General features: G+C 72.7%; 50 protein-coding genes, 1 tRNA gene and 1 pseudogene (2 of these 52 cut by a window edge). 23 read left to right on the top strand and 29 right to left on the bottom strand.

Going from position 1 to position 56,667, the window contains the following annotated elements:
- The 4 genes from J5X75_RS46400 to J5X75_RS45995 form a co-directional block, all read right to left on the bottom strand.
- Window positions 1-1,784: the 5' portion of an ankyrin repeat domain-containing protein gene (locus J5X75_RS46400; protein WP_372450896.1), read on the bottom strand. 31 nt of this gene lie to the left of the window's left edge; only the first 1,784 of its 1,815 coding nucleotides appear in the window; the start codon lies at window positions 1,782-1,784; its stop codon lies off the left edge, out of view.
- A gap of 424 nt (window positions 1,785-2,208) precedes the next feature.
- On the bottom strand, window positions 2,209-3,303 hold the full coding sequence (locus J5X75_RS17255) for a leucine-rich repeat domain-containing protein (protein ID WP_208468423.1): 1,095 nt from the start codon (window positions 3,301-3,303) through the stop codon (window positions 2,209-2,211).
- Window positions 3,304-3,335: 32 nt separating this feature from the next.
- Window positions 3,336-3,408: transfer RNA gene (locus J5X75_RS17250), tRNA-OTHER, on the bottom strand.
- 83 nt (window positions 3,409-3,491) lie between these two features.
- Window positions 3,492-4,007, bottom strand: coding sequence for a helix-turn-helix domain-containing protein (locus J5X75_RS45995; protein WP_208468422.1), 516 nt, complete (start codon window positions 4,005-4,007; stop codon window positions 3,492-3,494).
- Window positions 4,008-4,083: 76 nt separating this feature from the next.
- Between J5X75_RS45995 and J5X75_RS17240 the strand changes: the two genes are divergently transcribed.
- Both J5X75_RS17240 and J5X75_RS17235 read left to right on the top strand, forming a co-directional pair.
- Window positions 4,084-5,037 carry an NADH-quinone oxidoreductase subunit B family protein gene (locus J5X75_RS17240; protein WP_208468421.1) on the top strand — a complete coding sequence of 318 codons (954 nt, stop codon included), beginning with the start codon at window positions 4,084-4,086 and terminating at the stop codon, window positions 5,035-5,037.
- A gap of 242 nt (window positions 5,038-5,279) precedes the next feature.
- A complete protein-coding gene (locus J5X75_RS17235) occupies window positions 5,280-5,807 on the top strand; it encodes a hypothetical protein (protein WP_208468420.1) in 528 nt (175 codons plus the stop codon).
- A gap of 3 nt (window positions 5,808-5,810) precedes the next feature.
- On the opposite strand, the gene hypB is transcribed toward J5X75_RS17235, so the two are convergent.
- A complete protein-coding gene (gene hypB, locus J5X75_RS17230; protein WP_307798124.1) occupies window positions 5,811-6,467 on the bottom strand; it encodes a hydrogenase nickel incorporation protein HypB in 657 nt (218 codons plus the stop codon).
- A 2-nt stretch (window positions 6,468-6,469) separates the two neighbouring features.
- On the bottom strand, window positions 6,470-6,799 hold the full coding sequence (locus tag J5X75_RS17225) for a hydrogenase maturation nickel metallochaperone HypA (RefSeq protein WP_208468419.1): 330 nt from the start codon (window positions 6,797-6,799) through the stop codon (window positions 6,470-6,472).
- A gap of 122 nt (window positions 6,800-6,921) precedes the next feature.
- Here J5X75_RS17225 and J5X75_RS17220 point away from each other — a divergent pair, with 122 nt between their 5' ends.
- The 8 genes from J5X75_RS17220 to J5X75_RS17185 are packed head-to-tail and all read left to right on the top strand — an operon-like array spanning window position 6,922 to window position 15,834.
- The gene (locus J5X75_RS17220; protein ID WP_208468418.1) at window positions 6,922-8,679 is read left to right on the top strand and encodes a nickel-dependent hydrogenase large subunit; all 1,758 of its coding nucleotides are present in this window, start codon (window positions 6,922-6,924) and stop codon (window positions 8,677-8,679) included.
- On the top strand, window positions 8,676-9,875 hold the full coding sequence (locus J5X75_RS17215; protein WP_208468417.1) for a hypothetical protein: 1,200 nt from the start codon (window positions 8,676-8,678) through the stop codon (window positions 9,873-9,875). The genes J5X75_RS17220 and J5X75_RS17215 overlap by 4 nt, the downstream gene beginning before the upstream one ends.
- Window positions 9,872-10,324, top strand: coding sequence for a hydrogenase maturation protease (locus tag J5X75_RS17210; RefSeq protein WP_208468416.1), 453 nt, complete (start codon window positions 9,872-9,874; stop codon window positions 10,322-10,324). Before J5X75_RS17215 ends, J5X75_RS17210 begins: the two co-directional genes overlap by 4 nt.
- Window positions 10,325-10,329: 5 nt before the next feature.
- Window positions 10,330-12,810 (top strand): carbamoyltransferase HypF, encoded by a 2,481-nt coding sequence (gene hypF, locus J5X75_RS17205; RefSeq protein ID WP_208468415.1) that lies wholly within the window; start codon window positions 10,330-10,332, stop codon window positions 12,808-12,810.
- The gene (locus J5X75_RS17200) at window positions 12,810-13,061 is read left to right on the top strand and encodes a HypC/HybG/HupF family hydrogenase formation chaperone (protein WP_208468414.1); all 252 of its coding nucleotides are present in this window, start codon (window positions 12,810-12,812) and stop codon (window positions 13,059-13,061) included. Before hypF ends, J5X75_RS17200 begins: the two co-directional genes overlap by 1 nt.
- A complete protein-coding gene (gene hypD / locus J5X75_RS17195) occupies window positions 13,048-14,139 on the top strand; it encodes a hydrogenase formation protein HypD (protein WP_208468413.1) in 1,092 nt (363 codons plus the stop codon). Before J5X75_RS17200 ends, hypD begins: the two co-directional genes overlap by 14 nt.
- Window positions 14,136-15,185 (top strand): hydrogenase expression/formation protein HypE, encoded by a 1,050-nt coding sequence (hypE, locus tag J5X75_RS17190; protein ID WP_208468412.1) that lies wholly within the window; start codon window positions 14,136-14,138, stop codon window positions 15,183-15,185. The genes hypD and hypE overlap by 4 nt, the downstream gene beginning before the upstream one ends.
- A gap of 4 nt (window positions 15,186-15,189) precedes the next feature.
- Entirely contained in the window at window positions 15,190-15,834 is a 645-nt protein-coding gene (locus J5X75_RS17185) for a DUF6390 family protein (RefSeq protein WP_208468411.1), read from the top strand.
- Between the two features lie 5 nt (window positions 15,835-15,839).
- Here J5X75_RS17185 and J5X75_RS17180 read toward each other — a convergent pair whose 3' ends face one another.
- From J5X75_RS17180 to J5X75_RS17165, 4 genes are all read right to left on the bottom strand, one after another.
- The gene (locus J5X75_RS17180) at window positions 15,840-17,453 is read right to left on the bottom strand and encodes an acyl-CoA dehydrogenase family protein (protein ID WP_208468410.1); all 1,614 of its coding nucleotides are present in this window, start codon (window positions 17,451-17,453) and stop codon (window positions 15,840-15,842) included.
- Window positions 17,450-18,871, bottom strand: coding sequence for a patatin-like phospholipase family protein (locus tag J5X75_RS17175; protein WP_208468409.1), 1,422 nt, complete (start codon window positions 18,869-18,871; stop codon window positions 17,450-17,452). The genes J5X75_RS17180 and J5X75_RS17175 overlap by 4 nt, the downstream gene beginning before the upstream one ends.
- The gene (locus J5X75_RS17170; RefSeq protein WP_208468408.1) at window positions 18,868-19,506 is read right to left on the bottom strand and encodes a TetR family transcriptional regulator; all 639 of its coding nucleotides are present in this window, start codon (window positions 19,504-19,506) and stop codon (window positions 18,868-18,870) included. Before J5X75_RS17170 ends, J5X75_RS17175 begins: the two co-directional genes overlap by 4 nt.
- An 87-nt stretch (window positions 19,507-19,593) precedes the next feature.
- Window positions 19,594-20,742, bottom strand: coding sequence for a PucR family transcriptional regulator (locus J5X75_RS17165; RefSeq protein ID WP_208468407.1), 1,149 nt, complete (start codon window positions 20,740-20,742; stop codon window positions 19,594-19,596).
- 127 nt (window positions 20,743-20,869) lie between these two features.
- Between J5X75_RS17165 and J5X75_RS17160 the strand changes: the two genes are divergently transcribed.
- Together J5X75_RS17160 and J5X75_RS17155 are read left to right on the top strand one after the other, a co-directional pair.
- A complete protein-coding gene (locus J5X75_RS17160; protein WP_208468406.1) occupies window positions 20,870-23,089 on the top strand; it encodes an aminotransferase class III-fold pyridoxal phosphate-dependent enzyme in 2,220 nt (739 codons plus the stop codon).
- Window positions 23,090-24,682 carry a xylulokinase gene (locus J5X75_RS17155; protein WP_208468405.1) on the top strand — a complete coding sequence of 531 codons (1,593 nt, stop codon included), beginning with the start codon at window positions 23,090-23,092 and terminating at the stop codon, window positions 24,680-24,682.
- A gap of 68 nt (window positions 24,683-24,750) precedes the next feature.
- Here the strand turns inward: J5X75_RS17155 and J5X75_RS17150 are convergent, their stop codons facing one another.
- From J5X75_RS17150 to J5X75_RS17140, 3 genes are read right to left on the bottom strand one after another with little or no spacing between them, the layout of a single operon-like run.
- Complete coding sequence (locus J5X75_RS17150) at window positions 24,751-25,764, bottom strand: hypothetical protein (RefSeq protein ID WP_208468404.1); 1,014 nt, start codon at window positions 25,762-25,764, stop codon at window positions 24,751-24,753.
- Between the two features lie 25 nt (window positions 25,765-25,789).
- Entirely contained in the window at window positions 25,790-26,908 is a 1,119-nt protein-coding gene (locus J5X75_RS17145; protein ID WP_208468403.1) for an aminopeptidase P family protein, read from the bottom strand.
- Window positions 26,905-28,428, bottom strand: coding sequence for an MFS transporter (locus J5X75_RS17140; RefSeq protein ID WP_208468402.1), 1,524 nt, complete (start codon window positions 28,426-28,428; stop codon window positions 26,905-26,907). Before J5X75_RS17140 ends, J5X75_RS17145 begins: the two co-directional genes overlap by 4 nt.
- Before the next feature lie 133 nt (window positions 28,429-28,561).
- Here J5X75_RS17140 and J5X75_RS17135 point away from each other — a divergent pair, with 133 nt between their 5' ends.
- The 4 genes from J5X75_RS17135 to J5X75_RS17120 all read left to right on the top strand — a co-directional run bounded on the left by J5X75_RS17135 (window position 28,562) and on the right by J5X75_RS17120 (window position 33,226).
- Complete coding sequence (locus J5X75_RS17135; RefSeq protein WP_208468401.1) at window positions 28,562-29,824, top strand: threonine/serine exporter family protein; 1,263 nt, start codon at window positions 28,562-28,564, stop codon at window positions 29,822-29,824.
- Window positions 29,825-29,941: 117 nt separating this feature from the next.
- A complete protein-coding gene (gene gadC / locus J5X75_RS17130; protein ID WP_208468518.1) occupies window positions 29,942-31,381 on the top strand; it encodes a glutamate/gamma-aminobutyrate antiporter GadC in 1,440 nt (479 codons plus the stop codon).
- A gap of 97 nt (window positions 31,382-31,478) precedes the next feature.
- The gene (locus tag J5X75_RS17125) at window positions 31,479-31,898 is read left to right on the top strand and encodes a hypothetical protein (RefSeq protein ID WP_208468400.1); all 420 of its coding nucleotides are present in this window, start codon (window positions 31,479-31,481) and stop codon (window positions 31,896-31,898) included.
- A complete protein-coding gene (locus tag J5X75_RS17120; RefSeq protein ID WP_307798123.1) occupies window positions 31,895-33,226 on the top strand; it encodes a dipeptidase in 1,332 nt (443 codons plus the stop codon). Before J5X75_RS17125 ends, J5X75_RS17120 begins: the two co-directional genes overlap by 4 nt.
- 52 nt (window positions 33,227-33,278) lie before the next feature.
- Here the strand turns inward: J5X75_RS17120 and J5X75_RS17115 are convergent, their stop codons facing one another.
- From J5X75_RS17115 to J5X75_RS17100, 4 genes are all read right to left on the bottom strand, one after another.
- On the bottom strand, window positions 33,279-33,800 hold the full coding sequence (locus tag J5X75_RS17115; RefSeq protein ID WP_208468399.1) for an HdeD family acid-resistance protein: 522 nt from the start codon (window positions 33,798-33,800) through the stop codon (window positions 33,279-33,281).
- Window positions 33,801-33,811: 11 nt separating this feature from the next.
- Entirely contained in the window at window positions 33,812-34,486 is a 675-nt protein-coding gene (locus J5X75_RS17110) for a potassium channel family protein (RefSeq protein WP_208468398.1), read from the bottom strand.
- Entirely contained in the window at window positions 34,483-34,713 is a 231-nt protein-coding gene (locus tag J5X75_RS17105) for a DUF8691 family protein (protein ID WP_183218742.1), read from the bottom strand. The genes J5X75_RS17110 and J5X75_RS17105 overlap by 4 nt, the downstream gene beginning before the upstream one ends.
- Before the next feature lie 83 nt (window positions 34,714-34,796).
- Complete coding sequence (locus tag J5X75_RS17100) at window positions 34,797-35,660, bottom strand: M48 family metallopeptidase (RefSeq protein WP_307798122.1); 864 nt, start codon at window positions 35,658-35,660, stop codon at window positions 34,797-34,799.
- Window positions 35,661-35,816: 156 nt separating this feature from the next.
- Here J5X75_RS17100 and J5X75_RS17095 point away from each other — a divergent pair, with 156 nt between their 5' ends.
- Window positions 35,817-37,112, top strand: coding sequence for a diacylglycerol/lipid kinase family protein (locus tag J5X75_RS17095; RefSeq protein WP_208468396.1), 1,296 nt, complete (start codon window positions 35,817-35,819; stop codon window positions 37,110-37,112).
- Window positions 37,113-37,328: 216 nt separating this feature from the next.
- Here the strand turns inward: J5X75_RS17095 and J5X75_RS17090 are convergent, their stop codons facing one another.
- Complete coding sequence (locus J5X75_RS17090) at window positions 37,329-37,877, bottom strand: hypothetical protein (RefSeq protein WP_208468395.1); 549 nt, start codon at window positions 37,875-37,877, stop codon at window positions 37,329-37,331.
- Window positions 37,878-38,043: 166 nt separating this feature from the next.
- On the opposite strand from J5X75_RS17090, the gene J5X75_RS17085 reads away from it, so the two are divergent.
- From J5X75_RS17085 to J5X75_RS17075, 3 genes are read left to right on the top strand one after another with little or no spacing between them, the layout of a single operon-like run.
- Entirely contained in the window at window positions 38,044-38,541 is a 498-nt protein-coding gene (locus J5X75_RS17085) for a DUF1269 domain-containing protein (protein WP_208468394.1), read from the top strand.
- Between the two features lies 1 nt (window position 38,542).
- Complete coding sequence (locus J5X75_RS17080; protein ID WP_208468393.1) at window positions 38,543-38,968, top strand: hypothetical protein; 426 nt, start codon at window positions 38,543-38,545, stop codon at window positions 38,966-38,968.
- Between the two features lies 1 nt (window position 38,969).
- Window positions 38,970-39,878 carry a YihY/virulence factor BrkB family protein gene (locus J5X75_RS17075; protein ID WP_208468392.1) on the top strand — a complete coding sequence of 303 codons (909 nt, stop codon included), beginning with the start codon at window positions 38,970-38,972 and terminating at the stop codon, window positions 39,876-39,878.
- Here J5X75_RS17075 and J5X75_RS17070 read toward each other — a convergent pair.
- Together J5X75_RS17070 and J5X75_RS17065 are read right to left on the bottom strand one after the other, a co-directional pair.
- Entirely contained in the window at window positions 39,863-41,266 is a 1,404-nt protein-coding gene (locus J5X75_RS17070) for an MFS transporter (RefSeq protein ID WP_208468391.1), read from the bottom strand. The two genes, J5X75_RS17075 and J5X75_RS17070, sit on opposite strands and share 16 nt — an antisense overlap.
- Window positions 41,267-41,329: 63 nt before the next feature.
- Window positions 41,330-41,899: an Rv1733c family protein gene (locus tag J5X75_RS17065; RefSeq protein ID WP_443607217.1), complete on the bottom strand. Its 570-nt coding sequence runs from the start codon at window positions 41,897-41,899 to the stop codon at window positions 41,330-41,332.
- Between the two features lie 110 nt (window positions 41,900-42,009).
- On the opposite strand from J5X75_RS17065, the gene J5X75_RS17060 reads away from it, so the two are divergent.
- Window positions 42,010-42,507, top strand: a complete 498-nt coding sequence (locus tag J5X75_RS17060) for a hypothetical protein (protein WP_208468389.1) — start codon at window positions 42,010-42,012, stop codon at window positions 42,505-42,507.
- On the opposite strand, the gene J5X75_RS17055 is transcribed toward J5X75_RS17060, so the two are convergent.
- The 4 genes from J5X75_RS17055 to J5X75_RS17040 form a co-directional block, all read right to left on the bottom strand.
- Window positions 42,479-43,252 carry a metallophosphoesterase family protein gene (locus J5X75_RS17055; RefSeq protein WP_208468388.1) on the bottom strand — a complete coding sequence of 258 codons (774 nt, stop codon included), beginning with the start codon at window positions 43,250-43,252 and terminating at the stop codon, window positions 42,479-42,481. The two genes, J5X75_RS17060 and J5X75_RS17055, sit on opposite strands and share 29 nt — an antisense overlap.
- Window positions 43,253-43,267: 15 nt before the next feature.
- Window positions 43,268-44,485 (bottom strand): arginine deiminase, encoded by a 1,218-nt coding sequence (locus tag J5X75_RS17050; RefSeq protein WP_208468387.1) that lies wholly within the window; start codon window positions 44,483-44,485, stop codon window positions 43,268-43,270.
- A 111-nt stretch (window positions 44,486-44,596) separates the two neighbouring features.
- The gene (locus J5X75_RS17045) at window positions 44,597-45,433 is read right to left on the bottom strand and encodes a class II glutamine amidotransferase (protein WP_208468386.1); all 837 of its coding nucleotides are present in this window, start codon (window positions 45,431-45,433) and stop codon (window positions 44,597-44,599) included.
- Window positions 45,434-45,491: 58 nt separating this feature from the next.
- On the bottom strand, window positions 45,492-47,438 hold the full coding sequence (locus tag J5X75_RS17040) for a phage holin family protein (protein ID WP_208468385.1): 1,947 nt from the start codon (window positions 47,436-47,438) through the stop codon (window positions 45,492-45,494).
- Window positions 47,439-47,486: 48 nt separating this feature from the next.
- Here J5X75_RS17040 and J5X75_RS44380 point away from each other — a divergent pair.
- Window positions 47,487-48,320, top strand: a pseudogene (locus J5X75_RS44380) (YhjD/YihY/BrkB family envelope integrity protein); the annotation flags it as partial.
- 81 nt (window positions 48,321-48,401) lie between these two features.
- On the opposite strand, the gene J5X75_RS17030 reads toward J5X75_RS44380, so the two are convergent.
- Window positions 48,402-48,971 carry an HdeD family acid-resistance protein gene (locus J5X75_RS17030; protein WP_208468384.1) on the bottom strand — a complete coding sequence of 190 codons (570 nt, stop codon included), beginning with the start codon at window positions 48,969-48,971 and terminating at the stop codon, window positions 48,402-48,404.
- Window positions 48,972-49,025: 54 nt separating this feature from the next.
- A complete protein-coding gene (locus tag J5X75_RS17025) occupies window positions 49,026-51,572 on the bottom strand; it encodes a winged helix-turn-helix domain-containing protein (protein ID WP_307798121.1) in 2,547 nt (848 codons plus the stop codon).
- A 394-nt stretch (window positions 51,573-51,966) separates the two neighbouring features.
- On the opposite strand from J5X75_RS17025, the gene J5X75_RS17020 reads away from it, so the two are divergent.
- Window positions 51,967-52,428 (top strand): DUF7144 family membrane protein, encoded by a 462-nt coding sequence (locus J5X75_RS17020; protein ID WP_208468383.1) that lies wholly within the window; start codon window positions 51,967-51,969, stop codon window positions 52,426-52,428.
- A gap of 6 nt (window positions 52,429-52,434) precedes the next feature.
- On the opposite strand, the gene J5X75_RS17015 is transcribed toward J5X75_RS17020, so the two are convergent.
- The 3 genes from J5X75_RS17015 to J5X75_RS17005 all read right to left on the bottom strand — a co-directional run.
- Entirely contained in the window at window positions 52,435-55,083 is a 2,649-nt protein-coding gene (locus J5X75_RS17015; protein WP_307798120.1) for a winged helix-turn-helix domain-containing protein, read from the bottom strand.
- Window positions 55,084-55,193: 110 nt separating this feature from the next.
- Window positions 55,194-56,654, bottom strand: a complete 1,461-nt coding sequence (locus tag J5X75_RS17010) for an alpha-amylase family glycosyl hydrolase (RefSeq protein WP_307798130.1) — start codon at window positions 56,652-56,654, stop codon at window positions 55,194-55,196.
- A gap of 2 nt (window positions 56,655-56,656) precedes the next feature.
- Window positions 56,657-56,667, bottom strand: the 3' end of a protein-coding gene (locus tag J5X75_RS17005) for an MGH1-like glycoside hydrolase domain-containing protein (protein ID WP_208468381.1). The gene runs 2,662 nt beyond the window's last position; only the last 11 of its 2,673 coding nucleotides appear in the window; its start codon lies beyond the right edge, outside the window; the stop codon is at window positions 56,657-56,659.

The following is a 56,667-nucleotide window of genomic DNA, read 5'->3' as shown; positions in this document are numbered from 1 at the left end:
GCCAGAAAGTCGGGTGGGAGGTCCTCGAAGTAGTCCAGCACGTCGTCGACGTAGTCGATCACCGACATGTCGTCCTGGTTGGGCAGGTGCGGGTCGGCGCCGGCGTCCGCCAGAGCCCGGACCAGGTCGGCCGGCCACCGGTGCACCACCGCAAGGTAGAGCGGTGTGCTGCCCTCCAGGTCCTTGGCGTTGACGTCGAGCCCCTCGGCGACCAGCCGGGGCAGCAGGCGGGCGTGGTCGAAGGAGCGGACCCGGTGCATCAGGGTGCGGCCACGGCTGTCCCGCAGGTGCGGGTCCATCCCGGCGTCGAGCAGTTCGAGGACGACCCGAGTGCCGCCGTGGATCATGCGCAGCCACAGGTCCTTGCGGTGGGCACGGATCCGTTTCGGAAGGCGGCCGCCGGTGCCACGCCAGGCCTGCTCGGCCGCGAAGCAGCCGGTCACCGCACCACCGAAGGCCCGCATGGCGCGTTCCCGCTGCCGCTCCTCCGCACTGTGCGCCGGCAGCTCGAACCGGCCATCGCTCAGCTCGACCCGGTGCCACTCACCCCCGCAACGCACCCGAATGACATCCGCCCCAGCCGACGACCGAGACGAATCACCCACCGAAACAGCGGACGAACCGGCTCCCGAATCACCCGCCGCAGCGGCAGACGAAACGGCTTCCGAAACGCCCACCGAAACCGCGGACGAACCCGCTTCCGAAACACCCGCCGAGGCGGCAGACGAAACGGCTTCCGAATCACCCACCGAAACCGCGGACGAACCAGCTTCCGAAACACCCGCCGAGGCGGCAGACGAAACGGCTTCCGGAACACCCGCCGAGGCGACGGCCGCAACGCCCGAGGAGTAGGCCGGGAACAGCGCGGCCCGGACGAGCGGATGCAGGGCGGCGGGCGTGAGCCGGCCCGCCCGGACCAGGTCGAGGTCGGGCGAATACCGGGTCAGGTCGCGGTGCAGGCGCGGGGCGTGCCGCATCGGGTCGGACCAGCCGCGATCGGACTTCTTCCAAGCCACCCGGATCCGCTCGTCGCCGACCGTCACCCGCAGGTACCACCGATAGTCGGCCCACAGCGCCCAGGTGTTCTGCCCGTACTTGGCGGTGAGCTGCCGCGCGTCGAACGCCACCCGCAGCGAATCGACGGCCGGAAGGTCGCTCTGGCGCGCCCAGCCCTCCCCCTCGTCGTCGGTGACCAGGAGCCCGGCCGTGGTGAACGCCGCGGCCAGGGTGGGTGCCAGCCGCACCCGCTCGGCCAGCGCCGGTGCGTCGCCCCAGGTCCCGAGTTCGGCATCGGGCAGCGGGTCGCCGGCCGGCGTGAACCCGGGCATCCGCTCCGCCGAACCGCCCAGCGCGAACCGCAGCTCACCGGCGTGGCGGGCGTCCCACAGGTAGGTGGGCAGCGGAAGGTAGCTCTCCTGCCCGAGGTGGGCGCCACGCACCGCCGTCAGGGTGAGCCGCTGCGATCCGATCAGCGACACCGGCGAGTCGACCACCAGGGTGAGCGTGTCCTGATCGACCGGACCGTCCGGAACCAGTACGTACTGGCGCTGGTTGGCGAGCGTCGTATAGCCCCCGAGTGCCCGGGGCAGGTGCCAGCGCAGCAGGTCGGGCGCGAGATGGCGGGCCAGCTCGGCGCCCTCGTCGTCGAGGTCGACGTCGATCCGGGCGGCCGCACACGCGGCCCGCCAGTCGCCGCGGCCGCGAGCCTCGGTGGACTCGGCGATCATCCACTCCGGCACCGCGTAGCGACGGATCCGCGCCCACTCGGTCAGGGTCCCGCTCATCGCACCACCTCCACGCGCCCCGGCCGGCCCGGAGACGAACCGAACGAGCCCCTCATCCGGCCGCCGCCCCGGCCAGCCCCGAAAACGGACCGAACCACCCACTCATCCCGCCACCGCCCCGGCAACGTCCCGGAAGACGGGACGGTCCGGACGGCAGCCGGTCTTGTCCGGCCGGCCGGGTGCGATCGACCACAGTGCACAGTGGCCGGAGAACGGACAGGGCCGGACGACCCACTCCTCGCCCCGCCGCCCCGGCCGGCTGGGGAACAGACCGGACGAGGGGCTGTCCGGACAGCGGCTGATCTCGTCCAGCCGGCCGGCGGTGCTGTCTCAGCACCGCTGAGAGAGCGCTGGGAGCCAGCCGGGCAGCATGGTGGACGGACGGAGCGGGGGCGACGGGACCGGCTTCGGAAGGGCTGGTGCGTCAACGGTAGACGCTCACGATCGCGTTGATGTCCTCGTGCGGTGGGGTGCTGGTCTTCGGGGCCTGTCGTCGCATGCGCCTGGGCACGCCGCCGTTGAGGCCCAGGTGGTCGAGGTGGGCGCCGGCGGCGAGCAGGAGCCGGGCGCCGCGCCCGGTGACACCGGTGAACCGCACGTCGAGCCGCTTCAGGGCGCTGCCCGGCAGGGCCTCGGCGAGCAGGGCCGCGCCGGTGTCGCCGACCTCGTTGGCACGGCCGCCGAGGGCGCGCTCGGACGGCGGCCGGGCCAGGTCGAGGGCGGTCCACGTGCGCAGGGCGGCGGCGATCGGGGCGACGTCGGTGATGCCGTTGCCACCCAGTCCGAGGGTCATGTCGTACCCCGAGAGGTTTTCCGCCAAGGCGGCGGCACCCCGGTCGCCGAGGTGGTTGACGGCGAGGAACAGCTCGCGGACGCCGCCCTCACGGACGAATCGGGTGAGGACACCGACCGATTCCGGGCCGAGGCCGTTGCCGCCGAGGAAGAGGCGCTGCATGCCGGGCGGCCGGGCGGCGAGGGCGTCGGCGAGCGGTTCCAGGCCGGCGGCGGTGAGACCGGTGTTGACCAGGTCGAGCGTACGCAAGGTGGTGTTCTCGGAGAGTGCGGCGGCGAGCCGCGCCACGCCCCGGTCGCCGATCGGGTTGCGTTTGAGCCAGAGGGCGCGGACCGTGCCGTCGGCGGCGAGCTGGTCGGCGAGGGCGCCGGCGCCGTCCGCGTCGATCCGGTTGCAGCCGAGGTAGAGGGTGCTGATCCGGTGGCCGGGGGTGAGCGCTCCGGCGACCGCGCGGGCGCCGTCGGCACCGAGCCCGTTGGTGCCGAGCAGCAGGTGGGTGCGGTGTGGGGAGGCGGCCGCGACGGTGGTGACGCGGGCCGCCTGCTCCGGGCCGAGGCCCTGTTTGCACAGGTCGACGCGGCCGTCGGGGCGGAGCAGGCCGCGGGCGAACTCCTCGGGCGCGGTGATCGGCTCGGGCGCGGCGAGGCGGCCCAGGATGCCGTCGAAGTCGCCCGGGTCGGCCAGGCCGCGATCCGGATCGCTGATGGCCGGGCATCGAATGATCATGCCGACGCCTCCCCGCGGTGGTGGTCAGGCGGCGAAGCCGGCCGGATTCGAACCGGCGTCCTCCTGCTCGATGCCAAGGCGCGACGACCTCTGCGCTACGACTCCGCCGCGCCGGAGCATACGCGACCCCACCGACATTTCCGCGCGGGCCCGCTGGGCTGGGTGCTGATCGCCGGCATCAGGCCGCGTCAGAGCGGCGGCTCGCCGAAGGCGGAGCGGATCCGGTGGAAGTCGCGCAGCCGCGGCTCGGTGGCACCGGACACCCACCGGCTGACCGTCTTGGTGGACACCTCCAGGCGCCGGGCCGCCGCCTCCAGCGTCAGCCCGTCGGCCCGCAGCCGTCCCGCGAACCAGGCGGCGAACGACACCGGCGCCGGCACGGTCACCCGGGCTCCGTGGGCCGGCTGCCGCGGCGCCTTCGTCACGATGGGGGCGGCCGGCGCGGCCGACGAGCTGAGCACGTCGATCTCGGCGCCGGACGGGAAGATCCGCAGCGACACCTGGATGGAGGGACTCACCCCGGCGGCTTCGAGCAGCACGTCGGCGACCCGTTCGCAGAGGTGGCGCACGTCCTCGTCGGACACCGGCGTACCGGTGAGCTGCCGCCGCAGGAAGGCCCGGACGTCGGGCAGCGCCGACGGCCGGGCCGGGAACGCCTGCGCGACCACGGTGAGGGGAAGGATCTCGACATCCGGGGACGGCACGTACCGATGGTACGGAAACCCGCGATACCCGAACGAGTGACAACGGATCCGGTGGATCCACACCTACGCTGAACCGATGCTGCACGTCCTCTGGATGAACGGCGGGCTCAGTTGCGACGGCGAGTCGGTGGCGATCACCGCGGCCACTCAGCCGAGCATCGAGGATCTGGTGCTGGGCGCGCTGCCCGGGGTGCCGCCGATCGAGTTGCACTGGCCCTACCTGGACTTCCAGAACGGGCCGCCGTTCATGGAGTGGTTCCACCGGGCGGCCCGCGGGGAGCTGGAGCCGTTCGTCCTGGTGGTCGAGGGGTCGATCGCGGACGAGTCGAACAAGACGGCCGGCTACTGGTCCGGGTTCGGCAACGATCCGCGGACCGGGCAGCCGATCACCGCGGCCGACTGGCTGGACCGGCTGGCCCCGCGGGCGTCGGCGATCATGGCGGCGGGCACCTGCTCGGCGTACGGCGGGATCCACGGGATGGCCGGGAACCCGACCGGGGCGATGGGCGTCCCGGACCACCTGGGGTGGGACTGGCGGTCCAAGGACGGGGTGCCGGTGGTGTGCGTGCCCGGCTGCCCGACCCTGCCGGACAACCTCACCGACACGCTGATGCACCTGGTGACGCACGTGGCCGGCGACGGTCCGCCACTGGAGCTGGACGAGGAGCTGCGGCCGCGCCGGCTGTTCGAGTCGACCGTGCACTCCGGATGCGACCGGGCCTCCTTCTACGACCAGAGCGACTTCGCGGCCGGGCAGGGTTCGGCGTCGTGCCTCGTGAAGGTCGGCTGCTGGGGCCAGGTGGTGCGGTGCAACGTGGCGAAGCGGGGCTGGATCAACGGGGTGGGTGGCTGCCCCAACGTCGGCGGCATCTGCATCGGCTGCACGATGCCCGGGTTTCCGGACAAGTTCCGGCCGTTCGCCGAGGACCCGCCGGCGCCGGTGTTCGTGCCGCTGGAGCAGACGCTGCGGGGTTACACGCTGCGGGTCGCGGGCGAACAGCCGGTCACCCGAAAGACGCAAGCGCCGTGACAACCCCCGGACAGAACTGTCCGGTCGAGGCTGTGAACAGGGCGAACACGAGCCGTAGGGGCGGTCAGAGGTGGGTGGACAGCCTTGGGTCTGGCCGCGCGGCGCCGGGCTCGGGCAGCGTCAGGACCGCGCCGCAGTCCGGCGTCTCACGGATCCCTAGGAGCGACACAGTGTTCTGGCGACGAATCTCCGCGCACCGGGCTTTGGCGGCACACAATTCCGGCCGGTGGACCGGTGTCCACGTGCTCGACCGGCGTTCGGCGAAACGGCCGTCGCCGTGCGCCGTTCCGGGCCCGTACCGGGGGCCGGTCTTCCGCGAGCCGGAGAGCGCCTGGTGGGACACGCAGGAGGAGGCCGGGCCGGTCACCGTCGTGGTGCTCAACGACGGCGACGCCGCCCGGGTGCTGGACGGGATCGCCGAACTCGCGGAGGGGCGGCTGCTGCTGGTGGTCGGCTGGGCCGACGCCGACACCCTGATCACCGGCCTGTCCCGGCTGCTTCCCCGGCGCCGGATGATGGTCCTGCCGGCCCACCACGGCGCGGACTGGCTGCGCGGCAACGTCGCGATAGTGGCCGGGTCACTGTTCGACGGCGTGCTGCCGATCCTGGTCGCCCACACCGCCGCCCTGCCCGTCATCGCGGCGGATCTCAGCAGCCGGCTGCACGCCGACCGGGTCCTCCGGATCCGGCACACGCCGTTCGGCGCCGGCCTGCTGCCGGTCTGGCGCCGGGAGACGCTTCATCCGTACGCGGAAAGGTCTGTCAATTGATCGTCATCCGCCGCCGGACAGCCACGCATACCAGTCCGGTAGGCCGTCGCCCCGGGTGGCGGAGACCGTCAGGATCGTCGCGCCCGGGTTGACCGCGGTGACGTGCCGGCGGCAGGCGTCCACATCGAAGTCCACGTACGGCAGCAGGTCGGTCTTGTTGATGACGACCAGGTCGGCCACCGCGAACATGTACGGGTACTTGAGCGGTTTGTCCGCCCCCTCGGTGACCGACACGATCACCACGCGCGCGTGCTCCCCGAGGTCGAACAGCGACGGGCAGATCAGGTTGCCGACGTTCTCCACGAACAGCAGCGAGCCGGGCGGCGGGTCGAGGTCGTCCAGCGCCCGCCGGGTCATCGCGGCGTCCAGGTGACAGCCGGCCCCGGTGTTGACCTGCACCACCGGGGCGCCGGCCGCGCGGATCCGGTCGGCGTCGAGCGGGGTCCGCTGGTCTCCCTCGATCACCGCGACCGGGCGCCGCAGCTCCCGTACGGTCCGCTCCAGCAGCGTGGTCTTGCCGGAGCCCGGTGAGCTCATCAGGTTGATCGCCCGGATCCCGCGGCCGGTCAGCAGCTCTCGGTTGGCCCGCGCCAGGTCGTCGTTGCGGGCCAGCACCCGTTCCTCGAGGGTGACCGTGACGGCCGGTTCGTCGTAGCACACTCTCAGGCCACCTCCATCGACACGATGTGCAGCTCCCGGCCCGCGGTGACGGTGACGTCGGCGCTGCCGCACGGGCACAGCGGGATCATGTCGGGCAGCCGCTGATCGGTGCGGCAGGCGCGGCAGAACACCACGGCCGGGCGCAGGTCGAGGTCGAGGGCGGCGCCGTGCGCGGCGGTGCCGGTGGCGGCCAGATCCCAGCAGAGCAGCATGGCGTCCGGCAGGACCGCGGTGAGCGCTCCGATCCGGACGGTGACCCGCCGCACCGGCCGTCCGGCGGCTCGGGTGCAGACCGTGTCGACGATGTTCTCGGCGATCGCCAGCTCGTGCATGGAGCTCGTCTCCCGCGTTCGATGACGCTGTACCCCGGTCAGGTGGCGCGGATTGACAGTCTTGCACGGCCGGGAGAACGCTGTTAGCGGCGTCACACCAAAGTGAGGCCCGGAAAGGCGACATGAGCGAGCTCGTCGACATGGCCTGGGATCCGATCACCCGGATCGTCGGCAGCCTCGGCATCTACACGAAAATCGACTTCAAGCAACGAGTGGTCGCCGAGTGCCGGAGCACCAGCTCGATCTTCCGCGGCTACTCGGTCTTCATGAAGGGCAAGGACCCCCGCGACGCGCACTTCATCACCAGCCGGATCTGCGGGATCTGCGGTGACAACCACGCCACCTGCTCCTGTTACGCGCAGAACATGGCCTACGGGGTGAAGCCGCCGGCACTGGCCGAGTGGATCGTCAACCTGGGCGAGGCGGCCGAGTTCATGTTCGACCACAACATCTTCCAGGAGAACCTGGTCGGGGTGGACTACTGCGAGCGGATGGTCGCCGAGACCAACCCGGGCGTGCTGGAGCTGGCCGACCGGACCGCCGCGCCGCACGCCGGCGAGCACGGTTTCCGCACGGTCGGCGACATCATGCGCTCGCTGAACCCGTTCACCGGCGAGTTCTACCGGGAGGCACTCCAGGTCAGCCGCCTCACCCGAGAGATGTTCTGCCTCATGGAGGGCCGCCACCCGCATCCGTCCACACTGTTCCCCGGCGGGGTCGGCACGCCGGCGAGCACCCAGCTGATCACCGACTACCTGACCCGGCTGATGCGCTACGTCGAGTTCATGAAGAGGTCCGTGCCGATGCACGACGACCTGTTCGACTTCTTCTACACGGCGCTGCCCGGCTACGAGCACGTCGGCGAGCGCCGGGTGCTGCTGGCCTGCTGGGGATCCTTTCAAGATCCAGAACACTGCGATTTCCGGTACGCCGACATGGCCGCCTGGGGACGCAGGATGTTCGTCACCCCCGGGATCGTGGTCGACGGCAAACTGGTCACCACCGACCTCGTGAAGATCAACCTGGGGATCCGGATCCTGCTCGGCTCGTCCTACTACGACGACTGGGAGGACCAGGAGATGTTCGTGACGGCCGACCCGCTGGGCAACCCGGTGGACCGCCGCCACCCGTGGAACCAGCACACCAACCCGCGCCCGCAGAAACGCGACCTGGACGGCAGGTACAGCTGGGTGATGTCGCCGCGCTGGTTCAACGGCCGGGACTACCTCGCCCTGGACACCGGCGGCGGCCCGCTGGCCCGGCTCTGGAGCACCGCGCTGGCCGGGACCGTCGACTTCGGCTACGTGCGCGCCACCGGCAGCGGCGTGCGGATCAGCCTGCCCAAGACGGCGCTGAAAGGGCCGGTCGAGTTCGAGTGGCGGATCCCCCGCTGGAGCAACACCCTGGAACGCAACCGGGCCAGAACCTACTTCCAGGCGTACGCGGCCGCCTGCGCCCTGCACTTCGCGGAGCGGGCGCTCGCCGAGATCCGGGCCGGGCGGACCCGCACGTGGGAGCCCTACGAGGTGCCCGACGAGGGGATCGGCTGCGGCTTCTCGGAGGCGGTCCGCGGCGCCCTGTCGCACCACATGGTCATCCGGGACGGGCGGATCGCCAACTACCACCCGTACCCGCCCACCCCGTGGAACGGCAGCCCCCGCGACAGTTTCGGCACCCCCGGACCGTACGAGGACGCCGTCCAGGGCCAGCCGATCTTCGAGGAGAACGGCCGCGACGACTTCAAAGGCATCGACATCATGCGTACGGTGCGCAGCTTCGACCCGTGCCTGCCGTGCGGCGTGCACATGTACCTGGGCGGCGGAAAGAAGATCGAGGTGCTGCACTCCCCCACCCAGTCCGCCGGGGTCGGTGTGTCATGAGCCTGGACAGCGTGCGGGCGGTCGCCGACACCGTGCTCTACGAGGGCTACCTGCTCTACCCGTACCGGGCGGGGGCCGCCAAGAACCGGTCCCGCTGGCAGTTCGGGGTGCTCGGGCCGCCGGGGGCGGCGCCGGCCGCGTTCGCCGAGCCGCCGGAGATGTCGATGCAGTGCCTGCTCACCCCGGACGGGGCCGGCTGGGTCACGGTCCGCCTGCGGTTCCTGCAACTCCAGTCCCGCGAGGTGCAGCGGCGGCTCGCGGGCGGCGGCCACGAACCGGCCGAGCGTCTCCGGGTCGGCGACACCACCCTGCTGAGCTGGGACGAGGCCGTGGAACGGGAGATCACGCTGCCGGATCTGCCGGTGCACGGCGACGCCGAGTTCCCGGTCGAGGTGCCCGGCGGCGAGGACGTCGAACCGGTCCATGACGGCGACGGACGGCCGGTGGGGCGGGTGGTCCGCCGCCGGTGGCCACTGACCGCCCGCGTCCGCACCTCGGTACAGGCCGACGACGGGCTGCTGCGGCTCACCGTCTCCGTCACGAACGAGCACGCGGAGCCCGTACCGGAGAAGGAAAGCGCGACCCGGCACTCGCTGATCGCCGCGCACCTGATGGTGGAGGCACACGACGCGGAGTTCGTGTCGGTGCGCGAGCCGATCCCGGCGGCGCGCCGCTGCCGGCAGGACCGCTGCTGGCCGGTGCTGGCCGGACCGCCCGGGGAGACCCGGCTGCTGCTCGGCGCCCCGATCATCCTGTACGACCACCCGCGCCTGGCCGGGCACAGCCCCGGCGACCTGTTCGACGGATGCGAGATCGACGAACTGCTGACCTTGAGGGTGCGAACCATGACCGACCAGGAGAAGATCGAGGCCCGCGCCACCGACCCGCGCGCCGCCGCGATCGTCGACCGCTGCGACGCGCTCGGCGACGACGCGCTGCTCAGCCTGCACGGCACCCGCATCGACGCCGGGACGATCACGCACGGCACCCTGGTCCGGCTGCGCCCGGCCCGCCGCGCCGACGCCCAGGACCTGTTCCTGGCCGGCCGGATCGCCCTGGTCAACGAGGTGATCACGGACGTCGACGGCGGCACCCACGTGGCCGTCGTCCTGCTCGACGACCCGGCCGCCGACCTGCACGACGGCTACGGCCGCTTCCTGTACTTCGCCCCGGACGAGCTGGAGCCGGTGTCGTGATCCTGATCGCCGGCATCGGCAACGTGTTCCTGGGTGACGACGGGTTCGGGCCGGAGGTGGCGCGGCGGCTGGCCGCGGGCCCGCTGCCGGACGGGGTGCGGGTCGCCGACTACGGCATCCGTGGCCTGCACCTGGCCCACGACATCGACGGCCACGACACGCTGATCCTCGTCGACGCCCTGCCCCCGGGCACTCCGGGCGCCGTCGAGGTCCTCGAGGTGGACCCGGCCGACGTCGGCCCGGGCGGCTTCGACGGCCACGCCATGGACCCGCTCGCCGTGCTGGCCGCGGTGGCCCGGCTCGGCGGCGCCCTGCCCCGCACCTATGTGGTGGGTTGCCGGGTCGCCAACGTCGGCGAGCGCATCGGCCTCTCCGCCCCGGTGGCCGCCGCCGTCCCCGAGGCCGTCGCCACGGTCCGCGCCCTGATCAGCACAGCGACACAGGGGTGACCGGGGTGTGTCTCGGGATCCCCGGACGGGTGGTGGAGATTCTGGCGGGCGCGGCCGGGCAGCTGGCCACCGTCGACGTGGTCGGTGCGCGCCGGCCGGTCAACATCGGCATGCTGGAGACGCCGCCGGAGCCCGGTGACTGGGTGCTGATCCATCTCGGGTTCGCCGTGGAGATCATCGACGCGGAGCGGGCCGGGCAGGCGCTGCGCGGCCTGGAGCTGGTCGGGCGGGCCCGGACGGTCCGCCGCCGGTTCGCGGTGTCCGGGCTGGTGCAGGGCGTCGGGTTCCGGCCGTTCGCGTACACCACGGCGACCGGGCTGGGCCTGGCCGGATCGGTGACGAACACCGCCGACGGGGTGGCCGTCGAGGTGGAGGGCTGCCCGGACGCGGTCCACGAGTACGGGCTGCGGCTGCGCGAGGGCCCACCGCTCGCCGTGATCACCGCGGTCGAGGAACGGGAGCAGGAGGTACGCGGCACCGCCGGGTTCCGGATCGAGGCGTCCACCGGCGGCCCGGCCCGCACCCTGGCCGCGCCGGACGTGGCGATCTGCGACGACTGCCTCGGCGAGCTGCGTGATCCGGGCGGGCGGCGGCACCGGCACCCGTTCATCTCCTGCGTCAACTGCGGGCCCCGCTACACGATCGTCACCGGGCTGCCGTACGACCGGGCGGCCACCACTATGGCCCGGTTCCCGATGTGCGGGCGGTGCCGGGCCGAGTACGAGGATCCGGCCGACCGCCGGTTCCACGCCCAGCCGATCGCCTGCCACGACTGCGGCCCCCGCCTGGAGCTGATCCTCGGGCCGATGACGATGACCGGCGCCGACGCCCTGTCCGAGGCGCGGGCGCTGCTGGCCGCCGGGCGGATCGTGGCGGTCAAGGGGCTGGGCGGCTACCACCTGGCGTGCGACGCCCGCAACGCGGACGCGGTCGCCGAACTGCGCCGGCGCAAACGGCGGGGCGGGAAACCGTTCGCCGTGATGGTGGCGGGCGCGCGGACGGCGTACCGGATCGGGGTCTTCACCGACCGCGACCGTGACCTGCTCGCCGGAGCCCGCCGCCCGATCGTGCTGGTCCCGCGCCGATCCGGCGGCGGGCTCGCCGGCCAGGTGGCGCCGGACAGCCCGGACGTCGGTGTGATGCTGGCCTACACGCCGCTGCACGTGCTGCTGTTCGGGCTGCCGGGCGACCCGCCGGGCCCGGACGTGCTGGTGATGACCTCGGGGAACGTGGCCGGCGAGCCGATCGTGACGGACGACGCCGACGCGCTGCGGCGGCTGGCCGGGCTGGCCGACGCGTGGCTGCGGCACGACCGGGAGATCCGGGTGGCGTGCGACGACTCGGTGGTGCGCGGCGACGTGATCCTGCGGCGGGCCCGCGGCTACGCGCCGATGCCGGTGCCGTTGCCGTTCGCGATCGGGCCGTCGCTGGCGGCCGGCGCCGATGCGAAGAACGCGTGCGCGGTCGGCGACGGCCGTTCGGTATGGATGAGTCAGCACATCGGCGACATGGACGACCTGTCCACTGTCGAGACCCTGCACACGCTCGCGGCACATCTCGGCGACATCGCCGGGGTCGAGCCGAAGACGCTCGTCACCGATCAGCATCCGGGCTACCGGTCCGGCTGCTGGGCGCGGGCCAACGCGGGCGGCCGTCCGGTGCGGACCGTGCAGCACCATCACGCGCACATCGCCGCGGTGATGGCCGAACACGGTCTCGGCGCGGGCGAGCGGGTCATCGGGATCGCGTTCGACGGGACCGGGTACGGCACCGACGGCGCGATCTGGGGTGGCGAGATCCTCATCGCGGGCTACGCCGGGTTCGAGCGGGCCGGGCACGTCGGCTACGTCCCGCTGGCCGGTGGGGACGCGAGCGTACGCCGTACCTACCGGATGGCCCTGTCGCATCTGCGGTCGGCCGGGGTGCCGTGGGATCCGGCGCTGCCCCCGGTGGCCGCCTGCCCGGAGGCGGAACGGGACATCCTCGCCCATCAGCTGCGTACCGGGCTGGCGTGTGTGCCGACGTCCAGTGTGGGGCGGCTGTTCGACGCGGTGGCGGCGATCGCCGGGGTGCGGCAGACCGTGACGTACGAGGGCGAGGCGGCCCTGGTCCTGGAGGGGCTCAGCCGCCAGGCGGGCGGCACGGCGTACCCCTGGAAGATCGACGAATCCGGTGTCGCCGATCCCGGCCCGCTGATCCGCGCGGTCGCGTCCGACGTGCTGGCCGGTGTGCCGGCCACGCTGGTCGGCGCCCGGTTCCACGCCGCCGTGATCGACCTGATCGTCACCCAGGCGCAACGCTGCCGGGAGTCGACCGGCCTCGACGTGGCGGCGCTCGGCGGCGGCGTCTTCCAGAACGCGATCCTGCTCACCGGCGCGGTCCGTGAACTGCGCGACCGTGGCTTCGTCGTGCTGTGGCCCCGGCTGCTGCCGCCGAACGACGGTGGCATCGCCCTGGGCCAGCTGGCCGTCGCGGGCGCCGCCTGATGTGCCTCGCGGTGCCCGGGCGGGTGGTGCGCGTGACCGTGGTCGACGGCACGCCGATGGCCGAGGTCGACTTCGGCGGCGTGCGCAAGGACGTGTGCCTGCACTACGTGCCGGACGCGGCACCCGGCGAATACCTGATCGTGCACGTCGGTTTCGCCATCCAACGGCTCGACGAGGAGTCGGCGCGCCGCACCCTCGACGAGTTCACCCGGCTGGGCCTCCTGGAAGAGGAGTTCGGTGAAGTACCTTGACGAGTTCAGCGACCCGGACCTGGCGCGCAGCCTGCTGCGGCAGATCCACGCCGCCACCACCCGGCCGTGGGCGCTCATGGAGGTGTGCGGCGGGCAGACCCACTCGATCATCCGGCACGGCATCGACCAGCTGCTGCCGGACGGCGTCGAGATGATCCACGGGCCGGGCTGCCCGGTCTGCGTCACCCCGCTGTCGGTGATCGACAAGGCGCTGGCCATCGCCGCCCGGCCGGGGGTGATCTTCTGCTCGTTCGGCGACATGCTGCGGGTGCCGGGCAGCGGGCGGGACCTGTTCGAGGTGCGCAGCGCGGGCGCCGACGTCCGGGTCGTCTACTCGCCGCTGGACGCGCTCGGCATCGCCCGCGACAACCCGGACCGCCAGGTGGTGTTCTTCGGCATCGGGTTCGAGACGACCGCCCCGGCCAACGCGCTCACCGTGCACCAGGCGCGCCGGCTCGGGATCCGCAACTTCTCGCTGCTGGTGTCGCACGTGCTGGTGCCGCCGGCCATCTCGGCGATCATGGAGTCGCCGCGGTGCCGGGTGCAGGGGTTCCTGGCGGCCGGGCACGTGTGCAGTGTGATGGGCACGTCCGAGTACCCGTCGCTGTCGGAGAAGTACGGCGTGCCGATCGTGGTCACCGGATTCGAGCCGCTCGACGTGCTGGAGGGCATCCGGCAGGCGATCACGCAACTCGAACAGGGCCGCCACGAGACCCGCAACGCCTACCCGCGGGCGGTCCCCGAGACCGGGAACCCGGTGGCCCGACAGATGCTCGCCGACGTCTTCGAGGTGACCGACCGGGCGTGGCGGGGCATCGGCACGATCCCGGGCAGCGGCTGGCGGCTCACCGACCGGTACCGGGAGTTCGACGCCGAGCACCGGTTCGACGTGAGCGGGGTACGGGCCGCCGAGTCGGCGCTGTGCCGGTCCGGGGAGGTGCTCCAGGGGCTGATCAAACCGCACGAGTGCGCGGCGTTCGGCCGGGTGTGCACGCCCCGGCAGCCGCTCGGCGCGACCATGGTGTCGTCCGAGGGGGCCTGCGCGGCGTACTACGCGTACCGGCGGGTCGCCGGATGATCGACTTCGAGGGCTGGACCTGCCCGGCGCCGCTGCGCGACACCCCCCACGTGGTCGCCGGGCACGGCGGCGGGGGCGCGATGTCCGCGGACCTCGTCCGGCATCTGATCGTTCCCGGGTACGGGGACGCCGGCGGCACCGCCGAGCGGGACTGCGCGGTGGTCGAGGCGGGCGGGGCGCGGCTGGCGTTCACCACCGACGCGTACGTGGTCCAGCCGATGTTCTTCCCCGGCGGCTCGATCGGCGACCTGGCCGTCAACGGGACCGTCAACGACCTGGCGATGGCCGGCGCCACCCCGCTCTTCCTGTCGGCCGCGTTCATCCTCGAGGAGGGCACGCCGCTCGCCGACCTCGGCCGGATCACGGCGGCCATGGGCGCGGCGGCCACCGCGGCCGGGGTGCGGCTGGTCACCGGCGACACCAAGGTGGTCGGCCACGGCAGCGGCGACGGCGTGTACCTGACCACCAGCGGTGTGGGTGTGGTGGCGGACGGGGTGGAGATCGAGCCGCGCCGGGCCGCCGCCGGCGACGCCGTGCTGATCAGCGGGGACCTCGGGCGGCACGGGGTGGCGGTGCTCAGCCGGCGGGAGGGCCTGGAGTTCGCGACGACGGTGGCCAGCGACACCGCGCCGCTGCACGGGCTGGTCGCCGCCATGCTGGCCACCGGCGCCGACCTGCACGTGCTGCGCGATCCGACCCGGGGCGGGCTGGCCGCGGCGCTCAACGAGATCGCGGCGACCGCGCGGGTCGGGGTGGAACTGACCGAACGGGACCTGCCGGTGCCGGACGGCGTGGCCGACGCCTGCCACCTGCTCGGGCTCGACCCGTTGCAGGTCGCCAACGAGGGGCGGCTGGTGGCGTTCGTCCGCCCCGACCAGGCGGACGACGTGCTGGCGGCGATGCGGGCCCACCCGTACGGGACGGGCGCGCGCCGGATCGGGACGTGCGTGGCCGGGCATCCCGGGATGGTGGTGGCCCGGACCGCGCTGGGCGGCACCCGGGTGATCTCGATGCCGATCGGCGAGCAGCTCCCCCGGATCTGCTGACCCGATGAGCGACGCCGGGGCCACGCTGTTCGCGCGCTACGCGTTCCCACCGAACGAGCGGGGCTACTGCGGGCCGGACGGGGTGGCGCCCGCCGAGCTGGGACGGCGGGCCCGTGACTTCGAGGGCGCGTGGGCGTACCTCCGCTTCATCGCCGGGTCGGCGGGCATCGCCGATCCGCTCGACGAACGGGTGGTGCGCGCCTACTGGCTGGGCGGCCGGCTGCTGGACCTCGTGGACGGCGACCGGCTGGCCTGCGACCTGCGTGCCCGGTTCGCCGGACAGTACCGCGGCCCGTCGGCGGCGGCCCACCACACGTTCCACGTCTTCGAGGTCTATCCGTGGCTGTCGCTGCTTCGCCGTACCGGCAGCTCACACGCCGTGTCGGTGCTGGACCGCTGCCGGATCCGCACCGGAACCGTCCTCTCCGTGCGCGGCTCCCGCGCGGTCGTCCGCTCGCCCGCCCTGACGTGGCGGGACGGGACGCTGGCCGTCGGGGACGTCCGCAGCGAGCAGGTGCGCTGGGAGCGGTCGCTGCTGCCGGAACTGGCCGTCGGCGACCGGGTCGCCCTGCACTGGGACTGGGTCTGCGACGTGGTCACGCCGGCGGACGACGCCCGCCTGCGTGACCAGCTCCGCGGCTGGCTCTGAACCGGTCAGGCGCGGGCGGCGATCTTCGCGATCGGCAGGCCGGGGGCGAGGGCGCCGTACTCCAGGGACCGGTCCTCGCCGAGGCGGGCGGCCACGAAGGCGTCCGCGATCTCGGCCGGGGCCTCCCGGATCAGCACCGCGCCCTGCAACCCCAGCGCGAGCGCCTCCACCACCCGCCGCGCCGACGCGGCCGCCGCCGACGGATCCGCCGCGACCTGCGCGACCAGCTTCCGCGTCGCCGCCACATGCGCGTCATAAGCCGGGTGTACGCCCAGAGCGCCCGCCAGCTCACGATCCACCGCACCGACCGACTCCGGCTCCCGGGCCATCGCGCGCAGCACGTCCAGGGCGATCACGTTGCCGGAGCCCTCCCACACCGCCATGACCGGCTGCTCCCGGTAGCGCCGGGCCAGCGGGAACGCCTCGGTGTAGCCGTTGCCGCCGAGACATTCGAGCGCCTCGTAGGCGTGGTTCGGCCCGCGCTTGCACACCCAGTACTTGCCGACCGCGGTGGCCAGCCGCCGGAACGCCACCGACTCGTCGTCGTCGCTGTCGTAGGCGGACGCCAGCCGCATCGCCGTCCAGGTGGCCGCCTCCGCCTCCAGCTGGAGGTCGGCGATCACCGCCGTCATCGCCGGCTGGTCGATGAGCACGGCCCCGAACGCACCGCGGTGGCGGACGTGCCAGGCCGCCTCGGCGACCGACTGCCGCATGCCGGCCGCGCTGCCCAGCACACAGTCCAGCCTGGTCTGCGCGACCATCTCGATGATGGTGCGGACCCCGCGGCCCTCCTCGCCGAGCAGCCACCCGACGGTGCCGTCCAGCTCGATCTCCGACGACGCGTTCGACCGGTTGCCGAGCTTGTCCTTGAGCCGCTGGATCCGGAAGACGTTGCGGTCGCCGCCGGGCAGCACCCGCGGCACCAGGAAACAGGACAGGCCGCCGGGCGCCTGGGCGAGCACCAGGAAGGCGTCCGACTGCGGGGCCGAGCAGAACCACTTGTGCCCGGTCAGCCGCCACGTCCCGTCGCCGGCGTCCAGCGCCCGGGTGCTGTTCGCCCGTACGTCCGAGCCGCCCTGTTTCTCGGTCATCGCCATGCCGAAGATCGCCGACGTCTTGCCGGCGCGCAGCTCCGGGTCGTAGTCCCGGGAGAAGACCCGGGGCAGCCACTCGTCGGCCAGCGCGGGCGTGAACCGCAGCGACGGCACCACCGCGTGGGTCATGCTCACCGGGCAGGCGTGTCCCGGCTCGATCTGCGCGAACAGCGTGAACGCGGCGGCCCGGGCGACGTGTGCGCCGGGGCGCGGCTCGGCCCAGCAGCTGGTGTGCGCGCCGTGCTCGATCGCGGCGCCGATGATCCGGTGGTAGCCCGGGTGGAAGTCGACCGCGTCCACCCGGTGACCCCACCGGTCGTGGCTCGCGAAGACCGGCGGATGCGTGTTCGCCAGCTCCGCGTCCCGCTGGAAGTCACCCCGGCCGACCAGCGCGCCGACCTCGGTCAGGTGGCCGGTGGCCCAGCCGGCGCCGTAGCGGCCGACCGCCTCGGTGAGCGCCGGATGGGTCAGGTACTCGTTCACGTCCACCCGCGGCGGGGCCTGGTTCACGACGTCGTGGGTCACGGCTTCTCCTCCAGCAGGAAGGCGAGGTGTTCCCGGGCGGCGCCGGCGGCCGCGGCCCGGGCCGCGCGCAGCGCCACCTGGTCGCGTTCCAGCCGGCCGGGCAGCGGGTCGCCCAGCCGCGGGGTCAGCGCGAGCGTGCTGAGCCCGTGCGACCACCCGTCCCGGACCTGCTGCAACGTCTCCCGGTAGCGGTGCGGGCGGCCCCGGTAGGCGGCGGCCAGCTCCGGGTTGAGCCGCCGCAGGTAGCGCTCGACCACCACGTCGGCGGCGCCGTAGCCGGGCTGGGTGCCGGGCGGCCGGGTGGCCAGGACGATCGCGTGGGTGGCGCCCCGGGCGGCGGCGCTGACCACCGGCACCGCCTCGACGATGCCGCCGTCCAGCCAGCGCCGGCCCCGCCACTGGACCGGGTCGCCGGCGAGCAGCGGCAGCAGACCGGACGCGTGCAGGCTGTTGACCAGGTCGTCCCGGTCGGCGAAGTCGGACAGCGCCTCGGCGCGGCCGGTGTCCACATCGGTGGCGACCATGGCGAGGCGGCCCGCCCAGTCGGTGCCCGACGCCGAGCCGATGTCCAGCAGGTCGTCGACGTGGGAGACGATGCGCAGGCCGTCGATCACCGGGCGGCCGCGGGCGATCCGGCGGACGTCGATGAACTCGGGGGACGCGAAGACCTCGGCGTACGACTCGGCCATCGCGTTGGCGGCGCCGACGGCCAGGGCGGCGGCGTTCACCGCGCCGGCCGAGGTGCCGACGATCATGTCGATGTGCTCGAGGACGCCCTCCTGCTCGATGACGGCGGCCATCGCGGCGGAGACGATGCCGCGCATGCCACCACCCTCGATGACCAGGGCCACGGTGGCGCCGTCGTCGGTGTTCCCGGTGCGGCGGCGCTCCTTGAGCACCTCCTGGATCGTGGGGGTGCCGATGCGGCCCAGCCGGACGCTCGCCCGGTCGGTGGCCGTGGCCGCCCGCTCGGCCTGCGCCGCCGTCCCCTCGGTCTGCTCCGGCTTGCGCTCGGGGGCCACGATCGTCCCCTGCGCGACCGCGACCAGGGTCTCCGTGCCGTCGTCGGCGACCGCGACCAGCTCGCAGCGGCAGGCGGCGCGGCGGCCCTCGGCGCGCATCACCATGCCGTTGGCGCGCAGCGTGCGACCACGCGCCGGGGCGATGTAGTCGACCGTCAGGCCGGAGGTGACGACGTCCGGGCCGAGCGCCGCGCCGCCGGCGAAGGCCAGCGCGCAGTCCGCGGCGTACGCCACGATCCCGCCGTGCACGGCGCCGTGGTGGTTGGTGATCTCCGGGCGGATGTCGAGTTCGACGACGGCGCCCGCCGAGCTGAACGAGATCAGCCGGGTGCCGAGCGTCCGGGTCACGGACTGGCCGGCCAGCACCCGCTGGGCGGTGGCGAGGGTCGCGGTCATCGGATTCCTCCAGACATCATCGGTACGCCGAGCGCGCGGAAGCAGAACGAGCGGATCCCGTCGACCACCGCGGTCTGGGTCTCGTCGGACGGTTCCGGGCTGTCCGGGCGGATCCAGCCGACCAGGGCCTCGGAGATCGCGCCCATCACCGCCGACGAGGCGAGCCGCGGGTCCTGCGGGACGAACTCGCCACCGGCCAGCCCGTCGGCGATGATCTGCTCGCCGATGTCGGTGTAGGACCGCCGGTAGACCAGCCGCTCCGCCTCGACCACCGGGCTGACCGGCTCGAACAGCAGGGCCCACGCCATCCGCCGGCCGTGCAGCGCCCGGGTCGAGAAGATCCGGACCAGCTCGTCGATCCGCTCCGAGGCCCGCTGCCCGGCGTCCGAGACGGCGAGCCGGACCAGGTCGATCTCGTGCGTGGCGGCGCTGCGGAACACCTCGGCGAGCAGCCGGTCGCGGCCGTCGAAGTACGAGTACACCGACCCGACGCTGGCCTGGCAGCGGGCGGCGATCGCGGCGACGGTGGCCGCCTTGAAGCCGTCCGCCGCGACGAGCGCCCGCGCGGCACGCAGGAACCCGTCCCGCTTGTCCTCGGCGTTCTTCCTGGTCAGTGCGGTTTGCCGGTATGGCATCCGGAGGCCCCCAAGCTATGAATCCGGATTCAATGCAAGGCAAGAAGTGAACCACGGTTCAGAAGAAGGCCGCAACCGGGCCCCTGGTCAGGGCGTACCGGAGCGGTAGGTCAGCACCAGCAGCAGCTCGAAACGGGCGCGCGGATCGTCCAGGTCGTCGCCGAGCAGTTCACGGAGGCGGTTGAGGCGGTAGCTGACCGTCTGCGGGTGCACGAACAGCTCGGCCGCGACCGCCGAACGCGAACCCCAGTGACGCAGCCAGCTCTCCAGGGTGACCAGGAACGCCTCCCGCTGGCCGGAACGCAGCCCGGCCAGCGGGGCGAGCCGCCGGGCGGTCAGCACCGGCAGCGCGGCCGGCTCGCCGCGCAGCGCCAGGACCGCGAAATGGTCGTCGGCGAAGATTGGCTCGGCGCCGGGCATGACCAGTTCGGCGGTCCGCTCGGCGAGCCGCACCGCCTGCGGCGCCTCGGTCCAGTGCAGGGCCGGGCCGACCACCGCCTCCCGGCCGTGCAGCGCCTCGGTGAGCGCCGCCCGCTCGGACCGGGCCCCGGCGCGCAGCAGCAGCACGGCGTCCCGGCCGCGCTCGGCGACCACCCCGTCGGCGCCGAACCGGAATCGGGCGTCGCGGGCCTGGTCCGGCGGCAGCAGCACCGGCACGACGGTGTCCACCCCGGGCCAGCCGATCCCGGCGGCGGCCTCCCGGACCACCTCGGGCGAACTGCCGCCGGCCAGCAACAGGTCGGCCACCTGGCGGCGGCGCCGGTCCCCCTCGCCGGCCTGCTCACGCAGCTGGCGGGCCAGACCGTCGGTGCAGGCGGTGGCCAGCTCGTCGATGAACGCGCTGGCGGCGTCGGACAGGTCGATCACCTCGGCGACGCTGACCGGCCGCAACTCGCCGAGCGCCTCGGTGGCGGTCCGCAGCAGCAGGCGGGCGGCGATCCGCAGCGAGGCGAGCAGGGTCTCCGGGCCGCGGTTCTCCCGGGCCTCGGCCGCGCCCAGGGCCACGAAGACCTCGCGGATCCGTGGCGGCAGCGCCGGCTCCCGGGTGCCGGCCAGGTCGAGGAACCGGTCCAGGGCCACCGTCACGGCGGTACGCACGTCGCGTTCGAACTTCTCGCCGGCCCCCGCGCCGGGGCTCTCCCGGACCGCGGTGGCGATCTCGCGGACGGCGGCGGGCAGGCGCGGGCGCATCGCGACGGCCAGATCGGTGGGCAGGTTCTGCCAGGGGGTGTTCATCGCCCCCGATTTTGTCACCCGGTGATAAAGCGACGAGGAATTCTTGCTGGTTCGCCGACGATGCTTCGTCCGGGACTCGGGACGACGATGGTCCGGTAAGTCCCCCGCACGGATCGGAACCCCGCCTGTGAAACACCGTCTGTCCCGCCAGCACGTGGTCGACATGTGCCGGACGATGCTCGACCGCGGCTATCTCAAGGCGACCGAGGGCAACGTCTCGGTCCGGATCCCGGGTCACCAGCTCTACGCCGTGACGCCGAGCAACTACGACTACGACCGGATGCGGGTGGAGGACATCTGCATCGTCGACTTCGACGGCAAGCACGTGCCCGACCCCGGTGGCGCCGGCGGCCTGGTCCCGTCGATCGAGTGCGGCATGCACGCCAACGTCTACCGCGAGCGGCCGGACGTCAATGCGATCGTCCACACCCACCAGCCGTACGCGTCGGCCCTCGCCTTCCTGCGCAAGCCGATCCCGGCGCTCACCGACGAGCAGGTCCGCTTCCTCGGCAAGGAGGTGGCGATCATCGACTACGCGCCGTCGGGCACCGGCTTCCTCGCGAAGAACGTGCAGAAGAAGGTGGCGAGCGGCGACAACGCGTTCATCATCGCCAACCACGGCGTGGTGGCGCTGGGCACCGACCCGGATCGCGCGGTGTTCAACATGGCGCTGCTGGAGAAGGTGTCGATCGCCTACCTGATGGCGCTCACCTCGGAGGCTGGCAAGGTCTACACGATCCCGGACACGATCCGGGAGATCGCGTTCAGCAAGCTGAAGAAGGACGAGAAGCGGATCGCGGCGCAGATCACCGAGGCGGTCGAGCCGGTCCGGGTGCCCGACGACGAGGAGCTGCCGTCCGCCGCGACCGAGGCCCCGAAGACGTACGAGACGTCCGCTGACCTCGGCTACTCGATCAGTGAGTATCTCGACGTCGACGACACCCTGCGCCGGCTGAAGGCCCTCGTGGCCCAGCCGATGCGCGGGCTGCGCCACGACGCCCTGCTCGACACGCTGAACTACTTCGAGACCAAGTGCACCGCCAGCAAGGAGATCACCGAGCGGGCCAAGAAGCGGATCCCCGGCGGCGTCCAGCACAACCTGGCGTTCAACTACCCGTTCCCGCTGGCGATCGACAAGGCCGAGGGCGCCTACCTGACCGACCGCGACGGCAACGTCTACATCGACTTCCTCCAGGCCGGCGGCCCCACCATCCTGGGCAGCAACTACGCCCCGGTCAACGAGCGGGTGGCCGAGGTGATCCGCGAATCCGGGCCGGTCACCGGCCTCTTCCACGAGTACGAGCTGAAGCTCGCCGACATCATCCACCAGTACATGCCGCACATCGAGATGTACCGGTCGCTGGGCTCCGGCACCGAGGCGGTCATGGCGGCGGTGCGCGCGGCCCGGGCGTACACCGGGAAGAAGATGGTGATCAAGGTCGGCGGCGCCTACCACGGCTGGTCCGACACGATGGTCTACGGCCTGCGCGTCCCCGGCTCGTTCCGGATGAACGCCAAGGGCATCCCGTGGGGCGCCACCGGCCGCACCCGGGAGGCGTTCCCGCACGACCTCGGCCTGCTCAAGCGCAAGCTGATCGAGAACAGGCTGCGCGGCGGCACCGCCGCGGTCGTGGTGGAGCCGCTCGGCCCGGAGTCCGGCACCCGCCCGGTCCCGAAGGGCTACAACGCCGCCGTCCGCAAGCTGTGCGACGAGTTCGGCGCGCTGCTGATCTTCGACGAGGTGGTGACCGGCTTCCGGACCGGCCTGGGCGGCGCCGCCGGCTACTTCGGCGTGACGCCCGACCTGACCGTGCTGGGCAAGGCCGTCTCCGGTGGCTACCCGATGGCCGGCGGGGTCGGCGGCCGGGCCGACGTCATGGCGGTCTTCGGCTCCGGGCTGGACGGCAAGCACGGCGCCCACATCCAGGTCGGCGGCACCCTGTCGGCGAACCCGCTGTCCTGCGCGGCCGGCTACTTCGCCATTCAGGAGATGGCCCGCACCAACGCTCCGGTGATCGCCGGTAAGGCCGGTGACCGGCTGACCCGTGGCCTCCAGCGCCTGATCGACAAGTACGGTCTGCCGTACGTGGCCTACAACCAGGGTTCCATCGTGCACCTGCAGTCCAGCGGCGTGCTGATGCTGGACATGCGCAACCCGGTCAAGCTGTTCAAGGAGAACAAGGGCCGCAAGCAGGTGATGGAGCAGATGGGCGCGGCCTACGCCGCCCACGGCATCATCACGCTGGCCGGCTCGCGGATGTACACGTCGATGGCCGACACCGACGAGGTCATCGACGACGCCCTCGCCCGGTTCGACCAGGTCTTCGCGCTGGTCGAGGGAGTGTAAGTGGCCATTCCGCCGCAGATCCTGGCGATCGACCTCGGGACCTCGGGGATGAAGGCCGCGCTCGTCGCGGCCGACGGGACGGTGACCGGCTGGGCCGAGCGGCCGGTCCCGCTGGTCGTCCTGCCCGGCGGCGGCGCCGAGCAGGACCCGGTCGCCTGGTGGGACGCCCTCGCCGAGGTGGTCGCCGACCTGGGCCGGGCCTTCCCGGATCATCTGCGCGCGGTGACCACCGTCTGCTCGTCGACGCAGGGCGAGGGCACCATCGCGGTGGACGCGGCCGGGGAGCCGCTCACCCGGTGCATCAGCTGGCTCGACATGCGCGGGGCCACCCACCTGCGGCGGCAGTTCGGCGGTTTCCCGGCGGTCGACGGCATCTCGGTGCGCCGGATCGCCCGCTGGCTGCGGCTCACCGGCGGCATGCCGTCGGTGACCGGCAAGGACCCGGCCGCGCACATGCTGCTGATCCGCGACGACATGCCGGACGTCTACGCGCGGACCAAGACGTTCCTCAACGTCCTCGACTGGATCAACCTGAAACTCACCGGCCGCACGGTGGCGACCGTCGACTCGATCCTCACCTCGTGGGTCACCGACAACCGGAGGGCTCCCGCCATCCGGTACGCTCCCGCGCTGGTCGCCGCCAGCGGGATCGACGCGGACAAGTTCCCGCCGATCGTGGCATGCACCGAGGTGATCGGCACGCTTTCCCCCCAAGCTGCCGATCACCTCGGCCTCCCCCGATCGGTGCGGGTCGTGGCGGGCGCCATCGACAACACCGCCGCCGCCATCGGGGCGGGCACCATCCGGGACAACGAGCCCCATCTGTATCTGGGCACGTCGTCCTGGATCGCCGCGCACGTCCCGCGAAAGAAGACCGACATCCGGACCGGCATCGCGTCGATCCCGTGCGCCATCCCGGACCGCTACCTGATGACCGCGCTCCAGGCGACCGCCGGCGCCAACCTCACCTGGCTGCGCGACAAGATCGTGGAGTACGACGACCCGATCGTCAGCGCCGGCCACGTGAGCCGTGACGAGGGCACCATCTTCGACGCCTTCGACAAGATCATCCCGATGGTCCCGCCCGGCGCGAACGGCGTCCTCTACACCCCCTGGCTGTACGGCGAACGCGCGCCGGTCGACGATCCGAACCTGCGCGCCGCGTTCCTCAACATCTCCCTCGACACCACCCGGTCCGACCTGCTGCGGGCCGTCTTCGAGGGCGTCGCGCTGAACACCCGGTGGCTGGCCGGGGCCGTCGACCGGTTCCTCGGCGCGCCGGTGGAGTCGATGGTCATCACCGGTGGCGCGGCCCGCTCCGACTCGTGGTGCCAGATCTTCGCCGACGTGCTCGGCCACGAGATCCGCCGGGACGCCAACCCGGTGACCGTGAACGCCCGGGGCGCCGGCTGGATCGGCGCGGTCGGCGCCGGGATGATCGCGTTCGACGACATCCCCGCGCTGAGCCGCAACGATCACGTCTTCACCCCCGGCCCGGATCACGCCCGCTACGGCGAGATCTACGACATCTACCAGGAGCTGCACCACCGCCTCGCGCCGGTGTACCGGCGACTCAACCGCCCGGCCGGCTGACCTCCGGAGTGACGGCCCGCCGCCACGGGCCGTCACTCCGGTCGACAACGCCCCGGATCAGCGACAGGTCACGGGTAGGAGGTGGGCGGCGGGCCGCTGGGCGGCGGGCCACCGTAGGGCGGACCACCGGGCGGCGGACCACTGGGCGACGGGCCACCGGGCTGCGGGCCACCGTAGGGCGGACCACCGGGCGGCGGACCACCGGCCGACGGGGCCTGCGGGCCGGGTGGGGTGATCGCCGCGTCCAGGCCGTCCAGGATCTCCTCGACCTGGGGCCGGAGCACACGCCAGTCGCGTCCCGAGGCGAGCGCCTCGTTCTCCGCGTCGACGGCCGCCGTGAGATCGCGCAGCAGCACCGCGATCCCGGTGGCCCGGGCCTGCCGGGCGGCGTCCGAGGGCTGGGTGGACAGCCGGCCCCAGCCGGCGATCAGCGCGGCCAGGTCGGCGCGGACCCGCGGCCAGGTGTTCGCCCGCTGGACCGGATCGGCGGTGGCCAGCACCGGCGTCAGCCGCGCCTCGGTGACCATGCGGGTCTCGGCCGACAGGGTGCCCGCCTCGGCGTCCCAGGTCGCCGTCCGCCGGGAGCGGCTGATCAGCAGCGCGGCGGCCAGCCCGGCGAACAGCAGGAACAGCAGGATCCAGCCCCAGACGCCACCGGAGTCGTCCTCGGCGGCGATCGGCACCACCGCGGCCGACGACGAGGTGGCCGCCGGCGTCGGCGTGGTGGCCTCCGTGGTCGGTGTGGTGGTCTTGGGCGGCACCACGGTCACCGTCACCTCCACCTTGGTGGTGGACGGCTTCTCCGGGGTCTCCTCAGGCTCCTGCGGTTGCTGGCCGGTCCGGGTCGGTTCCGGTTCGCCGGTCGGTTCCGGTTTCTCGGTGGTCCGGGTCGGTTCCGGCTTCTCGGTACGGGTCCGGGTCGGTTCCGCCGTATCAGCGGGCTCCTCGCCGGCGGTGCGCTCGATCGACGGCCGGGTCGACGGCAACGTCTGGTTCTCCCCCTCACCGCCGCAGGCCGCCGTCGCCAGCAGGCAGAGGAATACGGCCGCCGCGGCGGCCGGCCGGTGTGCCCGTTGCATCATGTCCACTCCCAGTTCGGACTTCCGGTCAGGCGACGATCCGCATCTCACGGCTGGTGTTGTTGAAGCGGCGGCCACCGTTGCCGGTGACCGTGACGATGTCCTCGATCCGCACGCCGAACCGGCCGGGCAGGTAGATCCCCGGTTCGATGGAGAAGCACATTCCGGGGACCAGCGGGCGCGTCTCCCCCTCGACCAGGTACGGCGGCTCGTGGGTGGTCAGGCCGATGCCGTGGCCGGTGCGGTGGATGAAGTGCGGCCCGTACCCGGCGTCCTCGATCACCGTGCGGGCCACCCGGTCGATGTCCGCACAGGTCACGCCGGGACGGACGGCTTCGAAGGCGGCCTGCTGGGCGTGCCGCACCACGTCGTGGATCTCCCGTTCCGGGCCGGTCGGCTCGCCGACGTGCACGGTCCGGGTGGTGTCCGAGCCGTACCCGTCCTTGAGCCCGCCGAAGTCGAGGACCACCATGTCGCCCTCGACGATCACCCGGTCGCCCATCTCGTGGTGCGGGTCGGCGCCGTTCGGCCCGGACCCGACGACGGTGAAGTCGACCTGGCTGTGGCCGTGTTCGCGGAGCAGCCCGGCCAGCTCGGTGCCGACCGCGTGCTCGGTCCGGCCGGCGAACCGGGTCCGGACGATCTCCTCGTACGCGGCGTCGGCGGCCGCCCCGGCGCCGGCCAGCCGTTCGATCTCGTCGGCGTCCTTGACGGCCCGCAGCATCGGCAGGGTTCCGGTCATCGACGTGAACCAGGACGCCGGCACCTCCCGTTGCAGGGCCAGCAGGTGCAGGGCCCAGGCCGAGTCGGAGATGGCGTAGCGGCCGTCGGCGGCGAGCAGCCGGGCGGTGGCCGCGTACGGGTCGGCGCCGTCCCGCCAGTCACTGATCGTCACCGCGCTCGCGCCCGGGGCCGCCTCGGCGTCCGCGCGTTCCAGGGTGGGGACGATCAGGCGCGGCTCGTGGTCGCGGTCCAGCACCAGCATGGTGATCCGCTCGGTGATGGCGGTGGGCCGGTAGCCGGTGAAGTACACGAGATCCGGGCCCGGCGTGACCAGCAGGCCGGTGAGCCCGGCGTCGGCGGCCTGGGTGACCGCCCGTTCCATCCGGGCGGTGAAGTCCTTCGTGGTGAACGGTCGTGGCGTCATGCCGGGGCACCTCCGGGGGTCGCGACCGGGCGGGTCGGGATGGTGTGGCTGGTCGCGGCCGCCGCGGCGGCCAGGTGCACGGCGCCCGCCGGGTCACCGCGGTGCCGGCCCATCAGGACGGCCAGCGCGACACCGGCCGCCGCCAGCACGGTCAGCAGCAGCGCCGCACCGGCGAGGCCGGCGGCCAGGGCGTCACCGGCGGGTTCCCCGGCGGTGGCGTGCGTGTCGTTCACCGCGCTGAAGACCGTGGAGGCGGCCGCCACCGCGAGCGAGCCACCGACGTACCGGGCCATGTTGGAGATGCCGGACGCCTGGCCGACCTGGTCGGCCGAGACCGCCGAGGTGGAGGCCGACGAGGCCGGCCCGTTGGCGAAGCCGAGGCCGACCGACAGGACCATCAGCGGGATCACGAACGTGGCGTAGCTCCAGCCGGCGGTCACCAGGATCAGGACGCCGGCGCCGGCCACCGCCAGGGCGAAGCCGAGGGCGACCGCCTGCCGCGAGCCGATCCGCACCGCCAGCGGGGTGATCAACGGCGTCACCGCGATCATGGCGGCTGCCGCCGGCAGGGTGGCCAGACCCGCCTCCAGGGCCGTCATCCCGAATCCGGCCGGGTTCTGGAAGTAGAGGCTGAGCAGGTACATCAGCGCGTTGATGATCCCGGCCACGAGCAGGATGGCGATGGTCGACCCGACCAGCACCCGGTTGCGGAACAGCCGCAGGTCGACGAGCGGGGCGGTGGCCCGGCGCTCGGCGGCGACGAATCCCGCCCCGCCGAGGACCGACAGCACCAGGCAGCCGATCGTGGGAGCCGACGCCCAGCCCCATTCGCCGCCCTCGCTGAGCGCCAGCACCAGCGGCACCAGCGCGACCGCGACCAGCACGGTGCCGAGCACGTCGATCGAGCGGGACCGGTCCGGGTCGCGTGATTCGGCGATGCCGGCCAGGGTGACCGGGATGCAGGCGGCGGCGATCGCCGCGTCGATCCAGAACAGTCCCTGCCAGCCGGTCGTACCGACCAGGACCCCGCCGACGAGGGGGCCGACGGCCGCGCCGATGGCCGATGCCGCGCCCCACAGGGTGATGGCCCGCATCTGCCCGGCGCCGGACGATCCGACCGACAGCAGGCTCATCCCGCAGGCCAGGATGGTGGAGCCGGCGGCGCCCTGGATCATCCGGCCGCCGATCACCCCGGCCGCGTCGCCGGCCAGGGCGATCAGGGCGCAGGACGCCACAAACAGGACCAGGCCGCCGAGGAAGATCCGGCGGCGGCCGAAGACGTCGCCGAGCGCGCCGGAGGTGACGATGACGGCGGCGCCGACCAGCATGTAGCCGGTGACCGCCCACTGGAGCACGTCGATCGGGGCGCCGACGTCCTCGCTGATCGCCGGCAGCAGGATCGTGACGGCCGAGGTGTTCGCGTTCACCACCAGCGCCGACACGCAGGCGGCGAACAGCACGCCGCGCCCCGCGGCCCGGCCGGCATCGGTTCTCGGGGCTTCGTGACCTGTGGGGGGCATCAGCGTCCCTTCGCATCGGCGCCGCGCATGGCGCCAATCTGCCGTCCCGGCGGGCCGCCGGGCATCGCTCGTGCCGGATGAATCTCATCCCGTAGCGCTACGACCGGTGCGCCTCCACGTCTACCTTCTGCGCATGAGCGACTCGACGATCTTCGACCGCGAGTTGCAGCAGTTCCTGCTGTTGCTGGGCAGCGCGCTCACCGCGGCCGGCGAGGCGGTCAACGAGATCGAGGAGCGTCTGCTGCGGGTGGCGGTGGCCTACGACGCGGTCCACGCCCGGTTCGTCGTGCTTCCCACGTATGTCGTCATGTCGCTGGCGCCGGGCTACCCGGCGACGCTGGAGCCGACCCGGGCGCTGAGCCGCGGGCTGCGCCTGGACCAGACCGCGGCTGTCTACGAGATGCTGCGCGAGGCCGAACGGGGCCTGATCTCACCGGCCGACGGCATTCGCCGGATCCGGGAGATCGTGCGGACGCCGCCGCGGTTCGGCCCGGCCGTGCAGATTCTCGGGTACGCCGTGCTGACCGCCGGGATCTGCCTGATCCTCCAGCCCACCTGGATCGACCTGGTGTTGTCCGCGGCCTTCGGCGTGCTGGTGAGTGGTTTCAAGCAGATCGCTGCCCGCTGGACCAGCCTGCGCATGATCATGCCGGTGACGGCCGCGTTCGTGGTGGCGGCGCTGACCTTCCTGATCGCCGGAGGCGGCTGGGCGGACGCCGATCTGCGGTCCATGGTGGCGCCACTGGCCACCTACCTGCCCGGCGCCGTCCTGACCATGGCGGTCGTCGAGGTGTCGGCGGGCGAGATGGTGACCGGCGCCAGCCGCCTGGTGACCGGCATCCTGCAACTGCTGCTGCTCGCCTTCGGGATCATCGGCGCCGCCCAAGCGGTCGGCGTGCCCCGCGCCGAGGAGCTGGTGAGCGCGCCGCAGAACTCGATCGGCGCGTGGGCGCCCTGGCTCGGCGCGCTGGTCGTCGCCGTCGGCAACTACCTGGTGCACTCCGGCCCACCCGGTTCGCTGGGCTGGCTCTGCCTGGTGCTCTACTCCGGGTGGATCGCCCAGTACTTCGGCGGCCTGGTGTTCGGCGGCTACCTGAGCGGCTTCCTCGGCGCGCTGCTGCTGACGGTCGTGGCGTACCTGGTGGAACGGGCCCCGTCCGGGCCCCCGGCGCTGGTCTCGTTCCTGCCCGGCTTCTGGCTGCTGGTGCCGGGCGCGCTGAGCCTGATCGGCCTCACCGAGTACCTGAGCCAGGACTCGGTACACGGCGTCTCGGACCTGATCCGCGCGCTCGGCTCGATGCTGGCCATCGCCCTCGGGGTGCTCTGTGGTCATCCGATCTATCGCGGGCTCGCCCGGGCGCTGGCCATCCGGAATCTGAGGCAGGAGCTCGCGTGACGGCACCGGTTCACTCGTACGGGTGGCCGCGAACCGTTCCCCAGGGGTGAGGCGACGACCAGCCCTCTCGGTCGATGATCCGCGGAAAATCCCCGATCGGAGGCCGCGTTGAGTGCGATGGATGTGCCCGCCAGAGAGCCGGTGGGCGACAAGGCTGCGAGGCCGAGGACGGCCCGCACCGTTCAATACATCTCCTGGGTCGCTCTGGCGCTGATGACCACGAGTTCCGTGGCCAGCCTGCGTCCGTCGCCCACGATGGCCGTCTACGGGCTGGCCAGCATCTTCCTCTACCTCGTCCCGGCGATCGTCTTCCTGCTGCCGACCGCGCTGGTCTCGGCGGAGCTGGCCTCCGGCTGGGAGGGCGGCGTCTACAAGTGGGTCAGCGAGGGCATCAACAAGCCGGCCGGGTTCCTGGCGGTGTGGTGCCAGTTCGCCATGACGATCTTCTACTACCCGAGCCTGCTCGGGTTCGTGGCGAGCACGCTGGCGTACGTCATCAATCCGGACCTCGCCTCCAGCGGCGTCTGGACCGCGATCGTCATCATGGTCTGCTACTGGACCGGCGTGTGGGTGTCGTCCCGCGGCACCGGCGGGGTGGCCGGCCTGGCCAGCGGCGGCCTGATCATCGGCACCCTGATCCCCGGGGCGCTGCTGGTGATCCTCGGCATCGCGTTCCTCGGCCAGGGCAACGAGTCGGCCGCGCCGATGACCGCCGACAACCTGATCCCGGCCTGGGCCGGTCTGTCCAGCCTGGTGCTGATCGTGAACAACTTCCTGTCGTACTCCGGCATGGAGATGAACGCGGTGCACGTCGGGTCGCTGAAGCAGCCGGGCCGGGAGTTCCCGAAGGCGATGTTCCTGGCCATGGGCCTGGTCCTGCTGATCTTCATCCTGCCCGCGCTGGCGATCAGCTGGGTGGTGCCGGCCGAGCAGCTGTCGCTGACCGCCGGCGTGATGCAGGCGTTCGACGCGGTGTTCGCCGCCTTCGACTCGCAGTGGCTCACCCCGATCCTGGGCGTCATGCTGGTCGCCGCGTCGCTCGGCGGCATGCTCACCTGGCTGGCCGGCCCCTCCAAGGGCCTGCTGCTGATCTCCCGCCAGGAGGGCTACCTGCCGCCGTTCCTGCAGCGGCTCAACAAGCACGGCGTGCAGCAGAACATCCTGGTCACCCAGGGCCTGGTCACCACGGTCATCGCGCTGGCCTACGCGTTCATCCCGGACGTCTCCAGCGCGTACTGGATCTTCTCGGTGATCACCACGCAGGTCTACCTGATCATGTACCTGCTGATGTTCGTGGCCGCCGTCCGGCTGCGCCGCAGCCACCCGGACCACCCGCGCGGCTACCGCGCCCCGATGCTCACCGGTCTCTGCGGCGTCGGCTTCGCCGCCTCGCTGGCCGCCCTGCTCATCGGCTTCGTCCCGCCGTCGCAGTTCGGCTCCGGCAGCGTCGGCGCCTACCTGGCCGTCGTCGCCGGCGGCGCGCTCGGCCTCGGCCTGCTCGTCCCGTTCGTCTTCTACAAGCTGCGCAAACCCTCCTGGAAGGAAGTCCCCGCATGATCAAGGAACACAAGGCGCTGACCGTCTCCGTCGTGGTGCTCGTCGCCCTGGCCGGGCTCGGGCTGATCAGCCGCTACCGGCGTAAGGGGTTCCTCGGATGATGCAGGACAGCAAGGTGCTCGCCTGGATCTCCGGCGGGGTGCTCGTGCTGATGGCCGGCATCGGCCTGCTCAACTACCGCGGCGTCAAGCAGAGCGTGGAGGCCCAGAAGAAGGCGGACCAGCTGGTCACCGAACTCACCGCGGCCGGGCTGCGGGTGCCGGCCACCGACCAGATCGTCCAGGTGCTCGGCGACGACGGCGGCGCGGTCTGCCTCGACCCGGGCGACGCGCTGCGCCGGGGGATCCTCTACGGCCAGCTCACCAACGGCGCGGCCGGCCCGGGACAGCGGCCGGTGATCGCCGGCGAGAACGTCGTCCAGGGCCAGCTGATCATCATGAAGGTCTACTGCCCCGACCACCTGGAGGAGTTCCAGGAGATCGTCGACGACCTCGAGCTCGCGGAGGTCCCCACGTGAGGGAGAGGATCGACTCCTTGATGGGGCGGGCCCGCATCGACCTCGGGGAACTGGTCGCCATCCCGTCGGTGGCCGACCCACGCCAGTACCCACCCCAGGAGTGCCTGCGGGCGGCGAACTGGGTGGTCGACCGCTTCGCCGAGGCCGGCTTCACCGGCCTCGGCCTGCACGAGACCAGCGACGGCAGCAGAGCGGTCTTCGGGGTACGCCCGGCCGCCGACCCGACCGCGCCGACGGTCCTGCTGTACGCCCACTACGACGTGCAGCCACCGCTGGACGAGGCGGCCTGGCACACCCCGCCGTTCGAGCTGACCGAGTCCGGCGGCCGCTGGTACGGCCGGGGCGCCGCCGACTGCAAGGGCAACATCGTCATGCACCTGACCGCGCTGCGGGCGCTCGGCGACGACATCGGGGTCAACCTGAAACTGATCGTCGAGGGTTCCGAGGAGCAGGGCACCGGCGGCCTGGAGGACTTCGTGGTCGGTAATCCGGAGCTGCTGCGCGCCGACGCCATCCTGGTCTGCGACACCGGCAACGCGGCGGTCGGGGTGCCGGCCGCCACGGTGACGCTGCGCGGCCTGGCGAACGTGGTGGTGAGGGTGGAGGCGCTGGCCGGGGAGGTGCACTCGGGCATGTTCGGCGGTCCCGCCCCGGACGCGCTGGCGGCGCTCATCCACATTCTGGCCACGCTGCGCGACGCCGACGGCAACACCACGGTCACCGGGCTGGAGAACGGCCAGACGTGGAGCGGGGCGCCGTACCCGGCGGAGCGGTTCCGCGTCGACGCGGGGCTGGTCGCGGGCGCGTCGCTGCTCGGTGACGGCACGGTCTCGGACATGGTCTGGGCCCGGCCGGCGGTCACCGTGCTCGGGATCGACTGCCCGCCCGTGGTGGGCTCGGCGGCGGCCATCCAGCCGCACGCCCGGGCCCGGCTCAACCTGCGGGTGCCGCCCGGCACGGACGCCGTCAAGGCGCAGGACGCGCTGGTCGCGCACCTGCGGGCGGCCGCGCCGTGGGGGGTTCGGGTGACCGTCGAGCGGGAGGCGCTCGGGCAGCCGTTCGAGGCCCGGTCCGGCGGTCCGGCCTACCGGGCGCTGGCCGCGGCGATGCGGGAGGCGTACGGGCGGGAGATGGCGTATCTGGGGCAGGGCGGGTCGATCCCGCTGTGCAACGTGTTCGCCGAGACCTACCCGGAGGCCGAGATCGTCCTGATGGGGGTGGAGGAGCCGCTCGCGCTGATCCACGCCCCGAACGAGAGCGTCGACCCGGATGAGATCGCCCGGCTGGCCCACGCCGAGGCGTTGTTCCTGAGTAGTTATCGCAAGTAGACGGGAAACACCGGGGGCCGGGTGCGATGCGCACCCGGCCCCGTACGTTCTCTCAGGCCGCGGCCCGCGAGCGCAGCCCCGCGATCGCGCCGATGATCAGGCAGATGCCGGCGAAGACCAGGGTGGTCGCGCCGATCAGCAGGAAGGTGGCCAGGCCCAGGCCGGGCCAGACCAGGATGGCGATCGCGGCGAGCAGCACGAACACGCCCAGCGCGATCCGCCAGCCGACGCCGGGCTCGTGCCGGCCGAACGCCACCACGATCTCGCCGAGGCCGTCCAGGATCCAGCCGATCGCGACGATCAGCAGCAACAGGCTCAGCGAGTCGGTGGGGTTCTGCACGCACAGCACACCGACCAGGGTGACCAGCACACCGAAGGCGCCGGCCAGGACCCGTTGCAGCGCCGGGGTCTCCCGGGCGACGATCGCCAGAACCGTCCGGGACACCCCCATCACCAGCAGGTTGAGCCCGAACAGGAAGGCGACCACCCGCAGGGTGGCCTCCGGCCAGGCGAACGCGACCACGCCGATCACCGCCACCGCGATGCCGGCGATCAGCCGTAGCCAGTAGCTCATCACGATCCTCCTCACTCGTCTCGGGCACGGCTGTCGTCGCCGTTGTCCCAGTTGCGGGGCCGCCAGTTCTCGACCACCTTGGCCACCGCGGTGACCAGGAACAACGAACCGGTCAGCGCCTCCACGACGGCGATCGTGCGGGCCGGATCGCCGGCCGGGGTCAGGTCGCCGTACCCGGTGGTGGTCATGGTCACGAAGCTGAAGAACAGCGAGTCGGACATGTTCGGTTCGCCCTTGTCGCCGAACAGCGGCCCCGGCTGGATGACGCCCAGGCACTGGTACGCGAACCCGAACGCCATCCCGATCAGCAGATAGGCGGCCAGCGCTCCCAGCAGGGTCTGCTTGTCGACACCGCGATGGGTGCTGAGATGCCGCACGATCGCGAACGGGGCCAGCAGATAGAGGGTGCTGGCCGCCAGGAACGTCCAGCCGATCAGCGGTGAGTGACGGGACAGCACCAGGTTGAGCAGCGCCGCGATCAGGGCCAGCAGGAACACCCCGGCCGCGGCGAACCGCATACCGCTGCGGGCCCGGGAGACCCGCAGCGCCTGCCAGACGGTGACGGTCTGCACGAGTAGCAGTACGGCCAACTGCCAGCGCTCCCGGACCAGCAGCGCCAGCACGTACGTACCGATGATCAGGAGCAGCACCGTTCCGTAGCCGGTCCGTGGCCGGAGCCCGATCATAGTGGCCGTTCCGGCTCCTCGGACGCCGGTAGCCGCCGCACCTCGATGAGGCGCAGCCCGAGTCCGTGGATCCGGGATATCAGCCCGACCACGGCGGATTGATCCGGCAGCGAACCGTGCAGCACCGTCTCGGGCGGTTCCACACTCACCGTCAGATCCTGCAGCTCTGTAAGAAGTTCATCGGGAATCACCCCGGAAACCCTGACCTGATATGTCGGCTCAGGCATCGTCCCTCCTTCTCCAACCCCTCCGGACCAGCCTGTCGGTCCGCTCGGCCGGGCGCGTCATTCCTCACGGATGACGGTCACGGTCAGGCGGCGGTCTCCGACTCCGATCCGCGGACCCGGGCATGGAAGAGTCCGAGCTTGAACAACCGCTCCAGCCGCCGCACCGTGAACGGGTGCGACATCGGCAGCTGGGCCAGCTCGACCCAGAAGCCGCGCAGCGACCGACCTTGGCGGACCAGCTCGTCCAGGTCGGTGGTGTGCTCGGTGTGCCGGCCGGAGGCGAGCAGCACCAGACCGGACGCGCCGGAGGGGCACAGGTGGGCGCCGTGCCGGTCGGAGGAGTACTCCCGCAGCCGCGAGAGCGTCGGGCCGAGCACCGGGATGCGCTCCGAGTAGGCGACCGACAGCTGGTACCAGAGGCTGACGTGGTGCAGCCGGATGTGGCCCAGCTCGTGGCCGAGGATGAACCGCAGCCCGTCCCGGTTGTTCTCGTACAGGTTCACGAACAGCTCGTTGGCGAGCACCACGTAGTCGTGCCCGGTGGCCTGGGCGGCGAAGGCGTTCAGGGTGCCGTTGCCGTTGGCCAGGAACAGCTGCGGCCGGCGCCGCAATCCGAGCTTTCGGGCGAATTCGTCCATCGTCTCGTAGAGGCTGCCGTATTGTTTGGGCGAGAGCTGGACCGCGGTGCCGCGGATCGACGCCCGCTGCGTCTCACGGATCACGATGAGCGCCGGCACGAAGAGCAACAGTCCGATGAAGGCGGATCGGACCGTCACCGCCCAGCCGCTGTCCTGGAGTCGTTCGGGTAGGTACGGCAGCATGATCGCCGCCTGCACGATGGCCCAGATGATGATGATGTTCAGCACCACCATGAAGACGTAGAACGGCAGCTCGGCGGGATGCCGAAGCCTGGGGGGTACGGCGCCCTGCCGTGATGACGTCGACACTGAGGTCCTCCTGTCCTGTGTCCTGCTGTACATCGGCGGTTGACCGGTGACGATCCACCGCGCTGACCGGCCCCGCCTCATCCCGCCGGAATGAGGACCGGCGACCGCGCCCCGGCGACGCTTCGGAACAGACCCGTACGCGAAGGGAGTTCCGCCATGTCATCGACCCGGCGCAATCTCGCACGGCTCGCCTTCTGCGCCGCCGCGGCGGCCGTGGTGCTGCTGCTCGCCGTCGCCGGCCTGCGCGACAGCCTCAACCTGATCCTGGCGGCCGTCCTCGGCAGCGCCGTCGGCCTGGCCGCGGCCTGGTGGTTCCTCACCCATCGCGGGGTGCAGCGGTGGCTGGCCGGCGTGGTGGTGGTGCTGGCCCCGCTCACCGTCACCGTCTTCTACGCCCAGCAGCGGCTGCTCTGGGTGGTGCTCCTGTTCGGAGCGCTGTGGGCGGCGGCGATCGCGGCCGGGCGGCGGGCGCTGGCCGAGCCGGGTGACGGTCCGGAGGAGTTCGAGACCCCGGCGCCGCGTCACCCGTACCTGATCATGAATCCTCGCTCGGGTGGCGGGAAGGTGGAGCGTTTCCGCCTGGCCGAACGTGCCCGCGAGCTCGGCGCGCGCGTGCATGTCATCGATGAACCGGACACGGACGTCGCGGAACTGGCCCGGCAGGCGCTGCGCGACGGCGCGGATCTGCTCGGTGTCGCCGGCGGCGACGGCACCCAGGCGCTGGTCGCCGGGATCGCGGCCGAGCACGGAGTGCCGTTCCTGGTGATCTCGGCGGGCACCCGCAACCACTTCGCGCTGGATCTGGGCCTGGACCGGGACGACCCGTCGACCTGCCTGGACGCCCTCACCGACGGGGTGGAGGTGCACATCGACCTGGGCCGCATCGGCGACCGGACGTTCGTCAACAACGCCTCGTTCGGGGCCTACGCCGCCGTGGTGCAGAGTCCCGCCTACCGCGACGACAAGGTCGGCACCACCCTGGACCTGCTGCCGGAGACGCTGGCCGGGCCGAACGGCCCCCAGTTGGAGCTGCGCGTCGACGGGGTGACCGTCACCGGGCCGCAGGCGGTGCTGGTCAGCAACAACCCGTACGCCACCGCCGACATCGCCGGGCTGGGCCATCGCCCCCGGCTCGACCAGGGCGCCCTCGGGGTCCTGGCGGTCACCGTGCACGGCACGGCCGACGCGGCCCGGCTGGTCGGCGGCCGCGGCCGCGCCCGGTCGGTGCTGATCCGCACGAGCACCACGGCGGTGGTGGAGGCGGCCGCGCCCGAGGTGCCGGTCGGCGTCGACGGCGAGTCGATCCTGATGCCCACACCGGTGGTCTGCGAGATCCGGCCGACCGCGCTGCGCGTCCGGGTGCCCCGCCGCCGGCCCGGGGTCCCGCCGATGCTGCCCGAGATGGATTGGACACGACTGCGGCGGCGGGGCGGGGGCCCCCCCCCCCCCTGACACCCCGGCGGCACCCCCGCCCCGCCGGCCGGCCGGGGGGCCCGCCGTGGCGGCCCGTGTGGTTGTGGCCACGACTGGGGGGGGTGGCGGGGGCCAGCCGCCGCGATTGACTCCCGGGCGTCACCGCCGCCGCGCCGCCCGGCGGGTCACCCGGCGCGCGGTGCGCCGCCCGGTCCGCCGGGCCACTCTCCTGGTTCCGAACATCCCACCACTCCCCTAGTTGTAGTTCGCGGCCGCGGCCGTCTCCAGGTCGTGCAGAACCTCGGCCTCCTCGGCGGCGAGCAGGCCGATCCCGACCAGATCCAGCGGGCTGATGAACCCGTCGGACAGCCGGAAGCCGCCGGCCCGGGCGATGGCGTCGCGCAGCGGCACCGCCCAGTGGTGCTCGATCAGCAGCAACGCCGCGGCGCTGTCGTTCGGGATGTCGCCGAGCACGTCCCACGCCCGCGCGTCGTCGAAGACGGCCACCCCGTCGACGGCCGCCTCGGCGCCCCGCTCGGCGCCGGTGATCAGGCCGGCCTCACCGTCGATGCCGAGACCGATCAGGGCCCCGACCTTGCTGCCCAGCTCGATCGCCTCCTCCTGGGTGAGGTTGCTCAGGTGCTCCACCTCCACCTCGCCGTCGGCGTCCTTGTAGACCGCGAGCGCGTCGATCACGCGCACGGTGTCGCTCTGCCGGAGACGTTCCAGCTCGGCGATGACTTCGCCGTGGAAGTTCGGGTGTTTGAAGCCCAGCACGATCAGCTGGACAGGGCCGATGGACATCGTTGTTCCGCTCCCCCACTGTGAGGCGATCAGGCGTGGTCACGCCCGATTCCGATACTCCGGCCGGCCGGTCCGGGGCCGCCTCATCCGGTACGGGTGAGGACGCGACCGGCCCGCACCGGGTCCACTGGGGCCAGACCCGAGCATCGAGGAAGGGAACAACGACATGGCAACCCTCGTCGCCATCGGCTACGACGACGAAACCACCGCGACCGCCGCGTCGCTGGAGGCACACCGCCTGGCCAAGGACCTGATCATCCAGCCTGACGCGATCGCCGCGATCATCCGCGACAAGGAGGGCAAGTTCCACGTCACGACCAGCCATCACGAGGTGGCGGCCGGGACCACCTGGGGCATGTTCTGGGGATTCTTCTTCGGGCTGCTGTTCTTCATCCCGGTGCTGGGCATGGCGGTCGGCGCCGGCCTGGGCGCGCTGACCGGCAAGCTCGGCAAGAACGCGATCAACAAGGAGTTCCAGCAGCAGGTCCGGGACCTGCTCCAGCCGGGCACCTCGGCGCTGTTCCTGGTCGTCGAGAAGGTCACCCCGGACAAGGCGATCCAGGCGCTGTCGCAGTTCGGTGGCACCGTGCTCAAGTCGTCGCTGTCCAAGGAGGCCGAGGCCGAGCTCCAGGACGCCCTGCACGGCACCGAGCAGTCCGCCTGACATGCACCGAACCCCGGGGCTCGTCACCTTCGCGACGGCCCTCTGTGTCCTCGCCGCCGGTGCTGGTTGCGCCGGCGGCGGGGACGCGGGCGCCGCGGCCGAACCGGCGGTCTGCGAGAGCTTCGCGGCCGTCCAGAACACCGTGACCCACATCAAACAGGCCAACGTCTCGGAGAACGGGCTCACCGCGCTGCGCCCGTACGTCTCCGAGCTCATCGAACAGCTCACCCAGCTCGCCGCCGACGCGAAGGCACAGTTCGGCCAGCAGGCCGACCAGCTGCGGGCGTCCGTCGACGTCCTGTCCACCAGCGTCGACACGGCGCGGGAGAAACCGGACGTGGCGAACCTCGGCGCCGTACGCCAGGCGGTCGACGGGGTCCGGGACACCGCCCGGGCGCTCGCCGACTCGCTGAAGAACACCTGCTGACGTGCTCCTGCGCCGCCTCGACGACCTCCAGCGGCGCCGGCCCGTCCTGGGTTTCAGCCACGCGGTGATCTGCAAGTACCTGGACGACTTCGGTCTCCGGGAGGCCGCGCTCATCACGTACTACGGCTTCCTCAGCCTCTTCCCCATCCTGCTGCTGGGAGTGGCCGTGGTGTCGCGGGTGCTGGCCTCCCGGCCCGAGCTGCGCCAGGAACTGGTGGCGGCGATCGTGCCGCCGGGACTCCAGCCGGGCATCGAGTCGTCGATGGCGGACCTGTCGACGTCGCGCACCGCCCTGATCGCCGGCGTGGTCGGGCTGGTGTTCTCCGGGCTCGGGGTGGTGCTCTCGGCGTACGAGACGCTGAACCACCTGGCGGCCGTCCCGATCCGCCGGCGCGCCGGCGTCCTCTCCCGCTACCTGCGCGCGGTGGCCGGCCTGATCGTCATCCTGATCGGCGCGGTGGCCGCCGGCGCCCTGAACGTCGCCTCGGCCGGCGTCGTGCCCGAACTGGCCGGCGAGGCCGTCGTCGTCTTCCTCACCCTGATCGTGCTGACCCGGCTGCTGCTGATGCGCCGGGCGCCGCTGCGTTCGGTGTGGCCGGCCGCGGCGATCGGCGCGGTGGCGGTGACCGGCGCGCTGGCCGTCGCGGCCGCGGTGCTTCCCGGCCTGGTCCAGCGGGCCGGCCGGGTCTACGGCGCGTTCGCCGGTGCGGCCGGCGTCTTCACCGTGCTCTACCTGCTCAGCAACGCGCTGGTGATCGCCGCCGAGGTGGCCGCGGTCCGGCACGCCCGCCTCTGGCCGCGGGCCCTGGACCCGGCCCGGCCGACCGAGGCGGACGCCCGGGCCATGACCCTGCTGGCCCGCGAGCAGGAGCGGCTGCCGGCCGCCCGGATCGACTACGAGCTCGGTTGAGTCCTGGGCAGGAAGTACGCCGCCACCAGGCCGATCACCCCGGCGCCGGCGACCGCGATCATCGCCCACAGGTACGCCCGCCCCGGCGCCGCGCCGTCCACCCCGGCCACCAGGATGGTGCCGGTCAGTGCGGCGCCCAGCGACGAGCCCAGATTGGAGACGCTGCGTGACAGCCCGGAGATCTCACCCTGGAGCTCCTCCCCGAAACTCGACTGGACCACGTTGACCGACGGGGTGAGCATCCCGCCGAGGCCGAGACCGATGACGAACAGGCCGGGCACCATGGCCCACACCGAGTCGAAGGAGCGGCCCAGCGTGAGCAGCAGGACGATGCCGGCGATGGTGATCACGAAACCCGCCATGATCAGGATGCGCTGCGGGCGGCGCCTGGCCATCCGCTCGGCACCCAGCGAGGAGATCAGCACGCCGGCCGTGGTGGCGGTGAACACCCCGCCGGTCTCGATGGCGTTGTAGCCGCGGACCACCTGGAGGTAGGTCGACACCACGAAGGACGTGCCCATCACCATCAGCCACTGCGTGTTCTGGGTGATCAGGCCGAGGTTGGAGGCCCGGTTGCGGAACAGCCGCAAGCTCAGCAGCGGTTCCCGGCCGGACCGCTCGCGCCGCCGGACCGCGACGAAGAACCAGGTCAGCACCAGCGCGCCGGCGGCCAGCAGGGCGAGGCACAGCCGGATGTCGTCGTCGGTGGCGAGAATGCCGAGCACGATCAGGATCAGGCCGGCCGCGGAGAGCACCGCGCCGCCGGAGTCGAAGGGCCGGGAACGGTCGGCGGGCAGCGGGTCCTCGACCGCCCGGCGGCTGAGCAGGACGATCACCAGGACGATCGCGGCCTGCGCCACGAAGGCGGCCCGCCAGCTCACGGCGGACGCGATGAAACCGCCGATGAGCGGGCCGGCGACGGCGCCGACACCACCCATCGCGCTGATCGCGCCGAAGGCCCGGGCCCGGGCGGCGACGCCCTGGAAGAGCAGGGTGGTGAGGATGTAGACCGGTGGGATCAGAAGCGCCGTGCCGACGCCCTCGAACAGCGAGTAGCCGATGATCAGCACCGGCAGGCTGGGCGCCAGCGCGCTGATCAGCGCTCCGGAGCCGAACAGCAGCAGCCCCAGGATGAGACACCATTTGCGGCCGAAGACGTCGGTGAGCTTGCCGCCGGGGATCATCAGAGCGGCCATCACCAGCAGGAACAGGGTGATGGCCAGCTGCACGCCCTGGACGTCGGTGTTCAGGTCGCGACTGATGTCGCTGATCATCACGTTCATGTTGGAGCCCGCGAAGCTGCAGATGAACTGCGCCAGCGCGAAGGCGATGAGCGCCCGCCGCAACCCGGCCGGGAACCGCCCGGTCCTGGACTTCTCTTGGGTCATGGGACCGAGCCTGCTCTCCCCGCGCCGGGACGGGCATCCCCCGGAACGCATGAGCGGGCCGGCTCAGGGGCGCAGGTCCCGGCTCCAGCGCGGGCCGACTTCGAGCCACTCCTGCTGCCAGGCGCGGGCCCGGTGCCGGTTCAGCAGGATCAGGCCGATCTTGCGCGTCCCGTTCAGCACCGCCCCGGCCAGCACGATCATCACCACCGCGACCAGGGCGGCCTTGGCGACCGGATTGTGGTCGGACGGCCCCTCGCGCTGCTCACCGCCGCGGGTCACCCAGATCGTCACCCGGTCACCGACCCGCTGCGTGGGCGCCACCCCGATGTCGCCGGCCCGGCGGGTGCCGTCCGGTGCGGTCCACAGCGCCCGGGCCGTGCCGGGGGTGGGCGCCGTTCCGCCGGCCGCCTCCCCGCTCAGCGACGGCGGCACGGTGACCAGCTCGGCCGACACCTGGAAGGCGTCGCGCCGGTCGCGCATCGCCTCGGCGACCGCGGAATCGTAGGCGCCGCCGGCCGCCCACCAGGCCAGTACCGGTCCGCCCAGCAGGAACAGCACGAAAAGGCCCAGCAGCATACCGGCCTCGACACGGTCCGAGGCCCGCCATAAGGGGTTGTTCTTCCGGACGAGCATCTCCTCACCCTCCCTGCCACTCCGGCCGATCATCCGTTGCCACCGGGCCGGGACGGTTCACCCGCACCGGATGAGGATGGGCGGACCCTTGTTCGGCGACGCTTTCGGACATGACCAGATCAAAGATGTGGGTACGCCTGCGCTACGAGAGCGAGGAGGCCACCGCCTCCGGGATCTACGGCATGATCGTCGGCGCCGCGGTCCTGGTCGCCTCGCACGCTCCCACCGCCGGGCGGACGGTGCTGGCCGTGCTGGCCACCCTCATCATCTACTGGCTGGCCGAACGCTATGCACGGATCGTGGCCGAGCGCATCCACGCGGGACACCGGCCCACGTGGCACACGGTTCGCCGCCAGCTCACCACCGGCTGGGAGATGATCACCGCGAGCGCCCTGCCGCTGCTCGTGCTGATCTCGGTGAAGGCGGGCGGCGGAAGCCTGGAGAAGGCGATCTTCGCCGCCCTGGTGTGCACCACCGTGCTGCTCTGCCTGGCCGGCTGGCTGATCGGCGCCAACGGCCGGCTGAACCCCGGCGAGCGGATGGTGTCGATGCTGGTCGCCGGTGCGTTCGGCGCCACGCTCATCGTTCTGAAGACGCTCCTGCACTGACCCGCACGTGCACCACCCGGCCGAGATGCCAGCCGTCCGGGCCGAGATTGCGCTCGCGGACCTCGATCTCGCCGCGGTCCACGCTGATCACGCTCCAGGAGCAGGCCGAGCCGCGGACCCGGTGGCTGGTCGCGGTGCCGGCCACCACGAACACCTGGTGGCCCAGCACCCGCACGTCCGGGACGTGGGTGTGGCCGGCGAGCAACAGGTCGACGCGGGCCGCGCGGACCGCGGCCAGCAGATGGCGCCGGCCGAGCAGCGCGGCGGTCCCGGTGGCCAGCGGCGGATGGTGCAGCGCGAGCACCCGCACGTCACCCGTGGGCGCCGCGCCCAGGACCCGGACCACCTCACCGGCCTGGCGGGAGGTGACCCGCCCGTTCTTCCACCGCCACCGCGGCATCGACTGCAACCCCAGGGCGGTGATCCCGGGGACCTTCCGGACCGGTTCCAGGTCCGTGTCGATCCAGCTCTTCCAGCGATCGTACGGCTGCAGCGCGCGACGCCAGTCGGCCAGCGGCACGTCGTGGTTGCCGGTGACCGCCAGCACCGGTGCCGGCAGCTGGTCGAGCAGCTCCCGCACGTGCCGGAACTCCCGTTCCCGGGCCCGCATGGTGAGGTCCCCGGTGACCACCGTTAGGGCGGGCCGCGCCGCCGCCACGTCGGCCGCGATGCTCGCCAGCGCGGCCCGGTCGTGGGCGCCGAGGTGCAGGTCGGACAGATGCGCGATGATGACCGGTCGGTTCACGGCCGCGGCCCCTTCTCAGATGGCTTCCCGCTCGATCGGGCAGGCCAGGCAGCGGGGCCCGGACCGGCCGCGGCCGAGTTCGCCGCCGGCCACGGTGATCACTTCGATCCCCTGGCGGCGCAGGTAGGTGTTGGTGGTGACGTTGCGCTCGTAGCCGACGATCACCCCGGGTTCGAGGACCAGGAAGTCGCTGCCGTCGTCCCACTGCTCACGCTGCGCGGCCCGTAGCTCCCCGCCGGTCTCCAGCACGTACGGCTTGGCGATGCCGAGGGTCTCGGCGAGGGTGGTGAACAGGTCGGTGTTGCGGTCCACCCGCAGCCCGTCCGGCCCCTCGCCGGGCTCCACCGTCCAGGACCGCAGTGGCCCGTCCAGGTACGGGTACATCACGAAGGTGTCCCGGTTGACCATCGTCATGAGCGTGTCGAGGTGCTCGACGCCGGACGAGCGCGGCAGCTCGACGGCGATCACCCGGGTCGCCGTGCCGCCGGCGAACAGGCCCCGGGCCAGGTTCTCCACGCCCATCGCGGTGGACCGCTCGCCCACCCCGGCCATCACCGCGCCGCCGCCGAGCACGTGGATGTCGCCGCCCTCCAGGGTGGCCGGCTGGTGCGGGCGGTCGTCGCCGCCGTACCAGACGGTGACGTCGGCGAGGGTGAACATCGGGTGGAAGCGGTAGACGGCGGCGCAGTGCACGGTCTCGCGCAGCCGGGCCGGCGAGGCCATCGGGTTGATGCTGACCCCGTCGTGGATCCAGGCCGAGTTGTCCCGCTGGAACAGGTGGCCGGGCAGCGGGTCGAGCACGAAGTCGTCGGCGTTCATCAGCTCCCAGCGGAGGCTGTTCACGGTGAACCCGGCCAGCTCGCTCTTGAGCACCCCGCCGATCAGGTAGTCGGCCAGCCGGTCGCTGTCGGCCTGCTCGGCCAGCCGCCGCAGCGGACCGGCCAGCGTCGGCCCGGCGGTGTCGCCGGTGATGACCCGGTCGAGGATCCAGGAGCGCGCCCGGGGAATGGCCAGCACGTCGGTGAGCAGGCTGCCGAGATAGTGCACCTTCACGCCGTGGCCGCGCAGTGTCGCGGCGAAGTCGTCGTGCTCCTCCCGCGCCCGCCGGGCCCACCGGATGTCCCCGCGCAACAGGTCGGTGTCGCCGGGGCGCAGGCGGCCGAGTTCGACACCGGGGCGGTGGAGGATCACCTGCCGTAGTCGGCCGATCTCGGAGCCGACGTGGAAGGACATGCGCTACCCCCGGGATCTACGGTTCTTCACAGCCGTGCCGGAAGCCTCGGGCAAACCGGCTGGTCGGGGCATCACTCCGGCCGGATGAACATCGACTGTACGCCTCGCACGTCACGGTCCAGCCGGCGTGAAACGTCCCATTTCGTCCTCGCCCTGCTGGATGATGCCGTAGCTGGACTCGGGCACCGGCTGCCAGGCGCCCTCCATCTCGCCGAGCGGCTCGGAGACGATCAGCCGGGTCTCCTCGGACAGCGCGCGCAGGGTGTCCAGTTCCGGGTGCAGCGCCCGCAGCGCGGTCATGTCGGTGCTGAAGTAGAGCGAGCGGCTGCGGCCCTCACTGGAGTACCGGAAGGTCCAGATCCGGTCGCCGTCGGTGGTGCCGACGGTCATCTGGAGCGGGTCGGGCACCCCGTGCCGGCGGCCCACCGACTCGATCAGGCCGGCCATCCGCTCCACCGCGGCGACCGGGTGGTCCCGCAGCCCGTACGTGATGGCCAGGTGGAACATCACCTCGGAGTCGGTGGATCCGGCCATCGACGGGTACAGCTCGGGGTCGACGGCGAGCACCAGGTCCCGTTTGAGCCGGGCGAACTCCCGGATCGACCCGTTGTGCACCCACAACCAGTTCTGGAACCGGAACGGGTGGCAGTTGCTCTGCTGCACCGCGGTGCCGGTGCTGGCCCGGATGTGCGCCAGGAACAGCGGCGAACTGGTGGCGTGGGCGAGCTCCCGCAGGTTGACGTCGCTCCACGCCGGGCCGACCGACCGGAACAGGGCCGGCTCGCCGGCGGCGTCGACCGGATACCAGCCGACGCCCACACCGTCGCCGTTGGTGGTCTCCACCCCCTCGCGCGAGTGCTGGCTCTGGTCGATCAGCGAGTAGCGGGGCCGGTAGAGCAGGTCCTCGAGTCGGATGGGCGTACCGGAGTAGGCCAGCCAACGGCACATGACACGGTCCTCCAGGGTCGGTGGCGGCCATCCTGGCCGTCGCGTCCGGGCGCGGGGCTCACCCCTCGCGGATGAGGTCCGCCGACTTGCGGCAGCCGATCTGCTCCAGCCAGCCGACCAGCACCCGGTGCACGGCGTCGGCGCCGATCAGCTCGGCCGGGACGGTCAGGCTCCGCGGGTGGATGAGCATCGGCCGGCTCTGCGCCCCGCCCATCCCGCCGTGGCAGCCGATCAGCTCCTCGAACGCGGCGACCTCGTGCGAGACCGGGTCGAACAGGCTGTTGATCACCAGGTCGCCGGTGTTCGCGAGGCCGTCGTGACGGCGCAGGTCGTCGGCCGCCCGCGGGCCGAACCCGAGCAGCGGGTCCAGCCCTTCGACGTGGTCGTCGGCGAGCCGTCGCCGGCCGGCGCGGCCCAGCACGATCGGCCCGTCGGCCCGGGAGCGGACCATCACCCAGCCGATCCCGGGATGGCCGGTCAGCCCGGCCAGCAGCGCGGGGTAGCGTTCCTCGATCTCCTCGAGCGGCACCCGGCCGGGCACCCGGGCGAGGTAGACAAGCGCCAGGTTGCCGCCCGCCGCGACCACGATCTCCTCGCCGGCCGGCCGCCCGGGAACCTCCTCGCGCTGCCCGGCGTCGCGTCTCAGCCCGGCCTGCAACACGTTGGCCCGGCCCGCCTGCTCGTTCTCCTCCGGTGCGGCCACCCCGCCGGCCGCGGTCAGCCGCTTGATCAGCTCGTCCAGGCGGAGGCCGTAGCGCTGCTCGAAGGTGGCGCCCTGGCTCTGCCCGTGATCGGAGAGCACCACCAGGTGGTACGGGCGGGGCGCGGCCGCCGCCACCTCCTCCAGGGTGGCGAGCACCCCGTCGATGCCCTCCAGCGCGGCCAGCGACTCCGGCCGGGCCGGGCCGGCGTGGTGGGCGATCTCGTCGTAGTCGACGAAGTCGCAGAACACCACCGGGGCGCCGCGCATCATCTGCTCGGCGATGACGGCCAGGTTCAGGTGCCGCAGCAGCACGTTGGTGGCGCCACGCAGCAGCACGTACCGCCAGTCCCGGTGCATCCGCGGGGTCACCTGGCGCAGCCGCTGCCGCCGGGCCTGGTGCAGCTCCTTGACGATCTCACCCACGGTCAGCACCAGCGACTGGGTCAGACCGAACGGGTCGAGCAGGTAGGCGCTCAGGTAGCGGGCCGGGCCGTTCTGCTTGGCCGGGACCGTGCTCATGGTAAGCAGCGAGGTCGGGGCGTCGCCGGAGAACACGTTGCTCACACTGACCCCGCCCTCGGCCAGCAGCCCCCGGCCGTCCGAGCAGCGGGACTCGACCATGGCGCTGTCGGCCGGCTGGTTGGTCACCACGAGACGGCCGGTGCTCTTCTCGTACCAGCGGAAGGCCGGAACCTGATCGCTCGCGCCGTGCAGCAGCCCCGCCTGGCTGGCCGGCGTGGTCGCCGGCAGCTGAGCGTGCCATTCGGTGAGCGTGTGGCTGCCGGTGCTCAGCCACCGGCCCAGCGTGGGCAGGTTCCCGGCGTGGACCGCCCACCGGGCCAGCGGCGCGGACAGCCCGTCGATCTGGATGAACAGGACGCCCGGGGTGTCGATCGGCGGCACGCTGCGCCGGAAGTGCCGGTTGACCCGCAGCAGATGCCGGGTGGCCACCCCCGGCTGGCCCGCGGTGATCACCCAGAGCCCGGCGCTCATCAGGATCGCGCCGAACCAGGAGGCCCAGAAGGCGGACCAGAAATTGTCCACGTGCACGCCCGGGGTGAGCCACAGAGCCAGGTAGACCAGCAGCGACTGGGCCACGAGCCAGCCGAGCACCACGCCCGGCCACCCGATCGCGGACAGCACGCGCACCAGCAACGGGCGCAGGGCCGTGCCGAGCAGCCCGACCAGGATCGCGGCGGTCAGGACGGCCCAGCCGTTGTCGGCCGAGATCCCCGGCAGGATCCCGACCACGACACCCACCACCGATGTGCCGAGCAGCACGATCACCAACGTGCGCACCATGGGTGTCAGTGTCGGGCCGGCTCATGCGGGCGGCCCCATCCGTACCGGATGAGGCTGAGCGGCCGTCCGCGCGCCGACCATGAGCGGGTGACAGAGCCCGACCGCGCCTTCACTCCTGGACGGATCCTCGCCGCCGTGCCGGACCGGCTGCGGCCCCGCGCGGCACTGTTGCTCGGCCACCAGACCGGCGCCGTGCTGCTGCGCACCGCCGGCGAACTGGTCCGGGTGCAGATCTTCGACCGGTCGATGACCCTGGCCGCGCAGACCTTCACGTCGATCTTCCCGATGCTGATCATGATAGGCGCGCTGTTCGGCGGCCGGGCCCGGGATCACCTCGACGTCCTGGTACGGCTGCCGGAATCCAGCACCCGCCTGCTCGACGAGGCGCTCGCCGGCAGCCGCAGCAACGCGTTCGGGGTGTTCGGCAGCCTCATCGTGATCCTGTCCGCGACCGGGCTGGCCCGGGCGCTGGTTCGCGCGTACCGGGCGATCTGGTCGGTGCCCGGCCGCCGGGTCGGGGCGCGGGCCACCGCCTGGCAGATCGGCAGCGTGCTGATCCTGGTCGGCTTCCTGCTCGTGGTCCGCCTGCTCGGCGGTCTGGCCGGGCGGGCCTTGACCCCGGTGATCGCGGGCACGCTCCTGGCCCTGCTCTCCGACGTGGCACTGGCCGCCCTGCTGCCGCGGATCCTGCTCGGCCCGGTGGTGAGCCGGCTCCGGCTGCTGCTGACCGGCGCCGTCTTCGGCGCGATCATGCTGGCCGTCCGGCCCGCCGGCGAGGTCTACCTGCCCCGGGCCCTGGAGTCCAGTTCCGCGCGGTACGGCACGATCGGCCTGGCGTTCACCTACATCGGCTGGCTGTACGTGCTGTCGTTCTGCCTGCTGCTGTCCGCGGTGGCCGGCGGGATCCTGGCCGACCTCTGGGCCGGGCGGTTCGCGCGCATGACCCGCTGGGCGAGCCTCGGGTCAGGAGGCTTTCCGCAGGTAGAGGGCCAGCCCGACCTCGGCCAGACCGGTCAGCAGGCTGCCCGCGCCGGTCAGCAGGACCAGCGTGCCGAGCGACAGGGACGGGGTGAGCACGAAGACGATCCCGATGATCATGGACAGCGCCCCGACGATGATCAGGGCGACCCGCATCGGACCGCGCGCCGCGACCGCGCCGATCAGCAGGGCCAGGCCGCTGAGGATCCAGGTGGTCGCGAAGATGACCGCGAGGACGGCCAGCCCGGTCACCAGGTTCCGCAGGCAGAGTAGGCCGCCGATCATCACGATCACGCCGACGATCCCGGACAGCACGTGCCGGCCCAGACCGGCGCCGTTCGGCAGGAAGGCGCCGATGATCCGGGCCAGGCCGCCGAAGAACAGCCAGATGCCGGTGAGCGCGGCCATGATCCGCAGGGAGATGTCCGGCCAGATGAGGACGGTAAGGCCGAGCGCGATCGCGAGCAGGCCGGTGATCAGCAGCGTCCACCAGGGGAACGGCTGCCGGCGTACCTCGACGATGGGGTCGGGCCAGATGTGTTCCACGTCGGTCATGGGCTGAGCGTGGGAGACGACCGCCGCCATGGCATCACCCATCACGGATGAGGGTCAGAGCAGCCCGGCCTGCCGGGCCAGCACCACCGCCTCACGGCGACGTCCGGCGCCCAGCTTGCGGTAGATCGACCGCATGTGCGCCTTCACCGTGTTGACCGAGATGCTCAGGTTGACGGCGATCTCCCCGGCCGTCAGCACGGTCGGCAGGTATTGCAGGACGTCGAGCTCGCGCTCGCTGAGCGGACCGGCCGCCTGCCCCGCGCCGAGCATCGGGATCTCGCCGGTGATCTCGCCGAGGACGCCGTCGCCGGCCGGGCCGCGCAACTCGGTCAGCCACTGCTGGCGCTCGGCCAGCACCAGCACCCGGTGCGCGTCGTAGCGGCGGAACGGCCGGCGGATCCGCTCCGGTTCGGCGGCCGCCAGCGCGCGGGCCAGCGCCTCGCTGGCCACGGCACTGCGGCCCTGGGTGTCGGCGGCGAGGGCGGACAGCAGCCAGGCGCCGACCGCGGCGATCCGGTCGGCCCCGCCCCGGACCCGGGCGAGCAGCGGTTCGGCGGCGGTCAGGTTGCCGGTGGCGAGGTATGCGCGGGCCAGGCAGACCTGCTCGGCGGCGATCAGGTCGGACTGTCCGGCGTACCGGATCAGGACGCCGGAGGCGTCGCCGGACGCGAGCCGGATCTCCGCCCCGGCCAGGGCGATCAGCCGGTCCGCGAAGGGCGCCACCATCGGCGGTCCGGCCTCGGCGCGGATCTGCGCGAGCAGGGTACGGGCGCCGGCCGTCTCGCCCCGGTCCAGCGTGAGACGGACCCGGACCAGGCCGGCCAGCACCGACATGGCGGCCTCCGGAACCTCACCGAGGGCGTGCAGCGCCTGCCGCAGCGCCGCCTCGGCCTCCGGCTCCCGGCCCCGCTCCGCCTCGATCAGCGCCCGCGCCAGGTAGGCCGGCGCGGCCGTGGCCCGGTGCTCCGCGTCGATCCGGCCGGCCAGGGCGATCGCCGCCTGGGCGTGTTCCTCGGCCTCGCCGGGCGAGCCCTGCAGAAACGCCAGGCAGGCCAGCATCGCGAAGGCGTTGACCTCGATGTACGGCGTGCCGGCGGTCCGGGCGGCGGTGGCCGCCGCCCACAGGTACCGGTCGGCGTGGTCCAGCCGGCCGGTCCACAGCCAGGCGACGCCCTTGTTGTTCAGCGCCGCGGCCCGGTACTGCAACAGCGCCGGCGCCTCCTCCCAGGTCAGCCGGGACAGCTGGGCGAGCAGGGCGGTGGAGGCGTTCGCCAGGTGCGGCATGTCGCCGTGCCATCGGATGACGGCGCCGGTCTCCAGCACGGCGAGCGCCGTCTCGATCTGCGCCCGCAGCGGCGACGCCGGCCGCTGGGCGAGCAGCGCGCGGGCGTGCGCTGTCCGCCGGGGCACGGCCGCCAGCTCGCCCCGGGCGAACGACAGGATGACCGCGCAGACCGCCATCTCCGGGCTGGTCGGCAGCAGGGCCGGCGGGATGCGGCCGAGCAGGTCGAGGAACTGGGGCCGGTCCGCCGAGGTGTAGAGCGGCACGCCACGCTCGACGACCAGGGCGGCCACCAGGTTCCAGTCCTCGGCGTCCACCGCGTGGGTGAGCGCGGTCAGCGCGTCGCCCTGGCCGGCGTGCCAGCGGGCCGCGGCGCGGTGCAGCCGGCCGGGCACGTCCGGCCACAGCTCGCCGAGCCGGTGGCGCAGCGCGGCGCGGACCATCGGGTGGTACCGGAACCACCGGCCGCCGGCCGGTTCCAGGAAGAGCCTGTCCCGGACCAGCCGCTCCAGCATCCGGTGGCCGCCGGCGCCCTCGGTCAGGGCGTCCGCCAGGTCACCGCAGATCCGGTCCGGCAGGCTGGTCCGCAGCAGGAAGGCCCGGATCTCGGCGGGCTGGGCGTCCAGCACCTCCCGGGTCAGGTACTCCCCCACCGCGGCCTCACCGCCGTTCGCGGTGTCGGCGGCCAGCCGCAGGCCGGCGCCCCAGCCCTCGGCACGGCGCACCAGCGCCGCGAGGTGTTCCGGCGGCAGCGCCCGGCCGCGCAGGCTGAGCAGCTCGGCGGCCTCCTCCAGGCTGAAGGCCAGGTCGGCGGCGTGGATCTCGGTGAGGTCGCCGCTCATCCGCAGCCGGTGCAGGAGCAGGTCCGGCTCGCGGCGGCCGAGCAGCACGAACCGCAGCCGCTTGGGGGTGGCGCCGAGGAGCCCGGCCAGGCTGTTCAGCACCCGGGGGTCGGCGACCCCGTGCAGGTCGTCGAGCACCACGACGACCGGCCCGTCGGCCGCGGTCACCGCCGCGCCGAAGGCACGGCGCGCGTCGGAGCCGTCGCCGGGGACGGTCACCCCCGCGGCGCTCAGCGACCGGTTCAGATCAGCCCAGAAGGTGTACGGGTCGTCGTGCCGCTCGTCGAGGGTGAGCCAGGCGACCGGCCCGGAGAGGGAACGGGCGGTCGCCCAGGTGGCGGTGAGCACGGTCTTGCCCCAGCCGGGCCCGGCGCAGATCAGCGTCACGGCCCGGCGGACCCCCACGTCCAGGGCCTCGACGAGACGGCCGCGCCAGACCAGGCCGCTGGGCAGGCGGGGCGGGAGGTGGTGGTCCACGGCTATCGGAACGGTCGAACGGGTCGTGAGCTGATCTCGCATCTCGCCCCCAGTCACTCGGCACGCACGGTGGACCGGACCGCCCGCGAAGCGGTCATCCCCGAACTGACACAGCCATCGGATTCCAGCCGGTCGAGCGCGGGGCCCCCACACGCGCTCGGTGGCCGGGAACGAATCAGGTGGGTCCCAGCTGTCCGGGGCCTACCGAAACACACCGCGAACGCCGGGGGCAACCACGCGTATTCGCATCAGGAGCGCAACGAAGCCGTTTCCGCAGCGTGCAAGTTGCACGTGCGCCGCGGATCTCATCCGCCGCGTGCGAGGCGGGAGACCATCCCCGGCAAGCAGGCTGAGCTTCCGGAACGCAATCCGGATTCACAGGAGGGACTCGACGATGACGATTGATCACCGCGGCGATCCGGTACGCCGGGTGGCGCCCACCAGGGAGTCGCCCGCGCCGGAAGCCGACACCTGGATCGGGCTGCTGGTGTTCGGCGGGGTCATGCTGCTCGCGCTGGGTGTCTTCCAGCTCATGGAGGGCTTCACCGCCCTGCTGCACGGCGAGGCCTACCTGGTGACCGCAGAGGGCATGCTGATCGAGCCGAACCCGCAGGCGTGGGGCTGGACGCATCTGCTCCTCGGTCTGGTCAGCGGCGCGGCCGGTGTCGGCATCCTGTTCGGGCAGACGTGGGCGCGCGTCGTCGGCGTGCTCTTCACCGCCGCCGGCGCGCTGGTCCACTTCCTCTTCCTGGCCACCGCCCCCGTCTGGTGCACCATTCTGATCGCCCTGGAGGTGCTGGTCATCTACGCCCTGTGCGCACACGGCGGCGACATCCGCCGCGGCCACCACTCGTAGACCCGGTCAGATCAACCGCAGGGCGCGCGCCCGGCGTACCGCTTCGTTACGCCGGGACGCGGAGAGTTTTCGCAGGATGCTGCGGACGTGGGTCTTCACCGTGTTGACCGAGACGTACATCGAGGCGGCGATCTCCTCGGTCGGCAGCATCTCGGCCATGCCGCGCAGCACGTCCAGCTCCCGCTTGCTGAGCTGCTCCACCACGACCGGGTCGGTGACCGGGCCGTCGGTGGCGGCCGCGCCCGGGGTCAGCGCCCGGTACTGCACGATCAGCCGGTCGTCGTCGCGCAGCAGCCGCCGCAGTTCGCTCCAGACCTGGTGCACGGGCCGCCGGTACGACTCCGGCCCGGCCACCCGCAGCGCCCGCCGCAACGCCTCGCGCGCTCCCACGGTGTCGTCCTGACCGTCCGCCAGCATGGCCAGCAGCAGCCACGCGTCCAGCGCGACCGGCGCGGGGACCCCGGCCGCGTCGGCGACCGTCCGCGCCACCTCGTGCGCCGGCCCCGCCTGTCCCTGGGCCAGCAGCAGCGCGGCACGGGTCACCGCCACGTCCGCGGCGGGCGAGTCGGCGTAGCCGTCGAGCAGGACACCCGCCTCGTTCACCCGGCCGCCGGCGATCAGCAGGCGGGACAGGTTCATGGTGAGTTCCCGGGTCAGCCAGCGCGGCGTCCCGGAGACGCCCTCGCGGGCGGCGGCCAGCACGTTGGATGCCTGCCGCAGCTCCCCACGGGTCTGGAGCCGGCGGGCCCGGACCAGGGCGTACGCGGCCGGGCCGGGCCCGGTCGTGCCGTTGGCGCAGAGGTGCTGCGCGGCCCGCAGCCGGCGGTCGGCCGTCTCGATGTCGTAGCGCTCCAGCGCCACCCAGGCCAGCGCCACCTCGGCGGCGGCCGGCCAGCGGTCCTTGCCGAGCCCGCGCCGGGTGGCCAGCTCGATCGCCTGACGGGCGCTCGCCTCGGCCCGGGCCAGCCGGCCGCGATGCGCTTCGATCAGCGCCAGGTTCTCCAGGGAGGAGATCCGCACCGGCTCGGCGCCGGGCGCCGTGACGGCGGCCGCCTCGGCCAGCACCGTGGCCGCCTCGTCGACGTCGCCGCTGCCGCTGCGGGCCAGGCCCTCGGCGGCGAGCAGCAGCATCCGCAGCTCGGGGTGCCGGGCCAGCCGCTCGGCGGGCGCCACCGACAGGAAGCTACGGGCGGCCGGCGCCAGTTGGGCCACCTGCTCCGGGTCGGCCCCGTCGGCGAGCAGCAGCAGCCGCATCAGGAAGCAGGAGGCGGTCAGGCCGTCGCCGCTCTCGGTGGCCCGCACGCTGAGCAGCTTGTTCGCGTGGGTGAACTGCTCGGCGGCCCGCGCGTGGTCGCCGTCGCCGTGTGCCATGGCGGCCCGGATCATCACGGTCTCGGGCTCGTCGAGGTGGGCGGGCAGGCCCGCGAACAGGGCGCCCAGCCGGCCGCCGGAGCCCTCGATGATCAGCGCGCCGAGGGCGAAGTCCTCGATCACCATGGTGGCCGCGCCGGTCCAGTCCCCGGCCTGGACGGCGTGCCCGACCGCCTCGGCCAGCTGCCCGTGCGCCACCAGCCAGGCGGCGGCCCGCTGGTGCAGCACCGCCACCTCCTCCGGCTCGGTCCAGGCGAGCTGTGCGCGCAGCAGTTCGGCGAAGAGCCGGTGGTAGCGGTACACCTCGGCGCCCGCGCCGACCGGCTGGATGAAAGCGTTCTCCCGGGTGAGCGTGGCCAGCAGCCGGGCGGCGTCGGGCCGCCCGGTGACCGCGCCGGCCAGATCCGGGGTGAACGCGTCCAGCACGCTGGTCTCCAGCAGGAAGCGCCGCACCTGCGGCGGCTGGATCCGCAGCACCTCGCCGATGAAGTACTCGGCGATCGTGGACTCGTCGCCCGAGATGGTCTGCACGAGCCGGCCCGGGTCGGTGGTGCCTTGCATGGCGCAGGCGCAGAGCCGGATCCCGGCGGCCCAGCCCTCGGTGTGCTCCAGCAGGACGGCCGTGTCGTCCGCGCCCAGGTCGACGCCGTGCAGCCGCAGCAGGGTGGTGGCCTCGGCCGGGGTGAAGGCGAGATCGGCGGTACGCAGCTCGTGCAGCTCACCGGCGAGCCGGTACCGGTAGAGCGGCAGCGGCGGGTCCCACCGTCCGGTGAGGACGACCCGCAGGTTGTCCACATGGCTCAGCAGGAACTCGAGCCCGGAGGCCCACTCCGGCCCGGGAAGCTGGGAGGCTCCGTCCAGGATCAGGACGATGTCGGTGGGGTGGTCCGTGACGGCCGCGGCCAGCCGGCCCAGGACGGCGCGGGTGACGGCGCCGTCGGCGATCGAGGGCACCTGGACCCCGGCCCGGCGCAGCCCCTCGGCGACGTACGTCCAGAAGGTCGACGCCTGCTCGTCACCCTCTTCGAGGGTGATCCAGGCGACCGGCCGGTCACCGGCCCGGGTCCGCGCCCAGGCGGCCAGCAGCTGGGTCTTTCCGCTGCCGGCCACGCCGGTGACCAGGGTGACCGGGCCCGCGACCCCCTCGGTGACCCGGTCGAGGAGCCCTGGCCGGGCCACCATGAACGGTGGCGCGGCCGGGACCACGAACTTGGAGGCGAGCAGCGCGCTGGCCTGGTCCGATCCGTATGTCCTGGGTGGATCCACGATCAGTTCTATCGACACGTGCTACCTCCAAGAGCCACCCCGTTTGATCTCTCGTTCAGACTTTCTCGCCCACCCGCTCCGCACATCGTTCGGATCGGATAATCCCGTGACCCTCGGTGTCGAAGTAGTTAACGGAACGTAAGCAGATGAAAGTCCCAGGGGGGAAGGTCCACATACAGCCCGGACTCGGACAGTTCGTCACCATCTCTGGTGAACACCCGCCCGTCGAGGAGATCGGCCAGGTCCCAGGAGCGTCCGGCGAGGTCCGGCCACGGCGGCCCCACCCGCGCCTGGGCCGGCCGGTCCCCGAAGTTGATCACGACCAGGTGCCGCCGTTCCCCGTCGCGCCACGACCAGGCCAGCAGGTCCTGGTGGGACGGGTTGTCCGGCCAGCCTCGGGTGTCCACGGTGCGCCAGTCGCCCCGGCGGACCGTGGCGGCGACCTCCAGCAGCCGCCGGTGGAAGTCGCGCGACTCCGGGTCGTCCGGCTCGTCCGGGAACCGGGCCAGGAAGACCGGCAGCCGGGTGCGCCGTCCGTCGAACTGGCCGTCGTGCCAGAGCGTGGCGCCCGGCAGGGTGGCGATCGCCACCGCCGCGGCCCGGCCCCGCCCGCCCGGCAGCGTCGCGGCGGCCCGCGGCTCGTCGTGGTTCTCCAGGAACCGCACCAGGCCGTCCTGGAAGTCGCGGCCCGCCGCCAGGTGCTTGCGCAGCGACTCCGCGTCCTCGTGGGCCAGCCGGTCGTAGAGCCGCTTGTCGTAGCAGTAGTCGAAACCCTGCTGCTGGAGGATCCACTCCATGTCCCAGTAGGCCTCGGCGATCAGCGCGAGGTCCGGGTGCCGGGCACGGACCCGGGCGAAGACCTGCGGCCAGAACTCCTCGTCCGGCGCGGGCCCCACCCACCGCCCCCAGGTACGGGCGAACACCTCGTTGGTGAACAGCATCGCCATGTCGCAGCGGATCCCGTCGCACTGGTCGCCGATGTCGCCCAGCACGGCCGCCGCGGCGTCCCGCAGCCCTGGGTCGAACGCGTTGAGCTGGGCCACGTCCGGCCACGGCGGGAACAACGGGTCCCGCCCGTGCGCGATCACCTGTCCCCCGGCCTCGAACCAGCCCCGCGGGTCGGCGGCCAGGTCCCCGGCCGAGCCCCGGACGAACCACTGCGGGTTCAGCGTGACCGCCGGGTGGTCGGGCGCCACGTGGTTGGGCACGTAGTCGAGGATCAGCCGGAGGCCCCGCTCCCGCAGCGCGGCGCGGGTTACCGCGAGCCCGGACGGCCCACCGAGGCGCTCGTCGGCCCGGTAGCGGCGCACACAGTAGGGAGAGCCGACCACGTCCTCCGGCGTGAGGTCGGGCAGCGCCTCCCGGAACGACCGTTGCAGGTCCTCGTTGTGCTGGGCCAGGGCCAGCCCGGCGGGGCTGCGCTCCCAGACGCCCATCAGCCACACCGCGTCGATCCCGGGCACGGCGATCTCGTCCCACACCTCACCGGGCACGTCGGCGAGGGTGATCGGACGGCCGTAGCGCCGGCTCAGCCCGGTCAGCCACGGCCAGGTGCCGATCTCGTAGATCACCGGGGTCTCCGGCCACACGCTCAACGGTCCT

The organism is Actinoplanes flavus, from assembly GCF_017592555.1.
Taxonomy (GTDB): domain Bacteria; phylum Actinomycetota; class Actinomycetes; order Mycobacteriales; family Micromonosporaceae; genus Actinoplanes; species Actinoplanes flavus.
The sequence above is the reverse complement of the archived record's forward strand: the minus strand, read 5'-3'. Positions and strand labels throughout refer to the sequence as shown.

Excerpts from the sequence above, each read along its gene's own strand:
- J5X75_RS17185 (WP_208468411.1), top strand. The coding sequence starts at position 15,190 with ATGAGCGACGCCGGGGCCACGCTGTTCGCGCGCTACGCGTTCCCACCG.
- J5X75_RS17095 (WP_208468396.1), top strand. The coding sequence starts at position 35,817 with ATGTCATCGACCCGGCGCAATCTCGCACGGCTCGCCTTCTGCGCCGCC.
- J5X75_RS17145 (WP_208468403.1), bottom strand. The coding sequence starts at position 26,908 with ATGACGCCACGACCGTTCACCACGAAGGACTTCACCGCCCGGATGGAA.
- J5X75_RS17060 (WP_208468389.1), top strand. The coding sequence starts at position 42,010 with ATGACCAGATCAAAGATGTGGGTACGCCTGCGCTACGAGAGCGAGGAG.
- J5X75_RS17215 (WP_208468417.1), top strand. The coding sequence starts at position 8,676 with ATGAGCCTGGACAGCGTGCGGGCGGTCGCCGACACCGTGCTCTACGAG.
- J5X75_RS17255 (WP_208468423.1), bottom strand. The coding sequence starts at position 3,303 with ATGATCATTCGATGCCCGGCCATCAGCGATCCGGATCGCGGCCTGGCC.
- J5X75_RS17115 (WP_208468399.1), bottom strand. The coding sequence starts at position 33,800 with ATGAGCTACTGGCTACGGCTGATCGCCGGCATCGCGGTGGCGGTGATC.
- hypE (WP_208468412.1), top strand. The coding sequence starts at position 14,136 with ATGATCGACTTCGAGGGCTGGACCTGCCCGGCGCCGCTGCGCGACACC.
- J5X75_RS17110 (WP_208468398.1), bottom strand. The coding sequence starts at position 34,486 with ATGATCGGGCTCCGGCCACGGACCGGCTACGGAACGGTGCTGCTCCTG.
- J5X75_RS17045 (WP_208468386.1), bottom strand. The coding sequence starts at position 45,433 with ATGTGCCGTTGGCTGGCCTACTCCGGTACGCCCATCCGACTCGAGGAC.
- J5X75_RS17150 (WP_208468404.1), bottom strand. The coding sequence starts at position 25,764 with ATGATGCAACGGGCACACCGGCCGGCCGCCGCGGCGGCCGTATTCCTC.
- J5X75_RS17125 (WP_208468400.1), top strand. The coding sequence starts at position 31,479 with ATGATGCAGGACAGCAAGGTGCTCGCCTGGATCTCCGGCGGGGTGCTC.
- J5X75_RS17225 (WP_208468419.1), bottom strand. The coding sequence starts at position 6,799 with ATGCACGAGCTGGCGATCGCCGAGAACATCGTCGACACGGTCTGCACC.
- J5X75_RS17165 (WP_208468407.1), bottom strand. The coding sequence starts at position 20,742 with ATGAACACCCCCTGGCAGAACCTGCCCACCGATCTGGCCGTCGCGATG.
- J5X75_RS17240 (WP_208468421.1), top strand. The coding sequence starts at position 4,084 with ATGCTGCACGTCCTCTGGATGAACGGCGGGCTCAGTTGCGACGGCGAG.
- J5X75_RS17200 (WP_208468414.1), top strand. The coding sequence starts at position 12,810 with ATGTGCCTCGCGGTGCCCGGGCGGGTGGTGCGCGTGACCGTGGTCGAC.
- J5X75_RS17085 (WP_208468394.1), top strand. The coding sequence starts at position 38,044 with ATGGCAACCCTCGTCGCCATCGGCTACGACGACGAAACCACCGCGACC.
- J5X75_RS17040 (WP_208468385.1), bottom strand. The coding sequence starts at position 47,438 with ATGGTGCGCACGTTGGTGATCGTGCTGCTCGGCACATCGGTGGTGGGT.
- J5X75_RS17080 (WP_208468393.1), top strand. The coding sequence starts at position 38,543 with ATGCACCGAACCCCGGGGCTCGTCACCTTCGCGACGGCCCTCTGTGTC.
- J5X75_RS17220 (WP_208468418.1), top strand. The coding sequence starts at position 6,922 with ATGAGCGAGCTCGTCGACATGGCCTGGGATCCGATCACCCGGATCGTC.
- J5X75_RS17070 (WP_208468391.1), bottom strand. The coding sequence starts at position 41,266 with ATGACCCAAGAGAAGTCCAGGACCGGGCGGTTCCCGGCCGGGTTGCGG.
- J5X75_RS17140 (WP_208468402.1), bottom strand. The coding sequence starts at position 28,428 with ATGCCCCCCACAGGTCACGAAGCCCCGAGAACCGATGCCGGCCGGGCC.
- J5X75_RS17050 (WP_208468387.1), bottom strand. The coding sequence starts at position 44,485 with ATGTCCTTCCACGTCGGCTCCGAGATCGGCCGACTACGGCAGGTGATC.
- J5X75_RS17170 (WP_208468408.1), bottom strand. The coding sequence starts at position 19,506 with ATGCCATACCGGCAAACCGCACTGACCAGGAAGAACGCCGAGGACAAG.
- gadC (WP_208468518.1), top strand. The coding sequence starts at position 29,942 with ATGGATGTGCCCGCCAGAGAGCCGGTGGGCGACAAGGCTGCGAGGCCG.
- J5X75_RS17090 (WP_208468395.1), bottom strand. The coding sequence starts at position 37,877 with ATGTCCATCGGCCCTGTCCAGCTGATCGTGCTGGGCTTCAAACACCCG.
- J5X75_RS17030 (WP_208468384.1), bottom strand. The coding sequence starts at position 48,971 with ATGACCGACGTGGAACACATCTGGCCCGACCCCATCGTCGAGGTACGC.
- J5X75_RS17020 (WP_208468383.1), top strand. The coding sequence starts at position 51,967 with ATGACGATTGATCACCGCGGCGATCCGGTACGCCGGGTGGCGCCCACC.
- J5X75_RS17065 (WP_443607217.1), bottom strand. The coding sequence starts at position 41,899 with ATGCTCGTCCGGAAGAACAACCCCTTATGGCGGGCCTCGGACCGTGTC.
- J5X75_RS17105 (WP_183218742.1), bottom strand. The coding sequence starts at position 34,713 with ATGCCTGAGCCGACATATCAGGTCAGGGTTTCCGGGGTGATTCCCGAT.
- J5X75_RS17135 (WP_208468401.1), top strand. The coding sequence starts at position 28,562 with ATGAGCGACTCGACGATCTTCGACCGCGAGTTGCAGCAGTTCCTGCTG.
- J5X75_RS17175 (WP_208468409.1), bottom strand. The coding sequence starts at position 18,871 with ATGACCGCGACCCTCGCCACCGCCCAGCGGGTGCTGGCCGGCCAGTCC.